Below are 57671 nucleotides of genomic sequence, written 5' to 3'. Positions count from 1 at the left end.
AGCAGCAGCTTCAAACATAGGATTCCGAGCGCTATTTATAATTCTAGAGTTGTCCATCGACTATTTCCTCCTTTACCGTTGTCTAAAGCTACGTCGACCAAAAATAGCCTACTTTGACATTCATAAAAAATATTATTACTGTGATAAATATCATAGAATTTGAATCTCCAACTTTATTAAACCACAAATCATGAAGAATTTGTTAAATAATAATGAAATTATTTTTACATTTATACTAGAATTTTCTAATTACACCTCCAATGATACATTATTAACAAAATTATCACTTATATCATAGTACCACGTTATCTCTTTTAGTAAACTACTATTATCGTATTTTTTATTATAGTTAAGTTTGAAAGTTAAAAAACAATATTAATATAGTAGTAACGGTGTTATTTGTTAAAAAATATATGTTCATACACCCATTTTTATAATCGTGTTCACATTTTTGACAAAAACAACTCCTGTTTCCATCCTGCTATGTGTGATATATTTAACGTAAAGTAGGGATGGAATAATTATTTTTTTGTAATATTTTTTATAAAGAAGGTGAAGTGGACTTGAATAGAGGTTTAAAAATTTTATCTGTTGCTTCAAGTATTGTCATGCTTTTGGTACTAATTGGCGGAGCCCTTGTTACTAAGACTGGATCAGGGATGGGCTGTGGTCGTTCGTGGCCGCTTTGTCATGGTCAATTTTTACCTAGCGAAATTAATGGTGAGTTACTTATTGAGCTTTCGCATAGGCTTGTATCGGGATTATCGGTCATTCTTGTAACATGGCTTGCAATCTGGTCCTGGAAAAAGATAGGACATGTAAGAGAAACTAAATTTCTAGCATTTCTATCTGTATTTTTCTTAATCGTTCAAGCTTTGCTTGGAGCTGGAGCTGTTATTTGGGGACAAGACCCTGTTATTATGGCCCTGCATTTTGGTGTTTCTTTAGTTTCAGTTGCATCTGTCTTTTTATTAACTTTGCTCATTTTTGAAGTGGATAAAAAATTTGACGCAGAGTCTTTGATTATCGATAAAAGTTTACGCTCGCAAATTTACGCAATCAGTATTTATTGTTATATTGTTGTATACACAGGTGCCCTTGTTCGCCATAAAAAAGCTCATTTAGCATGTTTAGATTTTCCATTCTGCGATAATAGCGCGATATTTTCTTTACCATCGAATGAGTTTGAATGGGTACAAATGGGACACCGCTTTGCAGCTTTACTTTTCTTCACATGGATTATCATACTGTCGGTTCATATTATTAAACATTATCGCTCGAAACGAGTATTGTTCTGGAGTGCGGTTTCCGCTATCGTCTTAATAATCCTGCAGCCTTTATCCGGGGCATTCATCATTTACACTAGAGTAAATCTATTTGTTACTTTAGCACATGCTACTTTCATAACAGTTTTATTCTGTGTCCTTAGCTATCTTGTCCTTCTTTCATCAAGAAGCAAGAAAAACGAAATTAATAATAACAAAAAGATTGCCTAGAGATAGGCAATCTTTTTTTCTTCATTATTCTGTTTTTCTGAACCTTTTAATCTAGAATACATCGCAATATTGTTCAAGATACCCATCGAAATCATTAATATGACAAGGGACGAACCACCGTAACTTACAAAGGGTAGCGGGACACCTGTGATCGGAAGTAACCCTGTAAGAGCACCTAAGTTAACAATGGACTGAATACCAATCATACCTGAAATTCCAATTGCTATTAAACTACCGAACGGGTCATTCGCCTTCATCGCTACGGTAAAACCCTTCCAAATCATCAACAGTAACATGAATAAAACAAAACCAACACCAAAGATGCCGAGTTCTTCCGAAATAACCGCCATAATAAAGTCAGTATGTGGCTCGGGAAGATAACCAAATTTTTGGATGCTCTTGCCTAAACCTTCCCCTGTAACACCGCCTGCTGCTATAGCGATATACGAATTAATGAGTTGATAACCGTTTGAATCAGCTATATCTTCATGAAAAGGATTATATGCGGCTTCAATTCGTCCCAACTGCTCGTCCGATAAAAATGGATATAAAAGCATTACTCCTACTACAGCTACAAGTATCAATCGACTAAGATGCTTAGGGCGAATACCCGAACAAAATATGATCATTCCTGAAGTTGCTAATATAAGCAGAGCTGTTCCAAGGTCCGGCTGCTTGTATACTAGTAAAAATATTATAATAATAAATGTTAACGGTGGACCAAAAGCCGGAACGAACCTTTCAATATACGATTGTTTATTTGAAAAAACCCCAGCTAAATAAATAATAACACCAAGTTTTATAAACTCTGCCGGTTGAATGCCCAGAAACCCTCTTGTCGCATTATTAGTTGTCGTCCCAAAAAGCAAAACACCTAAAAGTATTATTGGTGCACCGAAAAAAATTAACTTTAATAACCTTTTATACGCTTTGTATGGAAAAACCAATGCGATTATGTACACAAATATCCCAAGGAAAAGCCATTTTAATTGTTTCATAAAAAACAAATCTGGTGTTCCTTCATATTTATCGGATACAGCCACAACCATACTTGAGCTGTAAATCATTATAAGGCCGAATAAACTCAAAATAATGGGCGCCAATACAAGTGTATAGTCATAGGATCTTAACATTTTTTTTACCATACTCTTTTGTCTCTCCAACCTAAAAGAAAAGGGACTGTCTTATCCTTTTAAGACAGCCCAATTACTTATTTTTTAAAGAAGCTTCATGAAGGGCTGACAATTCCCTTTCCAGCGACTCAAGCAATGCTTTCCCATTTATATCTTCCACTAACCCAAGCCGAACAGCAAAATCTATTTCCCGTGATAAACCGAACATTTGGGTATCTAAAACTTCCTCATATAAAGGACATTGGGGCATTGTTAAATTGTCCATTTGCACTTTAATAAGCTTTAATATTTTATCAGCATCAGCCTTAAGAAGGGCATATGCCTTTTCTTTATGATCTAAGGCAACCTCTCTAGACATGTAATCCCTCCAATAAAAACAAGTCCATTCCTATTTTTCAATCTTATCGTTTTATAGGCAAAAATGCAAGGAATATCAATGGACACCGCATAATAATTATGCCGTACTATAGAGGGGTTCATACTTGTCTAGCTCCAGCGTCTAGCGACTAGCGACTAGTAAACTTCACCCACCTCTTTTGCGTAGTCAACATCGATTCGTAACCTCATCGTGTTTCCTATATCTCAGTCGATGCGCTCCATTTTATACGTCGCTGAACAGACGCTTACGCTTTTCCTATAACAAGTCTGCTGCTAATTGCGCCAACGATGATCGTTCCCCTTTCAAAAAACGAACATGTCCGCTAATCTTTTCTTGTTTAAACTTTTCGACAACATAGGTTAAGCCATTGTTGTATTCATCAAGGTATGGATGGTCAATTTGTTCAGGGTCACCCATTAAGACAATTTTACTTTTTTCCCCTACCCTTGTTAAGATTGTTTTCACTTCATGCTTAGAAAGGTTTTGCGCCTCGTCAATGATCATAAATTGTTCAGGGATACTTCTGCCCCTTATATATGTGAGCGCTTCAACCTGGATGGAACCCATTCCAGCTAAGATCGCATCTAACTCTCCAGGTTTTTTTGTATTAAATAAATACTCTAAGTTATCATAAATTGGCTGCATCCATGGCCTTAATTTTTCCTCTTTTTCACCTGGCAAGTAGCCAATATCCTTCCCCACAGGTACTATGGGTCTCGCTACTAATACTTTCTTGTAAATTCCGAGATCCTCCGTTTGGTAGAGACCTGCAGCCAGTGCTAATAAAGTTTTTCCCGTACCTGCTTTACCAATTAACGTAACAAGTGGGATATCGGGCTTTAGCAGCATTTCAAAGCCCATAATTTGTTGGACATTTCGTGCTTTAATTCCCCAGACGTGATCTTTATCGTACAAGCATTTTTTGACGTTTTTTACTTTTTCATCGATAATCCCAACAGCGGATTGAGATGTTCCGAGTATATCCTTCATAATGATGAATTGGTTTGGAAAATAACTAAAACCCGGAAGCTTTGAAATATCTAAAATTGATTTCTCATAAAACTCATTTAACAACTCCTTACTTATAAATACAATCTGAAATCCAGAATATATATTGTCATCATATTCGACAACACGGTCACTTAAAAAGTCTTCCGCAAGTAAGCCGACTGCATCAGCCTTTACCCTTACTAATACATCCTTACTTACAAGAATAACTCTCCTTCCATCTTCCTTTTTTTGCTCTTCAAGATCGAGATTAAGGGCGACAGCTAAAATGCGATTGTCATTCGTTTTTTCATCGAATATCTCTTGCAGCTTAATAAAGGAACGATGATTTAATTCTATCCTAAAAGTCCCACCATTTTCGAGCGGTATTCCCTGATGAATTCTGCCTTGCGTCCGGAGGCGGTCAATCAGTTTTGAAACTTGCCTTGCGTTTCTCCCAACTTCATCCATATTTCTTTTTTTAGAGTCAACCTCTTCTAAAACTACTGCTGGTATTACTACTTCGTTGTCATCAAATGAAAAGATTGAATACGGATCTTGAAGTAATACGTTTGTATCTAGGACATAAATTTTCTTCAACACTTCTCCCCCTGACCTCTATTTTTGACTATCTTAAAAGGAGATTTTATTTGGACGGCTTTTGTTTTAAATATATGAATGGACGAATAATCTTAGACGAATATATGAACAATAAATCAATAAACATTATTTTTTAAAATTATATGGAAAGGTTGGAGAAGTGGTGCGAAAATTATTGTTAACAACCATTTCATTTTTATTTGTTGCAGCAGGCTGCGCTGGAAACAATGATGAAAAAACAGCCCTTAACAATGGACAAAATAATTTCATAACAGTTAATCAACCAAACAATAATGTAAAAGGGCAACTTACAGGGGAACAAATTGCAGAACATCTCGTTGATTTAGCAACAAGAAATCCCGATGTTAAGGATGCTACGGCAGTTGTTGCCGGAAATTACGCTGTAGTTGGAATCGATGTCGACAAGGACTTGGAAAGATCGCGTGTTGGATCAGTTAAATATTCAGTTGCTGAAACGTTAAAGGATGACCCTTATGGAGCCAAGGCTGTTGTAGTGGCTGATGCAGACACGGTAGAACGACTTCGAGAAATGCGGAAGGATATACAAAACGGCAAACCTGTCTCAGGTGTAATGAATGAACTGGCAGCTATCGTCGGTCGTCTCATGCCCCAAATTCCTTATGATATTAATACAGATGAAGGACCTAATGAAGGAAACAACAAGCAATTGAAAAAAGGGGAAAAAAAGCAACTGGATCAGATCCAGAAAGAACAATCGAAAGCTAAATAAATGAAAAAGGCTTAGCGGGGAACGCCCCTGACTAAGCTTTTTTCATTGCATCCATTACTTGTCGATCCAACTTTTCCGCAGCATTTTGATCATAGGTTTTCTCATAGGAAATATCCGCAGAAATTTTTGAACCATAAAACATAACATCACGTACTGCTTCAACATCAATAGCAATTAGTCCAAGTTTAAGTGGAGTATCTTCAAGTTTTTCGGCTTTAATATGTGCTTTTCCACTTATTGAATATGTAGTTCCATTTGCGATCGTGGTTAACACGACGTTAGGGTTATGTTTAATATTTTGAACGATTCTTGAGCGATTATCTACAGCAAAGTATAGTGTTTTATGATCGGGAGCGTATACCCATGAAATCGCATTTACGTTTGGACCATTTGTTTCGAAATCAACAGTAGCAATGGTTGCATATCTTTCCTTCTGTAAAAAAGGCATAAGCTCCTCTGTCAACTGCTGTTCAACTTGATTAGCCATTTAAAAAACCTCCTCATAATACTTTCTTAATACTTTCTTAATTTACTATACCTTTTTTAGAACTAATTAAAACCTATACTTAAATTTATTTGCAATTTAACTTATAATGAAATTCGAGGTGAATGAAATGAGGGTTAAATGTGTCCTTTGCGATAAAATAAATGTAATAGATGATGAATCTCAAATTGCAAAAAGATTAAGAAACCGACCGATCCATACATATATGTGTGAAGAGTGCAGCTCAAGAATTGGGACAAAAACCGAAGAAAGAAAGGAAACGGGGAAATTTAGACTATACAAACACAGTGACTACGGAGAAAAGTTTTGAAATAAAAAAGCTAGCTGACACAATTAAGTGCGCTAGCTTTTTTTTATTCTTCAATAATTGGATACTTATCTGGTTCCCTTTCGATTGCATTTAACATGAAATCGATTAAATCCTTTGGAAACCGCATTGACTTTTCTTCACCATTTAATAGGTAATAAACAAAATATAGATCTTCATTATACTCAAGGCGTACTACTTCTTCGATTTTGTGGTCCTCTTTTAATACTAATTCAAAATGTTCAAGAGTCTCTTTGGCTGCTTTATCATTTGGTCTAGCATCACTCACTACTTTAATGCTCAACCAATTGTAAAAAGCATCTTGTAAACTTTTCACAGCGAATACCCCTTATTCTGTTTTTTCATTTTGTCGTTCTTTCCGTTGCTGATACATTCGGAATCTATAGATGCCAAGTACTACAGCAGTGATAACTAAACCTTCCGCAACGGGCAAGCGTACACCTAATAAAGTGAGAGGTGAACAGCCGATAAATAATAAAATATAGACAATGATTGTTTTAACGATTGAAAGCTTTCGGGCAAAACCAAGATTAAATACAATAATCGTTAATATTACAATGATGATATAAAGAAGAAGCATTCCTCTCTCGATATTATTGTGTACTCCTACAAGTTCGGCAAAGGCTGATAGCATCGAAGGGTCAATCTTCGTTACTTCCTCCATTTTAGCCACTCCTCTCACCTGGTAATACTGATTTTTCTATTTATTCAACTACAGCATATTTATTTTTCTTAGCTGCTTTTTCACGTTCGTTTGTATTTAAAAGTTTCTTACGAAGCCTGATCGATTGTGGTGTTACCTCACAATATTCATCATCATTTAAATACTCCAAGGATTGTTCCAATGACATTGTTCTAGCTTTTTTAATAGTTACAGTTGTATCTTTAGTTGCTGAACGAACATTGGTAGCATGCTTGACCTTAACAATATTTACTGACAAATCATTTTCGCGGGTATGTTCCCCTACAATCATGCCTTCGTATACTTCTGTTCCCGGCTCTATGAAAATAACGCCGCGATCTTCTAATGCCTGAATACTGTACGCAGTTGCTTTTCCTGCTTCAATGGAAACGAGTACACCTTGGCGACGGCCACCAACTTGTCCGTGAATAACAGGTTTATAGCTATCAAACGAATGGTTGATAATTCCAAAACCACGGGTTAATGTCATAAAATCAGTTGTATAACCGATTAAACCGCGTGATGGAATTAAAAATTCCATTCGCACTTGACCATTCCCATTATTAACCATGTCTAACATTTCGCCTTTTCTAGAACCTAATGACTCAATTATAGCACCGGTGTGCTCTTCTGGAACATCAATTTGGACACGTTCTACCGGTTCACATTTAACACCATCGATTTCACGAATAATAACCTCAGGTTTTGACACTTGCAATTCGTAGCCCTCACGGCGCATATTTTCAATTAATATCGATAAATGGAGTTCACCACGTCCTGAGACTATCCAAGCATCAGGTGACTCTGTGTTGTCAACACGTAAGCTTACATCAGTCTGCAATTGCTGACGAAGGCGTTCCTCAAGCTTTCTGCTTGTAATCCATTTCCCTTCCCGTCCGGCGAATGGACTGTTGTTTACTAAGAATGTCATTTGCAAAGTCGGTTCATCAATTCTTAACACAGGTAAAGCCTCTTGGTGTTCTACTGGGCACACTGTCTCGCCAACATTGATTTCTTCCATTCCAGAAACCGCCACAAGATCCCCAGGATAGGCTTCTTGAATTTCAACACGCTTCAAACCAATAAAACCAAATATCTTCGTAACGCGGAACTGCTTCACCGAACCGTCAAGTTTCATTAGTGCTACTTGTTGGCCAACCTTCATCGTTCCTCGGAAAACACGTCCAATTCCGATACGTCCGACATAATCATTGTAATCTAACAGTGCTACCTGGAATTGAAGCGGTTCTTCACGGTTATCAATCGGAGCCGGGATATGCTCTATTACAGCTTCAAATAGGACTGTCATATCCTCGTCCTGTGTATGATGATTCAAACTTGCTGTACCATTGATTCCTGAAGCATAAATGACGGGGAATTCTAATTGCTCCTCATCTGCACCCAACTCAATAAATAAGTCCAAAACTTCATCTACAACCTCTTCAGGCCTTGCAAAGTCACGGTCAATTTTATTAACAACGACAATTGGAGTTAATTTTTGTTCTAGCGCTTTTTTCAAAACAAATCGTGTTTGTGGCATGCATCCCTCATAAGCATCAACTACAAGTAATACGCCATCCACCATTTTCATGATCCGTTCAACTTCACCGCCAAAGTCGGCGTGTCCCGGAGTATCCATAATATTAATACGGGTGCCTTTGTAATTAATGGCAGTATTTTTCGCTAAAATGGTAATCCCACGTTCTCTTTCAATATCACCAGAATCCATCGCTCTTTCGTCAACATGTTCATTTGAACGAAATGTTCCAGATTGCTGTAATAGCTTGTCTACTAGTGTTGTTTTTCCGTGGTCTACGTGTGCAATGATCGCAATGTTTCTTATATCCTGTCTTAAATTCAAACTTGTCATCTCCTATATATTCTTCACTATTTGTGTTATAGTTTAGGTTGTATTCGTTATTTTTATCACAACTTAAAGATTATAACACCAATTATCATAAAATGTAAAAAAGTTTCTTTTAGGAGTTGACAAAAAATGAAAAATATTAACTTTTTATTTTTAGGACTAGCCATCGCTACCGTTATTGCCCTAATGCTCATAGGTGTTGCTATTGCTGAGCGCAGTTTACTTGGCATCATCCTTTCGATTACAGCCACAGTATTAATAACGGGGTTAGGTTTTTCGCTAAAGAAAAAAATGAGAAAAGCGCTCTAACAGCCCTTTTCTCATTTTTTAAAATAATTTTCCAAAATGTATTCATGTAAACCAGGTTTCGCTGCAAACACCGGTGTTTGTTTCGTTAACAGCTGTAATGGCTCTCCACTTACCGAAGAAATTTTTCCGCCAAGTTCTTCAATTAATATCTTTCCTGCTGCATAGTCCCAAGGTGCGAGCCGCATGGAGAGGTATCCATCTATTTTTCCTGAAGCAATATAAGCCATCTCAAGCGTGGCTGAACCAAATGATCTTGTCCCTCTTACATCCCTAATAAGCGCAGAGGTAATAGAAGAATCTATCCGTTTATTCTCAATTCCCCATGCCGCATTAATACCAATAACTGCTTTTCCAATTTCAGTCGACTTTAGCGGTGGCAGTGCTTCTCCGTTTACAAATGCACCACCACCTTTTACAGCATAATAAAGATCATCAGCAACAACATCGTAAATAAAGCCAATAACCCCTTCTCCATTATGATATATTCCCACTGAAATTGCGAAATGTCGCTGCATATGTACAAAGTTCATGGTCCCATCAATCGGATCAATGATCCATACGATCCCATCAAGAGAAGTCAATTCTTCCCCATATCCTTCCTCACCAAGGATGTGATGTGATGGATATTTTTCATTAATTTTTTGGATAAAAAATTTTTCAATCTGTTTATCCATATTCGTTACTAGATCGGAAGCATTTTCTTTAAAGTCTATTATTAATTTTTGCTTAAAGGACAAACGAATTTGATCTCCAGCATCTAAAACTAATACTTTTGCAAAATTGAAGACATTGTCCCAGTCATGTTTTTCCAAATCAATAGCCCCCCTTATAAAAACCTTTTTTCTATAATTATAATGCAAAGTTTTCCATAAGTATAATCTATCACAAATCCGCACATAAAGAGACGAACCACTTTTAGGTTCGCCCTAGTTCTATTATGCCTTTAAGCGAAGTATTTCTTGTCTGAATTGCTCTAAGATTAATTTTGATTTTTTGATTTGTGCTTCATCATTTGCGACCATAGCATCATAAAGTGTTGCTAGTTCATAATCAATCTCGAGTCTTAGCACAGGTAATCTTTTTTCCGCTTCATTTCTTTTTATTACTCTTACAACTTGTTTCACCGTGCAAACACCCCTTTACATTTTAATGATCTCAATTTATAATAGCCTGAATTTTCTGAGTCCCTTATTCTTTGTATATACTATGAACTACGATATTGATTTGCAACAAAATTGATTGAAAACAGGCAAATTTGGAAATAGTTTTAGTATCATTCAATATAAAGGAGCAAACTAATGAAGTTGATTTTTCCGCTTAGAAACGCAACTAGAACCACAATATATGTGACTGACACAACTCCCATTGTTGGTATTGAATATGGCTCAAAGCTTCCTAACGGTACTGTTCTTCAAAACCGTAATGAAAAATTAGCGTATGATATAAGTGGTCTTTATTTAGTTGATTACACATTAGGGGACAGATGGTGTGAAGGAAGCGTAATTGTAGCTAGATAAAGAAAGGATGAAGAGCCGATGCAACGGTCTTCACCCAACTAAAGTTACCTTATAGATAGGAATTAATGTTTCAAAGGTATCCTTAACAATCTGTGTAAATTGTTCACCATTTTTCAAAACAGGGTCATTCATGTCAAAATGCTTCCCGATTAGAAACTCACCTTTTTTGGTATCGCGGAAACGAGCTAACCCTTTTTCCAATTCATCAGTTTCCGTAACGGAAAACGAGCCTTTTTGCATATGGTCTAAAGATATAACATAGTCATTTGGAACAGTCTTAATTAAGCTAATATTGTTCATTAAAGCTTGGCCAATTTCTTTTTTGTTGGGTAATTCATAAATCAACGCAAGCCAAATAAAGGCATGATCATCAAACAGTCCTACTTGAAAATGCGGGTGTTTTTTATAGCCGCGTTTATTATTAGCAATCGCCAACCAAGTATCCTTTGGTGGATTTACAGTACGTCTTGCATGCTTTGCAATATGCAGGTACATTTCATTGCTTAGTTTCATTGAAAGATCGTCTGCAAGGACTTGACCAATTTTCTGAAATTTCGGTTGTATATTCCCACGAATTAATTCCATTCGTTCTTCTAATCCTTCAACAGAAAAGATCTCAAAGTCTTTTTGTGAAAATCCTGTAAAATTCAATTTGTTCACTCCATCATCTGTTTCTACATTTTTATTTTTTGACCTTGGTCAGTATCTTTTGCTTGTTTTATTGTACGGTAGCAGGAAAAACCCGATGCTTTCTCAAATTGTCCGCATAGTTGTTTTTCTTCCCCAATACTCGGGACTATTTCCTTAAAACGGCGATAGGAAGCTAACAGCTTTTCACGGCTAACTCCTTTGTCATAGGCTTCTTCTACACATTGAAAAAAATAAATCACGTCAATGATTTCCTGCTTATTCCAATCAAGCGATAATGGATAACTGTAATTTTCCAATTTATACACCCACTTTACTTGTCTAGCTGTCTAGCTCCAATTATACCCAGTTTCTTCTAATTGATTCAGCTTCACCTATCATTCTTTCAAATAGTTCAGCTACTGTCGGAACATCCTTTATTAAGCCCATAACTTGGCCGGCCCAACCAAAGCCTTCTTGATCATTTCCATCATAAATATAACGTTTATTCGCTTCACCACTAATAAATTCTCTTAAATGTTCATAATCACCAAACTCTTTTTCAAGTTCAAGAATTTTATTTGTAAAATCATTGGCGATTGCTCTAGCAGGAGCACCGATAGAACGTTTAATTACAACTGTATCATTCTCCGTTCCTTCTACAAGGCGATTTTTATAATGTTCATGGGCATGGACACATTCCTTAGTTGCAATAAATCTAGTGCCCATTTCAATTCCTTCAGCACCTAAAGCAAGTGCTGCCAGCATCCCACGACCATCACCAATCCCACCTGAGGCAATAACTGGAATTGACACAGCATCAACTACTTGCGGAATTAAAACAAATGTACCGGTATCACTTCTACCAAGATGGCCTCCGCCTTCCTGACCAACTACCATCACTGCATCCGCCCCTAGTTCTTCAGCCTTTTCAGCCTGGCGTCTTGCCGCGACTAACACCAATTTTTTTATATCCACCCCTTTTAGCATGTCAAAAATAGGAGCTGGGTTCCCACCTGTCATCGTAATAGCGGGAACTTTCTCATCTATGGCTACTTGAAGCATATGCTCGTATTTTCTGCCGTGCTGGCCGATCGCATAATTCACTCCAAAGGGTTTATCTGTTTTCTGCCTTACTTTATGTATTTCTTCCCTGAGTTCCTCCGGAGTTTGTAAAGACATAGCTGTAATTTGTCCAAGACCCCCGGCATTTGAAACAGCTGCGGCTAAATCAGAATAAGCTAAGTACGCTAACCCTCCTTGAATGATTGGGTATTGAATACCTAACAAGTTTGTAATTCTTGTTTCCCATTCCATCAAAAACCCTCCCCATTTGTTCGTTAAAATTCTTTGTTATCTATTCATTTTAAACGTTTTTGGGGAAAAGATAAAAGAAAGAAGCGAAATTTTCTTGAAAATTTTTATGCTTCTGTTAAAATTTAAATGTTTGTTTAAAGTTAATCGTATTGAGGTGTCTAAATTGAATCAAAATGAAACTCCCCTTTTTACAGGGCTATTAGAACATGCAAAGAAAAATCCGATTCAATTTCACATCCCTGGACATAAAAAGGGAGTAGGAATTGATCCTGAGTTTAGAGATTTCATTGGTAAAAATGCTTTATCCATTGATTTGATTAATATTGGTCCTTTGGATGACTTACATCATCCTCACGGGATTATCATGCAAGCACAAGAATTAGCGGCAGAAGCATTTGGGGCTGATTATACATTTTTCTCTGTACAAGGAACAAGCGGCGCCATTATGACGATGGTTATGTCCGTATGCAAACCCGGAGATAAAATAATCGTGCCCAGAAATGTCCATAAATCTATTATGTCTGCGATTATTTTCTCTGGTGCAACACCGATTTTTATCCATCCAGCGATCGATAAAAATCTCGGCATATCCCACGGAATAACAACAGATGCGGTCCGTAAAGCGTTAGAGGCACATCCCGATGCAAAAGGCTTACTTGTAATAAATCCAACATACTTTGGTATCGCAGCTAATTTAAAAGAAATAGTTGATATCGCCCATTCCTACGACATTCCGGTATTAGTGGATGAGGCACATGGTGTCCACATCCATTTCCATGATGACCTTCCAATGTCTGCCATGCAGGCTGGTGCAGATATGGCTGCCACAAGTGTTCATAAGTTAGGCGGATCGATGACACAAAGTTCAATCTTAAATATAAAAGAAGGATTAGTATCAAGAAAGCATGTACAAGCCATTATTAGTATGCTGACAACCACATCTACTTCTTATTTATTATTAGCATCTTTAGACTGTGCCCGCCGCCAATTGGCTACTAAAGGAAAAGAACTGGCTGAGAAAGTAATAGGTCTTGCTGGATTGGCCCGGAAAAGAATTAACGAAATCCCGAACTTGTATTGTGTTGGTGAAGAAATACTTGGTACAAAAGCAACCTATGATTATGACCCTACGAAGTTAATTATATCGGTGAAGGATCTTGGTCTGACAGGATATGAGGTAGAAGTTTGGCTCCGTGAACATTACACGATCGAGGTTGAGTTATCTGACCTATATAACATCTTATGTATTGTTACACCAGGAGATACAGAAGAAGAGATCAATATTTTAGTCGAAGCACTTCGTGAACTTTCATACAGCCGGACTGAAATAACATCATCCACAAAAGCATTGGAAGTTCATGTTCCAAATATCCCATTATTGGCATTATCGCCTCGTGATGCCTTTTATTCCGAGGTTGAAGTTGTTTCGATTGAAGAATCAGTCGGAAGAATTATCGCTGAGTTTGTTATGGTTTATCCACCGGGAATTCCGATTTTAATACCAGGGGAGATTATTTCGCAGGAAAACGTTGATTATATTAAGGAGAACCTTGAGGTTGGTTTACCTGTTCAGGGACCTGAAGACCCTGAATTAAAAACAATTCGTGTAATTAAAGAATACCGAGCAATCAAATAAAATATAAATAAAAATAGAGTGTAGCTAAATGTGCCACACTCTTTATTATTTCAATTCATAACAATTTAATAATGTGAAAATTATTTTTCTACTTCTTCATGCTCACAAGAATCACAGCATTTAGCGTAAAGAGTTGTCACTTTTTCATCTTCGAAGTGGTCAATTGTGTTTTCACATTGCTGACAGACGATCGTACCCATGATTGATTTCATCCCCTTCGAAACGGTTTAATAAGTTATCATATTTCCATGATAATATGTCATACTATTAGTGTCAAGACCATTTTAGGTATAACACATTTAAAAATAACTCCGACATAATTTTACATAATTCAACAAATCTCATTTTCGGAATCCTTTTCCTAGTTGTAAATGGACTTTAAAAAATGCTATGATATTAGACGGGTTATAGTATACGGTTTAGAGGGGGATTTTATATGTCGAGAACAGCATACATAAAACTTGTACCTGCATCAAATAAGCAAGAAGTAACTATAGATGATCTTAGAGATTATTTAAATTATTATCAGGAAATTACAAGTAAAACTGGTGAGCAACTTGGTTGGAATTATGAAAATTCCGCTTTCCCATATGAAATAAAAGAGCGTGAATATTCTAATCATGAATGGTTTTATTTGAAAGGAACTTCTGATCGATATAATTTTATCCTTTTAGGGGTAGGTTCCGAAGAAATTAAAGAAGAAGACGGTTCAGCAAGAAAGCAAAATTTCATTCAAGTGGCCCTTCCTGAATCCGCTAATTTCGGCGATAAAAATAAAGCAGTTGAATTCATTAAATTTTTAGGCCGCAAATTAAATGGAGAGGTTCATCTATTCAACGGCAGAATTATGTACTTTTACGATAAAAAATAAAGTGAGAAAGAGGCTGTCTTTTCGACAGCCTCTTTGATTATGAAAACACTGTTTTTAGTACTTTTTCAATTTCTTTTTCCGTTAATCCTTTCCAAAACAATTCTCCCCTATACAATAGATCTAAATGGAGATGTAATTCCGTTCGGTCTCCTTTCACATCACCGCTTGTCCCAGTATTGCCAACATAACCGATTAGGGTATCAGCACTTACCCCATCACCAACCTGCAAATCCTCAGGAATCCGATCTAAATGAGCAAATCGCGCTTGAAGACCATTTTCATATTGAATCCAAACCTGTCGTCCTCTTAATCGATCTAAAATATAGGCTGGCGTAAACCCAACTTCCGCCGCAATTCCCAGTTCTTGATTTCGCTCTTCCTTCGAACTGTATCTCTTATACTCGTGATCAGCCCGTACAACGATTCCATCCGCCATCGCAAATACCTTTGTTTGTTCGTTCATCGGCACACCTGTGGAAAACCCATACCAGTCCATTCCTTCATGGACTCCGTTGCGATATGCCCGCTTAGCGCCAGGTAAGTGGGATCGTATTGTATCTACCTGCGCGCCTTTGATTGGACTTTCAAGAATATCCATGATCTCAATTACATTTTCAACGCTGCCAAGGTACGAGAGCTCGGTAACTTCATTATTTATTTTCGGTTCAATTATTTTTGATGTATTAATAAATGTTTTGTCATTTTGAGTTTTAACCATCAGCCCTAATTTTTCTTGTAAAAAGGCCACTGATAGCCATGCCTCGTCACCTATGATTTTAAAATCCTCAGTTGCAATAGGTAATAGTAATCCATTTTTCTGAACTACAGGTATAGTATCAATTAAATAAAACTGGTATTCACCTGAATGCAACATAAGTGTTTTATTAATTTCATCAAAATTTGCTTTTGCCTTTGTCGTTTTAATCAATGACTCTACTGGTATTAAAACTACCTCACCATCATTTTTAAATGGTATTTCTGTCCACGTCTCGTTTCCCGTCTTTTCCTTTTCTTCTGGTGTTTCCTGCTTTAATTCATTTGAATGATTCCGAAAATAACTTGATTCACAACCAAAAAAAAACATCATACAAGCTAGACAGAGGAGCAGTTTTTTCAAATATGACCACCCTCCTTTTTATGCATTCCATCATTATTCCCAATTTTTATTTATTTAAACAAAAAACTGCCTCCCGAAGGAAACAGTTATTCTATAGTTTCTATTAAGTTGGGATCGGCGGCTTGATACCCTTTATTCTCTAAACCTATCACAATGTCTTGTAGGGCCTCATTCGTCCATTCACGATCATGCATTAATAAATTGGCTCCTTTATGAAGCAGCTCTGTGTTAACCATGATAGTAGTTAACGCTTCTTTACTCATGTAATTTTTCATAAAATCATAACCATAGGACCAATTCATTAGGACCATTTTTTCATCAGCCACTACTTGTCTGCTATAATCCGTATTAACACCATGTGGTGCCCGAAAAAATTTCGGTCTTTCACCAATTATTTTTTCAACTAAATCATTTAATTCAACAATTTCTTTGTATTGTTCTTCATTGGATAATGTTTTTAAGTTTTGATGAGTCATAGTGTGATTTCCGATCAGAAAGCCCATTTCATGAATTGCCTTCAATACAGCCTCTTGTTCAGGCGTTTGCAAAAAGTGACCATTGACAAAAAAGATTGCATTCACATTTAAATTCTTCAATGTTTTTGCCATTTCAAGGGCATGCTTATCAGGTGCATCATCTATAGTTAACAAAATGACATGATCCGGTGCATCACCAATTGGTTCAATGTTAAAATTTTTTGGATTGATTTTATACTGCGGCAAAACTTTCGGGGCATTCGTTATTTCGGTTTGTTCGACAGTTTGTTCAACCTCTGTTACCACTGGGGTTGATTCCTTCGCAACAGTGGCCACAGCTTCCTTGATTTTTTCCTGCTCCTTCCCCTGTCTCTCTTCTGTTTCTGAACAAGCCGATAATACAATTATTAAAAATAGAAAAAGTAGTAATCGAAGTTTCATTTTGTTGTCCCCCCATATTATGAAAATACGTTATTACCATTATAGTATATCATCACATGGGTATGAGGAAATATTTCAGCACTATATCTAGTATTTTGAATTTTTCATTTGTGTAACAAATAGATGACAATACTTCCACTTTTTAAAATGAATGATAAAATATGACATAGGCATAGATACATAATTTCTCTTTCAGAAAGAAGTGAGCAACAAATGAAATTAAAACTTGGATCGATCTTTTTTTCCATGTTTTTATTAGCGGCCTGTAGTACGGTCGATAGTGATGCACTAGCTAATATTAATTTGGATGGCGAGGGTTATCATCTACTGTTTTTTTCTGATGAAGAAAAAATAAAGCTGGAAAACAACTATTATGATGTCTTACTCGACCTTCGCAAGAAATTTCCAAATGAAATGGCCGATGTAATTCTTGTTCAATCAACGAACAAGAATGAGAAGATTAAAAAGTTCGATGTAAGTGTCTATCCTACCTTAATCGTAATAAAAGACGGAGAAGAAAAGACACGTATTGAAGGCAAGAAAAGTAAGAGAGAAATTATGAATCATCTTATGGATGCCATGGAGAAACAAAAAACTAAATAGAAAATTACTTTTCTGCGTGCCAAAAAAGGGCTGTTTCAAAAGTATCACTCACCACATAATACCTAGTGGTATTTCGTGCATGATACTTCTGAGACAGCTCCTTCTTTTTATTTATTCTATTGTCCAGCTCCAGCATCCAGCGACTCGTAAACTTCGCTTAACGGATGCTTCCGCTTTTCTATTTTACAATATGAATCGGGCTTCCAATGGCGACTTCAGCGGCCTCCATTGTAATTTCCCCCAATGTTGGATGAGCATGAATCGTTAACGCAATATCTTCTGCGGTCATTCCAGACTCTATCGCCAGTCCTAACTCAGCAATCATATCTGATGCATTAGGTCCAACAATTTGTGCTCCAATCACTAAACCATCCTCTTTACGGGTAACAAGTTTCATAAACCCATCAGATTCATTTAATGCCAACGCACGCCCATTTGCAGCAAACGGGAATTTAGCTGCGGTCACATCAATGCCTTCATCCTTTGCTTGTTTTTCAAAATACCCTACTGTCGCACACTCTGGATCTGAGAATACAACGGCAGGAATAGCCTGATAATCAATTTCTGATGGATGCCCTGCAATTGCTTCAGCTGCAATTTTCCCTTCATAAGATGCCTTATGCGCCAGTTGAGGGCCTTCGACGATATCGCCAATTGCGTAAATATTGTTGACAGATGTTCGACATTGCTTATCGATTTTTATTAGTCCGCGGTCTGTCATCTCAATTCCTACGCCTTCTAAACCAATCTCCACAGTGTTTGGCTTACGTCCGACTGTTACAAGCAGATAATCTCCCTCAACCGTTTTTGCTTCACCATTCACTTCGAAAGTAACCTTCACACTAGTCTCTGATTCTTCCACACCTTTTGCTAAGGCCTTCGTATAGATTTCTACAGTACCTTTATTTTTAAGCCGTTTTTTCACAACGGATATCATTTGTTTTTCGAAACCATTTAGAATATCTTCCATACCTTCGATAATGGTAATCTCACTGCCGAAATTTGCGTAGGCTGTACCAAGTTCAATTCCAATCACGCCGCCACCGATGATGATCAATTTCTTTGGTATTTCCGGTAATGATAATGCACCAGTGGAGTCGAGCACACGTTTCGTAAATTTAAAAGCAGGAAGCTCGATCGGTCTTGAACCAGTTGCAATAATTGCATTTTTAAATTTATAGGTTTGTGCGGATTTTTCGCTCATCACACGTACGGTGTTGCTATCAACGAAATAAGCCTCACCACTAGCTATTTCGACTTTATTTCCTTTTAATAATGCCCCGACACCACCGGTAAGCTTATTCACAACACTTGCTTTCCATTCCTGAACCTTTGTAAAATCAACCGTAACATTTTCTGCATGAATACCAATGTCTCCAGAATGTTTTGCGGTTTCATAACGATGTCCTGCTGAGATAAGAGCTTTTGAAGGTATACAACCTACATTTAAACAAACTCCACCTAGATTTCCTTTTTCAACAATCGTTACCTTTTGTCCGAGTTGTGCTGCTCTTATGGCAGCTACATATCCACCGGGGCCTGCTCCAACGACAATAGTATCAGTTTCAATCGGAAAATCTCCTACAACCATTTTTTAAGCCTCCATTATTAATAATTGTGGATCATGTAATAATCGTTTAATATGGTTTAACGCATTTTGTGCTGTTGCTCCATCAATCATTCGGTGGTCAAAGCTTAAGGAAAGGGCAAGTACCGGTGCAACAACTATTTCACCATTACGAACGACCGGTTTCTCGGCAATCCGGCCAATTCCTAAAATCGCCACTTCCGGATAATTGATTACAGGAGTAAACCACTGACCACCGGCAGATCCAATGTTTGAAATTGTGCATGATCCACCCTTCATTTCATCCGGTGCCAGTTTTCCATCACGTGCTTTTGTTGCAAGTTCGTTAATTTCATTTGAAATCGTAAAAATTGATTTTCTATCTGCATCCTTTACAACAGGTACTAATAAACCTTTGTCTGTATCAGCTGCAATGCCGATATTATAGTAATGTTTGCGAACAATTTCCTGTGCCTCGTCATCAATTGATGAATTTAAGTCAGGATACTCTCTTAATGCAGATACTAGCGCTTTTACAACATAAGGCAAATAGGTCAGTTTGATGCCTTTTTCCCCGGCCACTGCTTTAAATTTCTTTCTGTGCGCAACTAGATCTGTAACATCGACTTCGTCCATTAATGTAACATGTGGTGCAGTATGTTTTGAATTAACCATTGCCTTAGCAATTGCTTTCCTAATTCCACTCATTTTTTCGCGTGTTTCAGGGTAGTAACCACTTGGAGCAGCCAAAGTTGTAACGGTTTCCTGTCCAACCTTTTCGTCCTTCACACTAGTTTCAGCAGCACCTACAGGTGCACCACCGGACATGAAGCGTTCAATATCCTCTTTTAATACCCGACCATTTTCACCAGATCCCGTTACTTCCGAAATATTTACGCCTTTTTCACGTGCATATTTCCTCACTGATGGCATCGCAATCACTCGTTTATTTGAAGCGGTGGCCTCTGGAGCTTGCGGTGCAGTTTGCGGACTTTCTTTGTTCTCTTCAGCTGTCACTGCTTTTTCTTCAACAGCAGCAGGTGCTTCAGTTTCAGCTCCCGCTTCTCCGCCTTCATGTCCTTCGGCATCAATAGTTACAATCGTGTCCCCTACAACAGCTACCGTTCCTTCCGACACCTTAACTTCCAACACGGTGCCATCTACTGGAGACGGGATTTCAACAACAGCCTTGTCATTTTGGACTTCACATAGAATATCATCTTCTTTTACCTTATCTCCAGGCTTTACAAACCATTTGACGATTTCTCCTTCATGGATCCCTTCACCAATATCTGGTAGTTTGAATGAAAACGCCACAAATTTTCCCTCCTTAGAAATTGAGAACGACTTTTACTTTTTCAATAATATCTGTGTAATTTGGCAGCCAGACATCCTCTGCCATTGAAAATGGAAATACAGTATCAGGAGCCGTTACACGTAATACTGGTGCCTCTAAATCTAAAATTGCACGTTCAGTGATCTCCGCAACCACATTTGCGGCTACACCTGCCTGTTTTTGTGCTTCTTGAACAACAATGGCCCGATTCGTTTTCTTTACGGATTCAATGATAGTATCGATATCAATTGGACTAATCGTTCTTAAATCTATAACTTCAATACTAATGCCCTCTTTGGCCAACTCATCAGCAGCCTTTAAGGAAGAATGTACCATAGCGCCGTACGTAACAATTGTAAGATCTTTTCCTTCCCTTTTAACAGCAGCTTTTCCAAGTGGAATCGTGTATTCCTCTTCAGGTACCTCCTCACGAAATGAGCGATAAAGCTTCATATGCTCCAAGAAAATAACAGGATCATTATCACGAATTGCCGATATTAATAATCCTTTTGCATCGTAAGGGGTGGACGGGATCACCACTTTTAAACCAGGCTGTTGCGCTAATAAGCCTTCCAGACTATCAGCATGGAGTTCCGGTGTTTTAACCCCCCCACCGAACGGGGAGCGAACTGTAATTGGTGCTTTAAATGTTCCACCAGAACGATAACGCATCCTTGCCATCTGTCCACTTAAAGAATCCATCACCTCATATACAAAGCCAAAAAATTGAATTTCCGGCACAGGTCGAAAGCCCTCAAGCGCAAGACCAATGGCAAGGCCTCCAATCGCGGATTCAGCGAGTGGGGTATCAAAGACACGATCCTCCCCAAATTCTTGCTGCAAGCCCTCTGTCGCCCGGAAGACTCCACCATTTACGCCAACATCTTCACCGAAGATAAGAACGTTAGGATCGTTTTTCAATTCAGTTCTCATCGCATTAGTGATTGCTTGAATCATTGTCATTTGAGCCATTGATTATTTCGACTCCTTTCGTACATATTCTTCCCTTTGCTCCTTTAAATTGTAAGGAAGGTTTTCATACATAATATCTATTAAATCCGTAACTTTTTGTTTAGGTGTTTCATCTGTTTTCTTAATTGCGGCTTTAATATCCTCTTTGGCCTGTTCGATCACCTTTTCTTCCTCTTCTTTGGACCAAAGCCCTTTTCCTTCTAAAAACTTTCGGAATCTAACAATTGGATCTTTTTTCTCCCACTCATTTGTCAATTCCTCTGTCCGATAACGAGTTGGGTCATCTCCAGCCATCGTATGAGGACCGTAACGGTAGGTAATCGTCTCTATTAGTGTTGGACCCTCACCATTAATAGCACGGTCACGAGCCTCTTTAACAGCAGCATAAACAGCAAGAATATCCATACCATCAACCTGAATACCAGGAAAGCCCACAGCAATCGCTTTTTGGGCAATTGTCTTCGCAGCCGTTTGCTTTTCAACCGGTGTTGAAATTGCAAATTGGTTGTTTTGAACAACGAAAATCGCAGGCGCATTATAAGCACCGGCAAAATTTAAGCCTTCATAAAAATCACCTTGAGAGGAACCGCCATCTCCTGTATAAGTGATGGCCACCGCTTTTTTCCCACGTTTCTTTAAACCTAACGCCACACCAGTAGCTTGAATAATTTGGGCGGCAATAATGATTTGCGGCGGCAAGGCATTTACACCCTCTGGCATTTGGTTACCTACATAATGGCCTCTTGAAAATAAAAATGCTTTATGAAGCGGAAGCCCATGCCAAATGAGCTGTGGTACATCACGATAACCCGGTAAAATCCAGTCTTCTTTTTCCAATGCAAATTGGCTGCCTAATTGTGAAGCTTCTTGTCCAGCAGTCGGTGCATAAAAACCAAGTCTACCTTGACGGTTTAAAGAAATTGATCGTTGATCCAATACCCGCGTATAAACCATCCGTCTCATTAATTCCTTCAACTGGTCATCAGATAATGCGGGCATGGCCTCTTGATTCACAATTTGACCTTCTTCATTCAGAACTTGAAAGGTTTTAAACATTTCCTCAATTTTGGTTACAATCGTTTTATCTATCATGACTTTCACCTCTTCATATCAATCGTTTTCAAAAGAAACGGTAACTATTACTATTCATACAGAATTATATTACCCACAATTCCTATTCAACTATTCCATTTGCATTCCACAAAAGCCTATATATTCGTTATGTCTCCCTCCCACAAAATTATGTATTACTAAATCCAAAAGCAATAATACTACAGCAAATAATTAAACAATTCTAATTTCACTGTTGGAAGCATTGTCTTAACACCCTTATATTTCAACTTTACATCATAAGTATAGTGGTAATATGTGATATTCGTCAATTTTTCTGTATTAATATATTCAACAACCCTGTTCCACATTACATCGATTTGTTTACATAAAAAAAGCCTACTCGAAAGTGAACGGCACTTTCCAAGTAGACTTTATCAATGAGTTATTTTGCTGTATCATCAAATACAACATTCAAATCTGCAGCAAGATAAAACTCCTTTTTCTTTTTATTGTATGTATCTGTCAATTCGTTAAACCTTTCATTTTCCTTCACAACGTTATCATACATCTCATTAATTTTTTTGACCTGCATTTCGAGCTGTTCTAATGTCAGTTCTTCTTTTTGGAACATTTCATATAATTCACGGTCCAACGCAATTGCGTTTTTATAATTTTTATAAAGCTTGTCATAAGATTCATAACGTTGATTCATAACCTTTAATAAATCTTCAGCAATGGTCTTCATTTTTTCATCTTTAAGTTTACCAACTTTTGATTCAGTTAATAAAAACTCTTTTTTAGATGATTCGATACTTTCTTTTTCTTTTTCAATCCTTGATTCACGCTCATTAACAACTTCTATAGCCTCTTGGGATAACCCTTTGATTTGTTCGAATTCAGACATCCCCAGCTTAATGATTTTTTCATATATTGTTTGTTCCTTCTTTTCAAGTTCAACGAGTGGCTGTTGTTGCTTTTCAAAATTGGCTTCCAATCCTACCGCATTTTCTAAATGGGTAAATATTTCTTCCTCAGCTGACATGCCGCAACCGGATAATAACGCAATACATGCGATTACAAATAAAAAGTTCTTCATTAAGTACAATGGCTTGCTCCTCCTTGTCTCAAAGTATTATTATAAGTTCTTGTGTTTCGAATGACAACCTGAATACTGTAATTTCCCATCATTATTTATTTAATTCTATAGTATGCGCTTGTCCAATTAAATAGTCTTTTTTCTAAAAGGAAAAAATGTGCTAAACTAAATTTACTTATCAAAAGGGAAACATAGGAGGAGACCATAATTGATTACTATGGATGATATTGTCCGCGAAGGACATCCGACATTGCGAGAAAAAGCAGCAGATGTTGTTTTGCCAGCATCAACGGAAGATAAAGAAACCCTAACAAAAATGATAGAATTTGTTATTAATAGCCAAGATCCCGAAATTTCCGCAAAATATGGACTGCGTCCAGGAATCGGGCTTGCGGCACCGCAACTTGGAATTCCTAAAAGAATGATAGCTATTCACGTTACTGATGATAATGATGAGTTATATAGCTATGCTTTATTTAATCCCAAAATTGTCAGTCACTCAACTCAAAAAAGTTATTTAGCCGGCGGTGAAGGATGTTTATCTGTTGACCGCGAAGTGCCTGGGTTTGTCCCAAGATATGCAAAAATTACAGTGAAAGCTGTTGATTTAGAAGGCAAAGAAGTCAAAATCCGTTTAAAAGGATTGCCAGCCATCGTTTTTCAACATGAGATTGATCATTTAAACGGAATTATGTTTTATGACCACATTAATCAAGATGATCCATTCCAAAAACTAGAAGATGCGATTGTTATCGAATAAGTAAGTAAATAATACATGAAATTGCAAAAAAGGCTGGCGTTTTTTATGTCGGCCTTTTTGCTATGTCGTTTCCATTAACCCCCATGAAACAAAAAAAGGATAATACACATAATAAGATCAAATAAAAAACAGTATAAAAATCATGAGAACGGAGATGAATGTATATGTTCAAGCGATTAAAAGAAAGAATTAGAGCACATATGAAGGATTTATTTGGTCGAAAAACGATAGCATAACCTTATTTCAAAGAAATGTTTTGGATCGAAAACCTATACCAAAGATAAGCTTTTGTAGAAAAAAAATGAAAAAGATTTAAATTTCCGCTATAATGAACAAAGATAATTATTTGGAAAAGGCAAGGAGAGATTGTTAGGATGATTTATAAAGTATTTTTTCAAGAGATAAAAACTGAAGTACCCGTTCGAGAACGTACAAAAACTATTTATGTAGAAGCAGAATCTGAAAGAGATGTACGGACTAAATTAGCGGAAAAAAAATATAATATTGAATTTATTCAAAAGCTTGATGAAGCTCATCTTGAGTATGAAAAGCGATCCGAAAACTTTGTATTGGAGAATGTATAGGTTATGAAATTTTTAAAAGAAGATCAAGTTGCAGTATTTGCTTTAGGTGGGATGGGTGAAATTGGAAAAAATACGTATGCCATTCAATATAAGGATGAAATCATCGTTATTGACGCCGGTATTAAATTCCCTGAGGACGAGCTGTTAGGGATTGACTATGTAATCCCGGACTATACGTATTTAGTCAAAAATGAAGACAAGATTAAAGGTGTTTTTATAACACACGGACATGAAGACCACATCGGGGGAATACCTTATTTACTCCGTCAATTAAATGTACCTATTTATGGCGGCAAGCTCGCTTTAGGTTTAATTAAAAACAAATTGGAAGAGCATGGGTTGTTACGTCAGGCAAAATTAATCGATATTAAAGAGGATGATGTGATAAAATTCCAACATTTATCTGTTGGATTTTATCGAACTACCCATAGTATCCCTGATGCCTATGGAATTGTTGTAAATACTCCACAAGGCAATATTGTTCATACCGGTGATTTTAAATTTGATTTCACCCCTGTTGGTGAACCGGCAAATTTAACAAAAATGGCTGAAATCGGAAAAGAGGGTGTTCTCTGCCTTCTTTCAGATAGTACAAACAGTGAAATCCCTGATTTTACAATGTCTGAAAGACGTGTTGGCGAGAGCATTCATGAAATCTTCCGTAAAGTAGATGGGCGAATTATTTTTGCGACATTTGCATCCAATATTCATCGCCTCCAACAAGTAGTCGAAGCTGCTGTAAAAAACAATCGAAAAGTCGTTGTTTTTGGACGGAGTATGGAAGCAGCAATCCAAATTGGACTTGATTTAGGCTATATTAAGGCTCCCAAAGATACTTTCATCGAGGCTTCGCAAATTAATCGATTGCCTAGTAATCAGGTCACAATCCTTTGTACAGGCAGTCAGGGGGAACCAATGGCGGCACTTTCACGTATCGCCAATGGAACCCATCGTCAAATACAAATCAATCCAGGGGATACAGTAGTCTTTTCATCATCACCAATACCTGGTAATACTATCAGTGTCAGCCGGGTCATTAATAGTCTATATCGTGCCGGTGCAGAAGTCATTTATGGTCCATTAAGCGATATCCATACGTCAGGACATGGCGGACAGCAGGAACAGAAACTAATGCTTCGCTTAATGAAACCGAAGTTTTTCATGCCTATTCACGGTGAATACCGGATGCTTAAAATGCATACGAAGCTTGCGATTGATTGCGGTGTGCTTCCTGAGAACAATTTTATTATGGATAACGGTGATGTTCTTGCATTAACAAGTAAAGAAGCCTCTGTTGCTGGAAAAATTACGTCTGGATCGGTTTATGTAGATGGCAACGGTGTCGGTGATATCGGAAATATCGTATTACGTGACCGCCGCATTTTATCCGAAGAAGGTTTAGTCATCGTAGTCGTAAGTATTGATATGAAGGAATTTAAAATTATGGCTGGGCCGGATTTAATTTCAAGAGGTTTTGTTTATATGAGAGAGTCCAGCGATCTTATAAATGATGCGCAAGGCTTAATTGCTAAACATCTTGAAAAAATTATGGAACGTAAAACAACACAATGGTCGGAAATTAAAAATGAAATCACAGACGTTTTAGGACCATTTTTATATGAAAAAACAAAACGCAAACCAATGATACTACCAATTATCATGGAAATTTAAATAGAAAAGCGGAAGCATCCGTTAAGCGACGAATAAGACTTGCGCACATCGACTGAGATAAAGGATATCCGGCGATGTGCAGCGTGAAACCTCTCTTATTGACTTAGTCGCTGGATGCTGGAGCTAGACAAAAACCGCCTTTAGGCGGTTTTTTTATGCATGATCCAATATACTTTTTCCAAATCTATCAATATCTCTATCAGCACCGATCACAATTAAAATATCGCCCTCTTGGATGATTTCTTTTGCCATAGGCGATACAATAATTTGATTTTGTCTTTTTATGGCAACGACGTTACAGCCAAACTTCGCACGAACATCCATTTCAATTAAGGTTTTACCGTCCATTTTTTTGCTTGCCATTAATTCAACAATACTATGTTCATCCGACAATTCAAGATAATCCAAAACATTGGTAGAGATCATATTGTTCGCAATTCTTCTACCCATATCGCGTTCCGGATGGACAATTTCATCGGCACCGATTTTGGCAAGCACTTTTTCATGGTAATCATTCAAAGCTTTCACCGTTATTTTTTTGACTCCCAATTCCTTTAAGATCAAGGTCGTTAAAATACTTGCTTGGATATTATCACCAATCGCTACGATTACATGGTCAAAATTACGAATTCCCAAGTCTTTTAGTGTAGTTTCATCCGTAGTATCAGCCACAACAGCCTGTGAAACAATATTCGAAAATTCATGGACTCTATCTTCATCAATATCAATCGCTAACACTTCCATTCCCTCTTGGGCAAGTGTCCGGCAAATGCTCCCGCCGAAACGGCCGAGTCCAATTACGACGAATTCTTTTTTCATTTCTATTCCTCCATATTATCGTTCGTTCCTGTACACATCATTGTAGCATAATACAGAGGAAAAAATAAAAGGAACCTCTCTGGTTCCTTTCTAAAAGTTATTTTATGTTATTGATTAATCCGATTGTCAAGCTCTTGACAAATTTGCTCCGCTGTTAGTCCACTTGCTTCAATAACCGGGCCCTTAATAACTGTGTTTGCAATTCCCATTACATTATTGTCAAGTCCTGTTACAACGCAGGCATCACAGTCTTTAGCGTCACTTTCTTGCTTTAATTGTACCACTTGGTATCCTTTTTCTTGTAAAGCTTGTTGAACATCTGTTAAGGATTGTTCCACACCAATCTTTGCCATAACATCATCCACCTCCTTACCTCTACATTTTTTCCTAAAATAGAAAAGTTATACTAACTTATCTTCTCTTCGGTTTCAGGCATAAAAAATACGAGAGCTAACGTTAGGATTGCGATAATCAATACACCCCAATAAACGGTGTGCAAGGACATTGTTAGACCCTCCTGTAGAATGCTTTTTGTAGATTGTACCAATTGGTCCCGCTGCCCTTCATTGAGAAGTGAATTAGCAGTTTCCAACGTGATGGTATCCTCTAATCCTTGTTTCATGATAAACGATTGTAGTCTGCTATTTAATAGCCCGCCTAAGAAGGCTGCCCCAACAGCACTTCCTAATGTGCGCATAAACATATTCGCCGCCGTGGCAATCCCCCTTACATTCCATCCAACCGTGCTTTGAATTGATACAATAAAGGAGGTCGTTGTTAATCCCATACCAAATCCAATAAAGAAGGAACCTAAAGCCGCCCAAATCGGTCCTTTTTCCGGCGACAACGTAACGAAAATTAAGGAACCAATTATTAACGCAAATCCACCTGTGACCGTCAATTTACGATAACCAATGTTTATAACCATTTTTCCTGCAATTGCAGACGCAATTGGCCAGCCGATCGACATCGTTGTTAAAGTAAAACCGGCAATCATAGGGGACTCTTCCATTACACCTTGGACAAACGCTGGAAGAAAGCTTGACACTCCCATCATAATGATTCCGGTTGTAAAGGAGGCAAGGTTTGAAATACTGATCGCCCTATACTTCCATATATGAAAAGGCATCATCGGTTCTACAGCTTTTTTCTCTTGCAATATAAATAGGATAATGCCCACACTGAACAAAAGGAGCAAGCTAATGATCTGCCATGAATTCCATGCCCAATGAACTCCTCCTTCAACAAGCACAAGCATTAACGCACTAATAAATATAACTAGCAAAATAGAACCGGGATAATCAATCGTATGCTTCTTCTTTTCAACATCTTCATGGAGAAACAGGATAACACCAATAATAGCCAATATACCAAGAGGAATGTTCATCCAAAAAACATAGACCCAGCTAACATATTTAACAAAAACACCGCCCAGCACAGGTCCCAATACAGCTGATATTCCCCAAACACTCGATAAATAGCCTTGAATAGAAGCCCGTTCTTCCTTCGTATAAATATCACCAACAATCGTTGTGGCGATCGGCATAACAGCACCCGCACCAAACCCTTGTATAAATCTAAATAATATAAGCATTTCCATTGATGTAGCAAAACCGCATAATAAAGAGCCAAGTAGGAAAATGCTGACGCCGACAACGAATACTGGCTTTCTGCCAACTAGATCCGCTATTTTACCGTAAATGAGGATAGTCGCAACTTGCATTAATAAATACGAGGAGAATACCCAGCTATATAATGAAAAGCCGCCTAAATCAGAAACAATGCTAGGCATAGCTGTAGATACAATCGTGGCCTCTACTGCAGACATAAACATGGACAGCATTACCGCTGCTAATACGAAAGTTTTCTTAGTTTTCCCTTGACTCAAAGATCAGTACCTCCTTAAAGCTAAGACTCGTTCTTTTATGATTGCATTGATTTATTAAGGTTTTTCGCAAACAATTTGATAATCGTCCTTCTTGTCAGAATTCCTCTAAAAAAACCTTGATCATCCTCAATGCATACAAATGGATGATTAATGGTTAATCCTAATGCCCTCATAAAATCATGATTCACTTTTAAAGTCGGTATACTGGAATTCATCACATCCTCTACTTTCAACTGCGACAACTTTTCCATCTCAAAAGATTGGATTCCAAGCACCGTATCCATAATCATGGTAGTGCTGATTAAACCCTTTAATCTATACGCATGATCCAAAACCGGCACCGCCGAATAGCCAGATTTCGTTAATACCAACAAGGCATGCTCAAGCGGATTATCAAATTGAACATGTGCGACCTTATCTGAACTCACCATTAATTCTTCAATTTTTGTATTTAAGATAATTTCTTTATCAAAACTGTACATCTGTTGCCCCACCCCTTCTAGAAGTATTATTTCACAGACCTCTATTATCATTTTTCTGTAAACGCTTTCTCTAATTTTCCCAATTATAATTGTAACATTAGAAAATAAAACATTTCACTAAAATTGCTCTTTCTTACCAAAATAAAAAGACCATCTCTAAAAAAGAGATAGTCTACTTATAAAAGTACAAACTAAATGGACTATTCGTCTGCACTCATGATTTCAAATACATCAATCGCGACCATATCAATATTGTCAAATTGATACGTCTTTGGCTTTTCACCAGGAGAATAAACCTCTAACTCAAACATCTTTGTGTGATCAAAATACTTTACACTACATTTCTTCTCACCGTTTTTCTCAAAATATCTTTGCTTTGGTTCGACATTATTTTCATCGTCTTGTAATGTCATTAAACGTTTTAAAATCCCATGAAGTAGTGACATTCAACTTCCCCTTTCAACACCATTTAGTTTTAGGATTCACATCCCAGTGTTTGTCCATTCTTTACTTTTCTATTTTGACAAAAAACAACCGGCTTTACAATCTAAACTATTATCACTTACAATATTTTTTAAAAGGGGGATGTAAATTTGAACAAAAAACCAGTAAATTTAGGCAATAATATTTCATTTTTTGATGTTTTTGATCTAGGTATGGAGAATCGCACAGGTACATACGTCATCCATGATGAAAAATTGACAATCGTTGAAACAAGTGCCAGCCCTTCTATTCCATATCTTTTAGAAGGACTAAAAAATTTAGAAATTGATCCTTCAGAAATTCATTATATTATTGTAACACATATTCATTTAGATCATGCGGGCGGAGCCGGTTTATTATTAAAACAGTGTCCAAACGCAAAAGTCATTGTACATCCTCGCGGGTTTCGTCATCTAATTGATCCATCCCGTTTAATTGCCGGAGCAAGGCTCGTATACGGAGATGACTTTGATCGGCTATATGATCCAATTTATCCTATCCCGGAAGATCGTCTTATCGTGAAACAGGATGGGGAAACACTTGAAATAGGAAAAAGAACGTTGACCTTCTATGACACCCCAGGCCATGCTAAACATCATTTCAGCATTCACGACAGCCTTTCAAATGGGATCTTTACGGGTGACACAATCGGAATTTATTATCAAGATGTAGAGGAATTCGATTTCTTCCTTCCATCTACATCACCTAATCAATTTGATCCGGATGATATGCTTCATTCACTGAAGAAAATTGAAGAATTAAATGTTTCTCTTATATATTTTGGCCATTTTGGCAAAAGTAATAATCCTAGTCTTGTATATTCCGAAATAAAAAAATGGTTACCGGTGTTTGTGGAAACCGGCAAGGAAATATATCTAGAACATAAGGAAATGACTTTAGAGGAGCTTACACCGTTAATCTCAGAAAACCTTTTTGGAAAAATTAAAGCCTATTTATCCGAAAAGAATATTCCGAGTAATCATAAGGTTTATACGATTTTAAAACTTGATATCGATGTTTGCTCGATGGGGCTTGCCGATTATTTTATAAGAATAGAAAATAAAAAATAGAAAAAAATCGGAGCTACAGTAGTGGCTCCGATTTTATTTGATGGATGGTTTATCTTCACTTACGAGATAATCGCTAATCTTCCATCCGGCTTTCGTTTTAATGATCGTGATGCTTTCATAATGCGGTTTTTCCCAAACAACTGGCCCTTCGAGTTGTGGTAAAAAATACTCGGTCACGATTATTTTATTTTTATCGGTCATAATCTTCGTGTTAACGTCATATGAATACATTGGAATAAAGTAGTCGAATACGTCCGTACCATACATAATAAATCCTTCAGGTTCAGAGAAAATATGTTCAGCGACAAATAGTTTTTGGTAATCATCTGTGAAGTATGGTGAAAGAACATCACTTATTTCTTGTTCTGAACGAAACTTATCGCCTAACGAAAGCTGGGCTGATAATGCCTCCTGCAGAAAAAGAAATGTTTCTTCCCTTGTCATCGAAACATTTTCTGCAGAAATAAAATGAACTTGTCCGATTAATAGCAATAATAAAAGTGCCCAAATTTTTACCCGCATGAAATCACCCTTTCACAAAAAGTGCCCCCAAAAAAGGGGTGTGAATTTATTCCTCACGTAAGCTATCTAAAATACTAGTTCCTTTTTGAATATTAATTTCAATTGGAACAACATGAACTTCCTCATTACAAATTGGACAAATCGAAAAGCTATGCATTATATTACAACATTTCTTACATGTATATTTCATCATTAATTGACCTTCCTCTCCTGGATGCAAGTTAAATACTGGATTACGTTCATCCCACAACTTATGGTAGTAGGACTTCTTTTGAATATAGTTAAATTTTATCAAGGTATTATACGCGATACGACTATTTTCGTTCGTAAAATAACCTCACCATTAGACAGTTAATTTTGGAGTAAAATGTTAGAATGACACGACTTTCCGCCAACTATGGCGGAAGTCGATGTCATTCTTATACTATCGACAAGAGAGGTCATAATTTCTGATAGTATAAAAAAAAGACAAGGCTGTCTAAGGTTGAGACAGCCTTGTCTTTTTAAAGTAGATTTTCATGTTCAAAAAGAAAACTATAGGAAAGGTCAATAAAGATATACAATTGTTCAGATATCGGAAACGAAAATGTCCGGGTAACTTCACCCGTTTCAACGTCGCTGTATAAATCAGATAAAATCCCGCGTTTATCATAATTCATCCTAACAATATTCTCTAAAAAATACGGCCGCCAGCTCCAATTTTTATTTTTGTATTCCGCTTGTAAAACCCACTCTCCAGCCTGTGACTTATAAAGATTGGCTGATTGTTGAAATCCCTCACCATCACATATATAAATTCGAAAGCTTTCCTTAGAAAATACCTGCGACACATTAAATAAAAGCTGGTCATAATCCCTCGTTTTTAACTTAGTATTCAGTTGGTACATTCGATTTGTAAATTCATTGCAAATTTCATATTGCGCTGATAATTTCTTTTTTTCATGGGTTATAAAACTGTGAAATTCCTTCTTTAAAAATTCCTTACGGTAGTTTTTATCAATGATAGCTTGCTCCGGCTTTGCTAGGTAGAATCCTTGGTAATAACGGCCCCCATTTCGCCATGCATATTGAAGCTGAAACAACATTTCGATATCCTCATAAAGGAGGGCCGCCCCAACCCTCCTAGCTAATAAAGACAACGAATATAATATATCCAAATACGATTGAGCCGTTGTTGTCTGCCTTAATAAAGAAAGGTCCACCTTTAAAATATCCGGATTCAACATTCTTAAGCGTTCAAGATTGCTGCCTTCTTTCCCAACATTATCAATCGCTAATTTAATGCCATATGTACGTAAATAAGTTAATACATGATTAAGTTGTTCGATATCCCCGTGATAATTATGTTCTGTTATCTCAAGAACAATCCGTTTCAAATCCAACCCCTGCTCTTGAAATGACAACAATAAATGCAAAAGAGAATCACCGCGGTCAAGCATCAATAAGTTTGGATTACGATTAATAAAAATAGTGATTTCACTAAATTCAGAGAGTTCCTGTAAAGCTTTTTTTGTAATAAAATCGTCAACTTCTAATCTATACTCATCTGGAACAGATTCATCCTCAAAAAAAGAACCAATACTGTGGAAGTCTTGATCCACTTTCATTCTTCCAAGTACTTCATATCCAATGATCTCATGATCATCAGCGCTGAATATTGGCTGATAGAAGGGTAATAACGATTCTTTATTTGTTAATATTTCTAACGGATCCATTCGTCCCACCTCAAACTTCCCCATCTCTGTTTATTTTATTGCAATCTTAAGCTATTCTAACATAATTATACAAAAATATCCTTAGAAAGACATGGCTTACCGCCAATAATGGCGGAAGTCGATGTCCTTTCTTATACTATAATCCATAAAATTATATGCTCATAGTACAACAAAAAACCTATCAGAAATAAATCTGATAGGTCATTCGTTTTCACGAATATAACGGTTAGCTGCTTCTAAAGCGGCTCCAGAAATAAAATGATATCCATGTTCGCGCAGGACATCTTCGATTGCAGCTAATGCATAGGTCACATTTTCTTGGCGTGCATTATATCCCATGAGACCGATACGCCAAATTTTACCCTTCAATTCTCCTAAGCCTCCACCAATTTCAAGACCGTACTTTTGCAATAATCGCTTTCGAACTTCAACATCTTGGATATTCGTTGGAATACGAACCGCCGTTAATTGGTGCAGTCTATGCTTCTCGTTCACGAGTAGTTCTAAGCCCATTGCTTCTAGACCTGCATGTAATGCCCTACCATATAGCGCATGACGATGAAACACATTTTCCAAACCTTCATCGACAATAAGTCGTAAGGCCTTACGTAAAGAGTAGATCATTGTAATTGGAGCAGTATGATGGTAAAAACGTTCCTCACCCCAATAATTCTGAATCATCGAAAGATCTAAATACCAGCTTTGTACTTTGCTTTTTCGATTCGCTGATACTTCCAAGGCACGTGGACTTAATGTAACAGGTGCAAGTCCCGGAGGTGCACTCAAGCACTTCTGAGTCCCGCTATAGGCTGCATCAATTCCATATTCATCAATCTTTGTTGGAATTCCGCCAATTGATGTCACCATATCACAAACAAAAAGAGCATGATGACGATGTACAATCTCGCTTAATTCTTGCAAAGGCTGCCGGACGCCAGTAGAAGTTTCAGCATGCACAACCGCTACCAGTTTAATATCTTTGTGTTGTTGCAGAACCTCTTCAACCTTTTCAGGACGGATAATATCTCCCCAAGCACCCTCTACTTGGATTACTTCAGCCCCACATCTAAGAGCGACATCTACCATTCTCTGTCCAAACAAACCATTTACACCAATAATAACCTTATCACCTGGTTCAACTAGATTTACAAATAATGTTTCCATTCCAGCACTGCCTGTTCCGGACATCGCAAGTGTGACTTTGTTTTCTGTCTGATAGACTTGTCTTAATAAATCCATCGTTTCATTCATTATTTCTAAAAATGCTGGATCAAGATGTCCTAAAAGTGGTGTTGCCATTGATTGAAGAACAGCCGGATGGACATCACTAGGCCCCGGACCCATTAAAATTCTTCTTGGCGGGTTTAATTGTTTAATCAATTAGTTCGACCTCCCATACCATTATTTACACATATTATAATTTCCATAGTGGAAACAGAAAATCCTGCACAAAACATTCAAAATAAAATTGTATGGAATTTAAAAGAAGTGTTATAATGGTAATTATGCGATTTTAATTTGGGATAGGTTGAGCAACATGAAAATTGAGGATGCTAAAATGACTAGAAGGTCATTTATAAAACAAATTTATAAATTGAGCTTGGGTACAATATTTCTTTCTAGTATGGGCTTTGGGTATGCCCGCTATATCGAACCGAGGCAGCTTAAAATTACAAGACACCCTTTACAGTCAGTGAAAATACCAATGAGCTTCGATGGCACTAGGATTGTGTTATTCAGTGATACACATATTGGCTTCAACTACACTGCAGACCAATTCTCAAAACTAGTAAACCTTATCAATGAAAAAGCACCTGATATAATCTTTTTTACGGGCGACCTGTTAGATGCACCGAACAAATATAAAGAAATCGGGAAGGTCACTCAGTTATTAAAGGATTTACGGGCTCCGCTCGGTAAATTCTCGATATATGGAAACCATGATCATGGGGGCTATGGTTCTGAAATCATTAAGATGATTATGGAAGAAGCCGACTTTGAATTGCTTGTCAATGAGAATAAAAAGCTCTATAACAAAATGAATGATTACATATATATTAGCGGGCTTGATGATGGGATGCTCGGCAAACCGGACCCCGTAAAGGCGTTACAAAAGATTGAAAGTGATGTATACTCGATCTTTCTTGCACACCAGCCGGATTTGGTTAAATCCATCGAAAACCTCCCAGCTGATCTCCAACTTTCAGGGCATAGCCATGGAGGACAAGTACAATTGCCCTTTTTCGGTCCAATTTTCACACCTTATGGGGCAACAACCTATTATGAAGGTTTTTATCAAGTAGGGTCGACACAGCTTTACGTTAACCGTGGAATTGGAACAACGCGAGTCCCGTTCCGTTTTTTTTCTCCACCTGAATTAACGATTTTCACGCTTAGATCTTTGAAAGGGCGATCTGAATAGACCGTCCTTTCATTATTAATGTCTAGCACCAGTTTATACGTCGCTAAACGGGCGCTTTCGCTTTTCTATCTACTCCTCATCCTCAAGAACCCGGTAAGCCATTTCAAATAAGACTTCCTGGCTATTAATAACCGGATCATTCAGCCCTCTTTTCAAATAACTATAGGTCCCATCCTCGTTCAATTCCCTAGCCTTCACGTTATCAGCAACTAATATTGAAACAATTTTAAATATCTTTTTCTTTATCACTTCATCATATATCGGGAAAAGAATTTCCACTCGTTTTACCATATTTCTTGTCATTAAATCAGCTGAGGATAAAAACACTTTTTCTTCCCTATTATGATGAAAATAATAAATCCGACTATGTTCTAAAAAACGTCCAATGATACTGCGAACCCTAATATTTTCACTAACCCCTTTTATCCCTGGTTTTAAACAACAAATCCCTCTAACAATAAGATCAATCTTCACGCCAGCCCTTGATGCTTCATACAGCTTCATAATTAATTCTTTATCCGTAAACGAATTCATTTTAAAAATAATTTTTCCGTTATTATATTTTTTATGGTATGAAATCTCCTCGTCAATTAAAGAGATCAAGTCATTTCGAATATCGAATGGGGAGACAGATAGATGATGATAAACAGGCTTCTCAGTATAACCGCTTAGATAGTTAAAAAAATTCGTGGCGTCTATGCCAAATTCTCTGTTTGAAGTTAAGAAACCTAAATCAGTATATATTTTTGCAGTAACATCATTATAATTTCCTGTTCCTAAATGAACAAATCGTTCAATATTATTATTTCTTTTTCGAACGACTAAAGTGATTTTGCTATGTGTTTTTAAGGATGTCATTCCATAAATAACATGGCAGCCAGCTTTTTCAAGCTCCTTTGCCCAATGCACATTTTTTTCCTCATCAAAACGAGCTCTTAACTCAACTGACACGGTGACCTGCTTACCGTTACTTGCCGCTCGTTTTAATGATTTTATAATGGGTGAATCCCCACTTACTCGATAGAGGGTTTGTTTTATGGCCAACACATTCGGATCATCGGCAGCTTGTGAAATAAAGTCAACAACAGCCTCAAAGGATTCATATGGATGATGCAGAAGAACATCCTTTTTTGTCAATGCTTCAAAAATATCCTCTTCACCAATTAAATCTATAGGTGGTTGCGGGATTAATGTTTGATAAGCTAAATGTTCTTTATTACCTATTATTTCATTGTAAAAACTAAATAAAAACGACAAGTCTAATGGGCCATTAAGCAGATATATATCTTTTTCATGTATTTCCAAAGTATTGGCTAAAAACTGAAGGATGTTATTGTCGATAGAATCTTCACAAACCTCTAAACGTACCGCTGCCCCCCACTTCCGTTTTTTCAGCTCTTTTTCTATTTCTTTTAGCAAGTCACGGGCACCTTCTTCATGAATCGTCATATCCGCATTTCTTGTTATTCTAAACTTCGAAATTTGCTTAACTAAATAGCCTTTAAATAGCTTATGGATGAAATAGGTGATAACATCCTCTAACAGAATGTAGCACTCCCCCCCCTCCTCGGAAGGAAACTTAATGAATCGATCCAAAACAGCCGGCACTTGAACGATGGCGAATTTCTCCTTGGATCGTTCGCTCTTTTTTTGTGGATCAACAAGTATAATGGCGAGATTGATGCTTTTATTAGCAAGCATTGGAAAATTCCGATAGGCATCAATCGCAAGCGGTGTTAAGACAGGGAAAATTTGTTCATCAAAAACTCTTTCTACAAATTGATTTTGAAGAGAAGTTAACTCCTCCATCTTACGTATAAAAATATTTTCCTTTTCTAATAAAGGCAACAATTTATCCTGATATGTGGCATACTGCAAATCAACAATTTGATGATTATTTTTCGATATGGCAGCAAGCTGTTCCTTTGGGGTTAACCCGGCTTTATTTTCCGGTTTATTAAAGCCTGCCTTTACCTGGTCCTTCAATCCTGCAACCCGTACCATAAAAAATTCATCAAGATTGTTGCTAACAATCGCTAAAAACTTCAATCTTTCTCCAAGTGGATTGCTCTCATCCAATGCCTCTTGTAATACCCTTTCATTAAATGCGAGCCAACTAAGCTCACGATTATTGTATAGAGATGGATGCCCTAAATCAATTTCTTGATTTTCCACTGTCCTCATTTTTCGGAGCCCCCTTTTTGTAAACTCCCTTTACTTATATATACTCGAGCAAGAGTCCGATTAAGCACGCGTAAAATGCAAAATAATATTTCGTTTTAAAACTTTTTCCAATTGTTTTTTCTGTTTTTCTGCATGATATTGTTCAGCCTGCCAATTGTTCGAACACATTATAATAAACATCAGATCTTCTTGCCTGTCAGCCATTTCAAGCTGTTCCACTATATTTCGTTTTGTTTCGTTTAGAGCATATGCAAGCCTCAAAACCGCTCCCAAGATTCGAATGACAACAAAATCCTCTTTAGAAATCCAGTCCGCAAATGGCTCCAGGTAATTTTTTAAATATGTTTTTGACTTAAATGAAGCAATGGCGGCTAAGCGCAGTCTCTCCTCGTGCATGAGACCATCAATTGTTCGATTCGCAAGAAGATAAAAGGTATGTTGACTACTTGCCTCATCATCAATATACCGTCCTAATTGAAATAATAATGCTGCCCGTTTTGCTTCTGTAAGCTCGGTATCTGTGATTGACAAAAATCCGAACTTCCGCAATGAAGTTAAAATAGATATGGCGATACGTGACACTTGGACTACATTATTAATGTTAATCTCGTAATCATATTCCAATTCATATAAGCTTTCCTCTAACACATTCGGAAACATTTTAATTCCAAATGGTTTTAGTAGTTCTTCATAAACAACACCATCACGAAGCCCTTTCCTACTTAGAATAAAAGAGGAGGCATGTGTGATTTGATAAAAAACATTAAAAACCTCCAGTGCCGGTATAATAATGTCAGCACGTTCCTCTGAAAGTCCTTCCACACATTGTAGCTTCTCAAGGGGTAAACAAATCAGACTGTCTTTTACTGTAGCGAGATCATGACTGGTCATTTCGTATTGATGCAAGCCCCCCAATGGGTACATTTTACGCCTTTGATCGATTTGCACTATATTACGGGCACTGCCACCTATTCCAATGATCGGTACTCGCCGCATGTCCTTAATCCATTCAATTTTATTGATTTCCTCATGTAAAAAGGTTGTTAAATGTAATAATTCGTCTGCAGTCGGAACGGGACCCTCCATAAACTGCTTTCGCAACGATAAAGCACCAAAAGGGAAGCTATGATAAAAAATTAGTTTCCGATCACGGAAATAAGTGACCTCTGTACTGCCGCCACCAACATCAATTGTGATCCCTTCGGTAATCGATGTGGAATTAATAACAGCTAAAAAACCATAATAGGCTTCTTCAAATTCAGAAAGAATTTTCACATCCAAATTTGTGAATATTTGAATGTTCTCGAGGATTTCGTGTTGATTTTTTGCATGACGAATAGTGGCTGTTGCCACCGCATTAATATTCTGAATGGCATGATATTTCGTAATTTCCTCAAAGTTTTTCAATGTACGTATTAAAATGTCCATCCCCGTCTTATCTAAATATTGCCGATCATCTAAATGGTTGCGGAGCCGGGCCATCGTCTTAATGTTTTCAATTTCCTTTAGCCTTCCATTTCTTTCATTATGATAAATGACGAGTCTCATTGTATTAGAGCCAATATCAATTATTGCAAACTTTTCTTGCATCAAACATCATTCCCATCTGCAAGGTGAACTTCTTGTATCCATTATAATATATAAAAGCAGTGGATCACTATGATCCACTGCTTTTATTATGTTATTCAGGCATTGGTGTTGGTGTTCCTTCTACACCATTATTACCATATTTTTCGTCTACAATATTGCGAATAGTCTTCAGATCCGTACCTTTTTCAAATTCTGCTTTAGCCTCACGGGCTATATCAACACAGATCCCTCAGCCAAGGCCCATGCTGTCTAATGTAGCGATATTGCCGTCAACCGAATCAATAAAACATGCAGTATTATTCGTATGTCCATCCGTTTCAAAGCAGCCGCAATAGCATGGCATATGATCTAACACTTGCGGATGTTCCGCAGCAAACGCATAAGCCTCAAGCGATTCCTTTGAACCGTATTGAGTCATCATTGGCGAAAATTCCTTCGTATCTAAATTATATTCCGCTTTAATATCCCCTGAGCCTTGTGATGTTTGTTCACTATCGTTTTCAGAAGAATTACAAGCAGATAAGCCAAATAAAAGGATGCATGATGCAACAAAGATCATGAATTTCTTCATCTAGTTACCTCCTAGTTTGCAATTATCTAGTAGTGTTTATTACTATGTAATAGTAACATGTTTTTCATGCAGTTGCCTATTAATTTGCGACAAACAACGGAATGTTCATGAAGTTGTCATCTTATTTATATAATTTATTACTAGTTGTTTTGACACTATCTATGAGTGTATAATAATAGAAGATAACTGAAAGGAGTCAAAATAATGGAATATTCAATAGATGATCTCTCCCGTGCTCTCTTCATCGTGAATCGACACGCAAAAACTGCCCCAAATCCTAAATTTCTTTATTACTTAAAGAAACAAACACTTGAAAAACTTATTCAAGATGGAAAAGCAAAAAAACTAGGCCTTCACTTTTCTAAAAATCCAAAAAATAGTCAACAACGTTCCGATTTACTTGTTTCAGTAGGTGAGTATTATTTCCATATTCCTCCCCAAAAAGCTGATTTCGAGTCATTGCCGCATCTTGGAGAACTAAATGAAACATACCGTAACCCCAAGACAAACTTACCACTTTCAAAAGCCAAGCTAATTTTACAGAGCTACACGGGTATCCGTGAATCTGATTCAGATAATAACACCCTAGGCCCACCGTCTAAACGAAAATACACAAAACCTGTATTCAAAAAACTGGGACAATCTTACTTTTAATTAAAAAATAGGCGAGCCTATGATCAGGTCATCGCCTTCTCTATTCGATCCTCATCAATTAACGGTGTCATCCATTCGTCCAAAAACTGATTAACATCATTTGTAAATCTTTTAAATGGCAGTTCCTCTACTTTTCCATAATCCACCATTTTTCCTTCGAACATTAATATAATATCTTCGCATAAATATCTCACTTCATGATAATCATGGCTAATAAATATGGTCGTTGTTCCCGTTTCTTTTAAAATTTGCTGAAAATCCTTCAATAATTTTCTTCTGGTCGGTAAGTCCAATGCAGAAAAGGGTTCGTCCAAAAATAGGATTTCCGGATTTGTAGCCATTGCCCTAGCAATGGATAATCTTTGTGCTTCTCCGCCTGAAAGATTTTTGGCCCGATCCTCTACTAAATGGTCAATTCCAAATTGTTTTAACCAATAGAAAACCGTTTCTTTGATTACCTTTTTGGGAGTCTTTCTAAACTTAAGACCAATTGCGACATTATTATATACTGTCGTATCAAGCATTAATGGCTGTTGAAAAACTACGGAAACCTTGCGTCGTTCGGTGAGGTTTACTTTACCGGGAAAAACCTGTAGGTCATTAAAATGAATGATCCCTGTAGTTGGGTTCTCTAGTAAAGCCATTAGTTTAAGGAGTGAGCTTTTACCAGCTCCATTCGGGCCTATAAGCCCTATAACTTTACCCGGCTTCACTGTTAACTCTTGAACCGATACAATTTTCTTATTTCTTTTTATAACTGTGATATCCTGTAAATCGAGCATTATTTTCACCCTTTTGCATCCTTTTGTTGCAATAACGTCAGGCCCAATGTGATTAAATAAGCTAAGAGCATCAGGATCACCGATATTCCAATCGCAACCTCTGTGTGCCCTTTAGAAACCTCCATTACTGTTGCCGTTGTTAAAACTCTTGAATATCCTTTTATATTTCCACCGACCATCTGTGAGGCGCCAACCTCTGATACGACCGCACCGAAACCGGCAATAACAGCAGCGAGTAAGGAAAAACGAGCCTCCCGCAAAACTAGAAACAACATTTGCAGCTTTGTGGCACCCAAAGCTTTGAATTGCATTCTCATTTTTTCGTCAACCTGCATTACGGCGGCACTTGTTAACCCCATTACGACTGGCGAAGCGATAACTGCTTGAGCGATCACAATCGCTGTAGGGGTAAAGATTAAATCTAACTGGCCTAATGGACCATTTCGGGCTAAAAATAAATAAACCCATAACCCAACAACAACTGGTGGAAAACCCATCATCGTGTTAACGATACTAATAATTAATCTTCTGCCGGGGAAATGAACCCATGCAAGAAATACTCCCAGAGGAATACCTATAACAAGACTTATAAATGTAGCTGACCCTGATACCTTCAGAGTCAGCCAAGTAATTTCATATATTTCTGGATCGAATGTTATGAGCATTCTAATCGCTTCTAACAAACCGCTCACAATCATTTCCATAAATAGTCACCTTTTATTTTGTATTTGCATCTGGGAAGAATAATGGTTCACCAAATTCCTCAACGCCAAATTCCCCAATCACCTTTTGAGTTTCAGGTGCAACCATAAAATCAACAAATGCTTTTGCTGCATCACCATTAATATTTTCAAACTTCTCGGGGTTAACTTGCATTACATGATAAATATTTAATAGACTTTCTTCGCCTTCAAGTATGATATCAAGGTTTAGTTCATGCTTTAGTGCCAAGTATGTGGCCCGGTCTGTTAATGAATAACCATCTTTTTCTGATGCAACCTTTAATGTTGCGCCCATACCCTGACCTGTTTCCTGGTACCATTTACCACTTGGCTCGATTTCAGCATTTTTCCATAGACCTAATTCTTTTTTATGTGTACCGGAGTCATCTCCTCGCGAAACAAATAGCGAATTATCCTCTGCTATCTTCTTAAAGGCCTCAACAGTAGATGTAAGTCCTTTAATACCTGCCGGATCTTCTTTAGGTCCAACAACAATAAAATCATTATGCATAACTAACTGATAATTTGTTACAACGCCACTATCAACTAAAGGCTGTTCAGACTCAGGAGCGTGAACTAATAATACATCCGCTTCGCCGTTCTGACCCATTTCTAATGCCTTTCCTGTGCCAACAGCTATTGTTTTAACCATAAATCCTGTTTGTTCTTCAAACATTGGTACTAATACATCCAATAATCCACTATCTTGTGTACTTGTTGTTGTGGCTAATACGAAGTCTTTTTTAACATTAGTATTTTCCGTGGCCTGTTGTTCACCTGCTTGTTCAGTAGCTGGTTTTTCTTGATTACCAGAGCATCCTGAAAAAACTACTAAAATGGCTGCCATAACGACTAGCAGAAATAATTTGTTAATATGTATTAAACTATTTTTCATCTTAATCCTCCACTATCTTTCCAATATTTTTTGTGTCATATCCCCCAAGTTGGGTAATCTTTGAGACAATACCAGGCTCATGTAATAATTGTATAAAGGCATGGCCATGGGCACTTTCATAAAAAACGGATTTCATGACAAAGTCATATACTTCTTTTTTTAATAAGATAAAGTCTAGACCAAATGCCTTAGCCGCACTTTCAGTACCCAATGCAAAATCCGCAAGACTGCGTGCGACTCTTGAAGCGGCAGCAATATGTGTCCGTTCAATATCGTCATAACCGCTTATTACGGATTGTGGCAGGTTAAGCTTCGTTAAGTAATAATCAAGCAAAATTCGGGTACCCGCTCCTTTTTGCCGATTTATGAAAGTTAAATCATCTCGTGATAGATCCTGCCAACCTGACAATTGTTTCGGGTTCCCCTTTGGAACGATCCAGCCAATATTCCGGTTAACGAAATGAATAATATGGATCCTTTCTCCAGGGAAAATTCTTTTTACGAACGGTATGTTATATTGTCCCGTCTCCTCGTCAAATAAATGGCAGCCGGCAATATCACATTTTCCATAATAAAGATTCAGTAGTCCATCCATACTTCCGGTAAAAGCAGTAAAGAATTGAAAATTTGGAATGGCGTCTCTTATTTCGGTTGCCAATGCTTCTACAGCTAAATCATGACTACCCAAAAATAAAATAGGCTGCCCATTTATACTTCCAGTAAATTCAGATGGCAAAGCCCCAGACTGTATCTGTTTTACCTGTTCATGACCATGTTTAAACTTTTCAATCGTTGCCGGATCAAATCGCATTTTCCTCCCGATTCTAATCGCTTCTAGATCACCGCGTTTAACCATTTCATAAACCGTATATTTAGATATTTTCAGTATGCTAGCTACTTCTTCAGGCTTTAATAATTCCCGTTCCAACTATTCACCTCTTTTCAAAAAAATATATTACTATCATAAACTAACAATTGCCTATTTAAAAGTGATTTCCATCATCTTTATAAGGTTTTATTTAGTTTTATTAGTTTTCGTTAGTTATTAGTTTCAAAAAAAACGAGAGCAACCCTAAAGTTACTCTCGAATCATTATTTATAGAACATGCTTATCAATAAATTTCACTAATTCTACGATCTCCGGTTTACTTACTTGTTCGGTTGCTCCTACGACTTCACCCTTATGACGCAGATCATCGGTAATTAAGGAAGAGAAAATAATAACAGGTAGAACCTTCAAATCTTTATTGTCTTTTATACGTTTTGTAAGGTGGTGTCCGTCCATTTTAGGCATTTCAATATCGGTAATGACCAATTGAACCACATCAGTAATATTTCTTCCAGAAGAAACGATACCTTCTAAATAATCTAAGGCATCCTGGCCATTTTCAAAGAATGTTAGCATACCATAACCAGCTTCCTCCAGTGTTTCTTCAAGAAGCTTTCGTAGTAACGCAGAATCCTCGGCAATCACTAATTTTTTATTGGAACGTTCTCTTGGACCAAGATTCTTTAACCGGTCTACATTTATTCCTGAGTCAGGATTAATATCAACTACAATTTTTTCATAATCTAAGAGGAGAACCATCTCATCCTTCATCTTAATAACACCGATAATTTGGCTTTCTAAGCCCGTATACATTTCATTTGGCTTTTCAATTTGATTCCATGAAATACGGTGGATTTGCGAAACAGTATGTACATGAAAAACAATTTTCGTTTTATTGAATTCACAAACGATAAATTTATCGTGCCTCGGATCTTGTGAAGGTGGAAAATTAAGAACAGTAGACATATTGACAACCGGCAATACTTCCCCGCGAAGCGTAATAATTCCCTCCACTGACGGATGGGCATGAGGAACTGTTGTTACCGGAACAGGATTAATGATTTCCTTTACTTTTATAACATTTATACCAAATTTATTATTACCTACTCCAAACTCAACGATTTCTAATTCATTTGTACCACTTTCTAATAGTATACCTTTATTATTTTGACTCATCCTTTTCGCCCTTCCATAAAAAGATATTACCTCTATTATATTTTATATTCTACTTTTTTTAAATAGAAATTGGAAAGGTTATAATTTCTAAATATTTAAAATATTCCTTTAAACAGTTAAACTTCCATGTTATGATTACAATATGCGGGCATTAAGGGGGTATTAAAGTGGGAAAGATTATCAGTTTTCATCAAAAAAAAGAACAATTTGCTAAAAAACTTTATGTTGAAGTGACTCATTTAATAGAGGATCTCTACGACTCATGCCAACAAACAGTTGGTTGGCTTCTATATTATTCTATGAAAGAAGATTACCCCACTGATGTTGTTGGATTTGGTATTGAATTATGGTGTAATTTTTGTAATGAAATAGACCCCATTATAGATGATGAAAGAAAATATGCAGCTTCGATAGAACTATTCGTTACAAGGCTATTAGAACTTGAACATTCAAATTCCAAATTTGAAATATTGTATAAATATGGGTTACATAAAATATACGATCCACGAACAATAGAGATATAGAAATGTATCTGAATATTTGGTACAATTGAATTTAGATTGATGAATACTTTTGTTGCTTTTAGAGGAGGATTTTAAGATGAGTGGAGCTCAGACAGAACAAAAAGGATTTTATGGAAATTTTGGGGGCAGTTTTGTTCCGCCGGAATTACAAGAGGCATTAAACTATATTGAAGAGCAATTTAACAAATATAAAGATGATAAAGAATTTAATGATGAATTTAAATATTATTTAAAAGAATATGTAGGTAGAGAGAACCCACTGACATTTGCGCGTAACTTAACAGCAAAGCTTGGTGGAGCTAAGATCTATCTAAAACGCGAAGATTTAAATCACATGGGCGCACATAAGGTAAATAATGTGCTTGGTCAAATCCTGCTTGCTAAACGAATGGGTGCTAAAAGAGTTATTGCCGAAACTGGCGCCGGACAACATGGTGTTGCTACGGCTATGGGTTGTGCCATGTTTAATATGGAATGTGTTATTTATATGGGGGTAGAGGATACAAAACGCCAAGCATTAAATGTATTCCGTATGGAAATGCTTGGAGCAAAAGTAATTGCAGTTTCTAATGGTCAAGGCAGACTAAAAGAAGCTGTGGATGAAGCGTTAAACGACCTTATTGCTAATTACAAAAATACATTTTATTTATTGGGTTCTGCTGTTGGACCACACCCATATCCGGCGATGGTGAAGCATTTTCAATCCATCATTAGCGAGGAATCAAAGCGCCAAATATTAGAAAAAGAAGGTCGTCTGCCAGATGCTGTCGTTGCCTGTGTTGGCGGTGGTAGTAACGCTATTGGAGCCTTCGCCCATTACATTGATGAACCTTCTGTTCGTCTTATCGGCGTAGAACCAGATCAAGCTGCTACAATTTCAGAAGGTGTTCCAGCAGTGATCCACGGTTTTAAAACATTAACGTTGTTGGATGAAGAAGGGAATCCAAGACCAACCTTCTCGATTGCGGCCGGATTAGATTATCCTGGTGTTGGACCAGAGCATAGCTATTTACATGAAATAGGTCGTGCTGAGTATTATAAAGTTTCAAACGACGAGGTACTTGATGCCTTTCAATTGCTTTGCAAAACGGAAGGAATTATACCAGCACTTGAAAGTACACATGCCGTCGCCTATGCAATCAAGCTAGCACCACAAATGAAGCCGGATGATATTATTATTGTTAATTTATCCGGACGTGGTGATAAAGATGTTCAGCATGTCTATAATCTGCTTGAAGAAAGAAGCAAATAAACACAAGAATAAGAATATAAATAAGGCCACCATTTTAGTCTAAAAAGGTGGCCTTATTTGTATTTTAATAGTGGAATCGTTTCACAATTATGCTAAGGTTTTTAGCTTCCTTTGTAAGAAGGGAAGCATCTTCTGCTAATTGATGGATACCCTCAATTTCTTTATCAACCGTTGCTGTTGTTTCCTGAACTATTTTCGTAAAATCATTAGCAATAATATTGATTTCATCTATTATTTGCTGAAGGCTTTTTCCATTGTCAGTAACAGAAATGGCGTATTGACGATTATTAGAGACAAGCTCCATTGTTTTAATCGATGCTGTTTTTAATTTATCAATAGCCTTACCCGCTTCTGCAACAAGTTCAACACCGTCACCAATTGATTTTACATTAATCTCTACTTGATCAACAGCATCCTGTAATTCATCTCTTGTTTGCTGTAATGAAGCTAGAATATCATGAGCAAATAGATTCGTCCCTTCCGCTAGCTTTCTTACTTCAGTAGCTACGACTGCAAATCCCTTACCGCTTTCTCCTGCGCGTGCAGCCTCTATCGATGCATTTAGTGCAAGTAGATTTGTTTGTTTTGCAATATCCGTGATCGAGGAAACCTTTTTCATAACAAGATCCGCATCATTCGATATCGCCCTTATCCTTTTCGCGGTTTCAACGACATTTGCTTGAATATCTCTCATCTGTTTTTGGGTAGATAGAACAGCCTTTTCACCTTCCTCGGAAGTGTGCAAAGCTTCATCTGCTCCATGAACAGCTTTTTCTACTTCATTTTGCATCGTCTCAACTAGCCCCATCATTTTATCAACCATTTCTTGCGCTAAAATGACAGAGTTACTTTGTTGTTCTGCGCCACCACGAAAGGATTGCATTGTTGCTGATACTTGATCAAACGTAGAAGATAGCATTTTAGCCGATTGTGCCTGGTGCTCACTAATTGTCCCAACGGAATCCGTCGCTTCTTCAAAATTTTTAATGATTGAGCGGAATCCTAATATCACTTTATTAATCTCGTATCCTATTTGATGAAACTCATTTCTGGCACCTTTCGTTTTCACTTCAGCGCTTAAGTCTCCGGAAGAAATCGTTTTTGTAACCCCATACCAATTTTTCAACCGATTCCTTATCGTAAAGTAGAAATAAAAGCTTACTAGAAAGGTTAATCCTGATGTCATTAAAAATACACCTAAAGACTGTGCCAACTTTAGCCCGAACATCATTGCTGTAAGCGTTGCCACAAGCCCTGGAACTAAACTTAAAATTGTAAACATCAAACCAATAAAGGGCCTGTGGATTAGTCTCCCCATTCTTAAAACATAGTGATTACCATTTTGGTCTTGTAAAATTGGGCAACAAGCATCTACTAATACTTCTCCCGTGTTTCTCGGATATAATTGTAATAAAGGTATATTAGATTTTGCCGCCCTTAAACCCACTTCATCCCCAAAATGCCCACCCTCACGCAAACGGTTTGTATGAATATAGCTTTTTCCAGTTTGGTCAACAATAACAAAGAATTCGTCACTCTTTAGCTCTCTATCTAGTACGGAACGTAGGTGTTCAATCTGTTCATGAATAGGAATCTCTGTTTTCCAGTTTTTCTTAATCATAGCCGCAACATTTTCTACCTTTTGTAATGCTTGTTTCGCAGATTTTGTTTTTAATAATCTACTCATTTTAGCCCCCCTATCTAACCCCTGTTCTGAAAATTAAAAATATTATATACATCTATATATTACGCCAATTTTTGCGACTTTTCACCTATTATATTATTTTTTTAATAAAGGCAGGTCATTCCTGCCTTTTCTATCATAGTAAGCCCCATTGCTTTGCTGTAAAGCGTAATTCATCACGAAAATCTGGATGGGCTATATTGATTAACTCCTTGGCCCTCTCGGAAATGCTTTTTCCTCTTAATTTTGCGACACCAAATTCTGTAACAATATGATCTACATCATTCTTAGATGTTGTAACGACAGACCTTGGTGTTAACTGTGGCTGAATACGTGAAACTGTGCCATTCTTAGCAGTTGAATGTAAACAAATAAATCCTTTGCCATTTTTCGCAAACATAGCACCTCTTGCAAAATCGGCTTGACCACCAGATGAACTATAGTAACGGCCTTGTATGGTTTCAGATGCACATTGTCCTAAAAAGTCAACCTCAGTAGTGGCATTAATAGATACGATATTATCCTCTTGGGCTATTATTCTGGGATCGTTAACATAGTTTACAGGCATCATCTGGGTCCCGAGATTATTATGAAGAAAGTTATATAGATTCTTGGTACCTAAAGCGAATGTTGCCAGAGTTTTACCAGGTAATAGTTTTTTTTCAGTATTCGTTACAACCCCTTTTTCTATCAACTCCATTACCCCATCAGCTAACAATTCCGTATGAATTCCAAGATTTTTATGGTTAGTCAACATCGATACGGTCGCATTTGGAATGGCACCTATTCCAGATTGGATGGTTGAGCCATTTTCGATTCGCTCCGCTATAAATGCCGCAATTTTCTGATCGGCTTCAGTAATTTTTGCCGGCTGGACTTCAAACAGGGGATAATCTACATTTATGTATCCAGAAATTTGGCTAATATGGATCTGATTGCTTCCAAATGTTCTTGGCATTTGTTGATTCACTTCCAAGAAAAACGGAACCTTACCGATAAATGGAGCTACATAATCGGCTGAAACCCCTAACGAAAAGTAACCATGCTCATCCATAGGTGACGCGGTGGCTAATATTATTGACATTTTCGTTGTTTTTTCAAGCAATCTAGGCACTTCATGAAAATTATTAGGAACTAGAGAACATTTTCCTTCTAAAAAAGCCTTTCGCGTCGCATGACTTAAAAAATAAGAGACATGATCAAGATGACCTGAATATTTCCCCCAAATATAATCCCTTTCTTTTATTGTATGCATTTGATGAATTCGAACGTTTTTTAACATTGTTGCATTTGCTTCAAGAACATCTAACAGTACTTGTGGCTCCCCATTCGCAATCGGTAAAATTATATCATCACCATCATGAATATAGGATAAAATTTCTTCAGGTTTTTTTTCCTTGTTCTTAATCAAAAAATCACGACTCCTTTATTTTTGCTCAGACTAACCATATATTAACATTTCTACAAATGCACATAAATAGAAAAAAAGTAAGAATTTATGAACAAAAACTCTTACTTTAGTACTTTTATATTTTCCGGTTCTAATGTTACTAAAAACCAGCCTCTTGTTATTGAATGTTCTGTTTGATTGACTTGCTTAATGACATCATAGACATGAATAACGTATCCATTTTCCGCTTTATGGTCAAACTCAACTGCGGTATTAGGGCTGTCTCCTAATTCAAGATACTGCCTCACCAAATTTTCAGCTCTGTTAATTTCCGGGCTTTTTTGAAATTCAGCATTCTTTTGTTTGGTGTTATTTGATATTTGTTTGAGCGCTTGTTTTTCTTCTTTAGTTGTTGATGGAGCTTCAACATTATTTTCTTTGCATCCAGCGATAAAAATAAACGCAAGGACGATCCACAACATCTTTTTCATTTTATTCCTCCATTGAACGTTATAACTCCCAAATAGTATTAACATTTTTTAACTGATTTAAAAGGATTAAAAATTTCAGATAACTTTCAGAATTTGGGATTATATTCTAATTAGCAAAAGAACTTGGAGGAAAGATATTATGAAAAAGATATTTATACTCTTTATTTCAATTACTCTGATTTTGTCTATACAGGATTATGCAGAAGGCAAGACATTAGGAGTTTCCTTGGTTGATGAAAATCTCAAAATTGAAACCAATGATAAGTATGTTGGGATGCTATTGGGAGAATTAATTCTTCTTCCTGATGATAATAATTATGATAAAACAAATGCATTAGAAATGATTAACACGCTTTCGCAAATTAACCCAACAATCTTAAACTTCTTAACTGAAAACAATCTAAAGGTAAAACTATTTAATGGAAAATTAACGGATGAGCCAAGCTTTCAAAATTTAAAAGGTACGGTTCCGAGAGGTTGGAATAATGGATTAACATGGGATGATGTCCCCGGGGGTTGTGGTCCTACGCTTGCTCTCGCAAAAATAGGGGCAAGTCAAACAGGGATGGGACATAGTTCAGTCAATTTGGAGCTGCATGAAGTCGGTCATTTATTCGAACGAAATTATCAGAAACTTAGAGATAATATGGAATATATTCAGATTTGGAAAGAGGAAGCTCCAAAGTTGATGCCAGGACGAGATTATTTCTCAGACTATCAAGATGAATTTTTCGCCGAAGCCTTTGCAATGTATTATTACGGCTCCAATACAAGAGAAGTGGTAAAGCAAGTCGCCCCAAACACATATTCATTAATAAGTAACATAGAAAATAGCCCAGTATTAATTTAAAAAGGCTTTTCAAACACGAAATTGTTTGAGAAAGCCTTTTTCCTATGGTTTTTGCTATCCCAGGGCAACATCCAATATCATCATGATTGTAAAGCCGATCATTACAGCCATTGAAGCTAAGTCATGATTTCCGTTTTCATGGGAACTTGGAATAACTTCTTCTGCCACTACGAAAATCATCGCACCTGCTGCAAAACTTAATGCATATGGAAGTAATGGCTGCACAAAAACGACAGCTAATGCACCGATCACCGCTGCAAAAGGTTCCACCATTCCTGAAAGCTGTCCGTACCAAAAGCTTTTCAAGCGGGACATCCCTTCTCTTCGAAGCGGAACAGATACCGCAACACCTTCAGGAAGGTTTTGGATTCCAATTCCAATGGCTAATGCCAAAGCACCCGCTAAAGACGCTGATGAATAGCCTGCAGCAACCGAACCAAAGGCAACACCAATGGCGAGACCTTCAGGAATATTATGCATTGTTATCGCAAGAACCAATAATGTACTTCTTCTTTTTCTTTCCGGGTGAATTCCCTCAGCCTGTTCCATTGGCGACATTGGGTGCAAATGTGGCAATATTTTGTCAAACAACATAATGAAAAGGCCACCACATAAAAATCCAATTGCTGCCGGAATCCAAGCAATCTTTCCGCTTGCTTCCGCCATTTCAATAGCCGGAGACAGAAGTGACCAGAAGCTGGCAGCAATCATAACTCCCCCAGCCAACCCGAGCATTCCATCAAGCACCTTTTGGTTAAAATTTTTTGCTGTAAAAACTGACGCTGCCCCAACCGCAGTCATCAGCCATGTAAACAAGGTGGCAATAAGTGCCTGCATGGCAGGACTAAATTGGGATATAAATTCGAGCATTTCCTTCTATCCTCCCACTGGGATCATATTCAATTAAACCTATTCTGCAGAGCAGATAATAATCAAACATATGCTAATTTGATAGGAAATGTGCCCATTTTTATTATTAAAGATAATTTCAACCTTAATGTAATGAAGTCTTCTTATAATCTGCTACTTTTATAAGCATCGCCGTCTCATCACAATTTAAGAATTTTGGACAACTCATACAGTCTTTCCAAATTTTTTGCGGCAATTCCTGCTTATCAACAATTGTAAAACCGCATTTATGGAAAAAGTCCACCTGATAGGTCATTGCAAATACATTTTCAACCCCAAGCTGCTCTGCATCTTCTATTAGATTATACACGAGTTTTCTGCCGGTACCTAAACCTTTACACTCAGGGGAGATTACCAAGGAGCGAATTTCCGCTAAATCTCTTCCTAAAACATGTAAACTACCTGCACCGATAATTTTTCCATCTTGTTCAGCAACCCGCATACATTGAATATTTTCATATAAAGATAGATGTGTTCTTGGTAATAGGAGATCTTCCTTCGCATACGAATCAATAAGATCAAATATGGCGTCTACATCTTGAATGCTTGCTTTGCGAATTATCATATTTTTGTCTCCTAACCTCTAATTTGACCTGTTCCAGTGACAATATATTTTGTAGATGTGAGAGTTGGCAATCCCATTGGACCTCTTGCATGAAGCTTTTGCGTACTAATTCCAATTTCTGCACCAAAACCAAATTCGAAGCCATCGGTAAACCTAGTAGAAGCATTATGGTATAGAGCTGCTGCATCAACGTAATTGAAAAATCTTTCTACATTTTCAGCAGTTTCAGAAATAATAGCCTCTGAGTGCAACGAACCATATTTATTAATATGGGCAATGGCCTCATTAACATTTGCAACAATCTTAATTGCCACGATTAAATCTAAAAATTCTGTTCCCCAATCCGCTTCGTTTGCTTCCTTTATCACAGGATGGATAGTTCTAACTTTTTCATCGCCGCGGATTTCAACATTTTTATCTAGTAATGCCTTAACTAAATCTTCTAAATTCTCTTTTGCCCATCCTTCATGGAGGAGAATAGTTTCAGCCGCATTGCATACAGATGGACGCTGTGTTTTCGCATTAATAGCTATATTAATAGCCATATCTTTCGAAGCTGAACCATCAATGTAAATATGACAATTGCCAACACCTGTTTCTAATACAGGGATTGTCGAATTCTCAACAACGGTTTTAATGAGCCCTGCTCCGCCGCGTGGAATTAAGACATCGAAATACTCATTTAGCTTAAACATTTCTGCCGCTGTTTCCCTGCTTGTATCTTCAAGCAATTGGACAGCATCAACCGGAATCTCAGATTGTTCTAATGCATGGTGAATGACGTTTACAATTGCTATGTTGGAATGAATCGCACTTGAGCTTCCACGTAGGATGACGGCATTTCCAGTTTTTAAACATAAGCTTGAAGCATCCACGGTAACATTTGGTCTAGCCTCATAGACCATGCCAACCACACCCAATGGAACGCGGATCTGCTTCATTTTTAATCCATTTGGTCTAGCCCATGAAGCTAATACTTCACCAACCGGGTCATTTAACTCTACCAGCAGGATCAGAGCCTCCGCCATATCTTTAATTCGATCTTCCGTTAGCCTTAACCGATCTATTAAAGATTCGTTAAATCCGTTCTTTTTACCAACTTCAATATCCTTTTCATTCTCTGAAATAATATAATCTTTTTCCAATAGAAGCTGCATGCTGATTCTACGTAATGCATCATTCTTCTGTTCGGACGTTTTAACTGCTAATTCACTAGTGATCGCTTTTGCTTTTTTGGCTTTTTCTAATAATTCACTCATTTCATCACCTTCTCTTTTTTTAATGGCACCCAGCGATCCCGATGAATAACTTCCGTCTGATCACTTTGTAATATTTCCTTCGCTTCCTTGCTTGATAAACCCTTTATTTTAATTAATTCATTCGAAGGGAAATTCACTTCACCCCTGCCGATGACTTCAGCTTTATGGTTCGTAACCTCAACAACGTCACCTACACGAAAATCACCTTTTACATTAATAATGCCTGCAGCTAAAAGACTTTTCCCTTTATGAAGAAGTGCATCAATGGCTCCATTATCTATTTCAATTTCACCAGCTACATTTGAATGCAGTGCAATCCATTGCTTTGAATTTTTCACACCAGGTTGATTGGAATTTCCTATATACGTTCCATCACCTTTACCCGCTAAAATATCGGTAAGTTTGTCCTGGCCAGAACCCGTTCCAATGAAGACATTAACCCCCAGTGGAAGGGCGGTTTTTGCCGCTTCGATTTTAGACCTCATGCCGCCTGTTCCCATTTTGGAACCGGAAGAAGATGCCATTTGCAGAAGCTCATCCGTAATTTCAGGTAGGAAATTATATTTTTTAGCATTTGAATTTTCATTCGGATTTTGGTCATAAAGACCATTCACATCCGTTAAAATAATGAGAAAATCAGCATGTACAAGTCCACTGACAAGAGCTGAAAGCATATCGTTATCCCCGAATGTTAACTCATCAATTGAAACTGAATCATTTTCATTAATAATTGGTAAAACATCACGCTTTAATAACTCCGATAACGTTGCATAGGAGTTACTATATTGCTCTTTATTCATAAAACTGGACCTTGTCAACAACAGCTGAGCAGTGACAATATTATGATTTCTAAAATGCTCTGTATAACCCTGCATTAATAACCCTTGACCGACAGCTGCGGCTGCTTGCTTTCCCGCTATCGTAACAGGTCTCGTTGGATAGCCTAAACCTTTAAAACCAGCTGCCACAGCTCCGGATGAAATTAAAATAACCTCATGTCCCTGCTTTTTGAGCATAGCCAAAGCCTCAACGTGTTCGGCCAGCTTTTCGATCGATAAGCCACCATTGGTATTTGTTAAAGAGCTACTTCCAATTTTTACAACAATTCGTTGCCTAGCCACACTAAATACTCCCTTCATCCTAAGAAAAGTAATAAAATAAAAACACTCATGAGCGATTGCTCCTAACCCAGTATAAGAATAGTCGTTTGGCATACCAACCGACAACTTTTTTCTAACAGAAAAAGACCCTTCCTCATCCTGTGAAAAGGACGGAAGAGTCTTATCTTTCGCGGTACCACCTTTTTTGGCAAATAGATGCAAGTGCATCATAGCCCTCTTAAATCCGTAACGTGGATAGGTCGGTTAGGTTTTAACCTAACAGCTCTGGGGTAGGTTCGTTTGTCTCGGTCCCGTTGAAATCTTTCAGCCTACGGATTTCAATCTCTTCTCGGGTGAATATCAAGCTACTGGTCCCCTTCAATGCTCTATTTCAAATGATTTTCTATTATTATGCGATATGATTTTGTTTGTGTCAATGCCATGTATTTGAAAAATTTGAATTCCATAATATTAGAAATATAAACAGTGTCAACTCATAATATTTTCCATTTCTTCTGATTAAATAGATCCCCAAAAAATGTATGATAGTATAGGTCAACCACTGGCTCAAAATGTCTGGAAAAATGCTTGTTCAAAATACGGCTCGGGCAATAACTTCCTTCCACTTAGACTAGTACTTCATCCATTTCTTTTATTTCATCAGTCTTAGCGTCAAAATCATAAATTTTTTCTATAAAAACTTGGTGCCAAATCATAAAAATTAACACTGTCCATATTTTTCTGCTGTAATCAGCCTTTCCTCGACAATGATCTTCCAGTAAATTCAAAATATATTGTTTGTCAATCCACTCATCTGTTTGGCTAGTTTGAATAATATTAACAGCCCAATCGTAAAGTTCATTTTTCAGCCATACGCGAATAGGTACCGGAAATCCTAATTTACGCCTATGTAGTACATGTTCAGGGACAATGTCCTTCAACGCTTCTCTTAAAATATATTTTGTTGTTTGATTAGCAATTTTCATAGATGGGACAATTTCAGAGGCTACTTGAAAGACCTCTTTATCTAAAAAAGGAACGCGCAATTCTATAGAATGTGCCATAGTCATACGATCCGCTTTTAGTAAAATATCTCCCCTTAACCAAGTATGAATATCGATGTATTGCATTTTACTCACTAAATCATAATTTAATACGTGGTCATAAAGTGGACTTGTAATTTGATGATATTTAATCGAACTATTATACGTTTTCAAAAAATGCTGTTTTTCCAGCTCATCAAACATTTTTGCGTTCCCAATATACCGTTCTTCAAGCGGGGTACAACCACGAATAACAAAGTTTTTTCCTTTTGTTCCATCAGCCAGCACACTTATTGACTTCTTCATCAACTTCTTCATAAAAGGTGGAATGTAACTAAAATACCTTAAGGAATTTGGTTCACGATAAATATTATACCCACCGAATAACTCATCGGCCCCTTCTCCTGAAAGAACTACTTTTACATACTTTCTGGCCTCACGGGCAACGAAATATAACGGAATAGCCGCTGGATCTGCTAATGGGTCATCCATATGCCAGACAATTTTCGGAAGCTCCCTTACATATTCTTCTGGTGAAATATAAAAATGAATATTTGTTACATTTAAACTTGCTGCGGTCTCCTTGGCAACATCTATTTCACTATACCCTTGTTGTTCAAATCCTACAGAAAAGGTTAAAAGAGACGGGTTTAACTCTTTAGCAATCGAAACAATGGACGATGAATCTATTCCACCCGATAAAAAGGAACCGACGGGGACATCACTTCTCATATGCATTTCTACCGAATCAAATAATACATCTCTAACTTTTTTAATTAATTGTTCTTTTGTATAGTGCTTTGGTTCAAAAGTAGCATTCCAATATTTTTTTATAATAATCGGTGCACCTATTCGTTTAATAAAACAATGGCCAGGCTCTAGCTTTTTGATATTACCTGAAAGGGTTAAAGGTTCTGGAACAAATTGAAAGGTAAAATAATGTTGCAATGCATCAACGTTTACATCCTTTATTGTTTTTAAAATACTTTTCTTTTCCGAAGCAAAATAAAATCCGTGCTCTTCTTCCAAATAGAAGAAAGGCTTAATTCCAAAATGATCTCTAGCACCAAAAATTAATTGGTTTACTTTATCATAAATAACAAATGCAAACATTCCTCT

The 57671-nt window shown here is 37.2% G+C and carries 62 protein-coding genes, 1 pseudogene and 1 other annotated feature (2 of these 64 running past the window's edge); of the genes and pseudogenes, 17 read left to right on the top strand and 46 right to left on the bottom strand.

From position 1 onward, the window contains the following. Nucleotides 1-57 carry the beginning of a heme o synthase gene (gene cyoE, locus P9E47_RS12030; protein WP_003329992.1) on the bottom strand. It extends 885 nt beyond the left edge of the window, so only the first 57 of its 942 coding nucleotides appear in the window; its start codon is at nucleotides 55-57; its stop codon lies beyond the left edge, outside the window. A gap of 506 nt (nucleotides 58-563) precedes the next feature. On the opposite strand from cyoE, the gene P9E47_RS12025 reads away from it, so the two are divergent. Continuing rightward, complete coding sequence (locus P9E47_RS12025) at nucleotides 564-1496, top strand: COX15/CtaA family protein (protein ID WP_003329993.1); 933 nt, start codon at nucleotides 564-566, stop codon at nucleotides 1494-1496. Here the strand turns inward: P9E47_RS12025 and P9E47_RS12020 are convergent. From P9E47_RS12020 to P9E47_RS12010, 3 genes are all read right to left on the bottom strand, one after another. Further along, the gene (locus P9E47_RS12020; RefSeq protein ID WP_326163548.1) at nucleotides 1493-2641 is read right to left on the bottom strand and encodes an FtsW/RodA/SpoVE family cell cycle protein; all 1149 of its coding nucleotides are present in this window, start codon (nucleotides 2639-2641) and stop codon (nucleotides 1493-1495) included. The genes P9E47_RS12025 and P9E47_RS12020 overlap by 4 nt on opposite strands. Before the next feature lie 61 nt (nucleotides 2642-2702). Further along, nucleotides 2703-2987 (bottom strand): YlaN family protein, encoded by a 285-nt coding sequence (locus P9E47_RS12015; protein ID WP_003329995.1) that lies wholly within the window; start codon nucleotides 2985-2987, stop codon nucleotides 2703-2705. Between the two features lie 276 nt (nucleotides 2988-3263). Continuing rightward, a complete protein-coding gene (locus P9E47_RS12010; protein WP_003329996.1) occupies nucleotides 3264-4595 on the bottom strand; it encodes a PhoH family protein in 1332 nt (443 codons plus the stop codon). Nucleotides 4596-4758: 163 nt separating this feature from the next. On the opposite strand from P9E47_RS12010, the gene P9E47_RS12005 reads away from it, so the two are divergent. Then, on the top strand, nucleotides 4759-5346 hold the full coding sequence (locus P9E47_RS12005; RefSeq protein ID WP_039956991.1) for a YhcN/YlaJ family sporulation lipoprotein: 588 nt from the start codon (nucleotides 4759-4761) through the stop codon (nucleotides 5344-5346). A gap of 31 nt (nucleotides 5347-5377) precedes the next feature. On the opposite strand, the gene P9E47_RS12000 is transcribed toward P9E47_RS12005, so the two are convergent. Beyond that, nucleotides 5378-5833 carry a pyridoxamine 5'-phosphate oxidase family protein gene (locus P9E47_RS12000; RefSeq protein WP_326163546.1) on the bottom strand — a complete coding sequence of 152 codons (456 nt, stop codon included), beginning with the start codon at nucleotides 5831-5833 and terminating at the stop codon, nucleotides 5378-5380. A 127-nt stretch (nucleotides 5834-5960) separates the two neighbouring features. Between P9E47_RS12000 and P9E47_RS11995 the strand changes: the two genes are divergently transcribed. Then, the gene (locus P9E47_RS11995) at nucleotides 5961-6161 is read left to right on the top strand and encodes a YlaI family protein (RefSeq protein WP_003330000.1); all 201 of its coding nucleotides are present in this window, start codon (nucleotides 5961-5963) and stop codon (nucleotides 6159-6161) included. Nucleotides 6162-6204: 43 nt separating this feature from the next. On the opposite strand, the gene P9E47_RS11990 is transcribed toward P9E47_RS11995, so the two are convergent. Genes P9E47_RS11990 through typA form a run of 3 tightly spaced genes read right to left on the bottom strand, consistent with a single transcriptional unit; the run spans nucleotide 6205 to nucleotide 8722 of the window. Continuing rightward, on the bottom strand, nucleotides 6205-6495 hold the full coding sequence (locus P9E47_RS11990; RefSeq protein ID WP_003330001.1) for a hypothetical protein: 291 nt from the start codon (nucleotides 6493-6495) through the stop codon (nucleotides 6205-6207). A 12-nt stretch (nucleotides 6496-6507) separates the two neighbouring features. Further along, nucleotides 6508-6843 carry a YlaH-like family protein gene (locus P9E47_RS11985; RefSeq protein WP_003330002.1) on the bottom strand — a complete coding sequence of 112 codons (336 nt, stop codon included), beginning with the start codon at nucleotides 6841-6843 and terminating at the stop codon, nucleotides 6508-6510. Between the two features lie 40 nt (nucleotides 6844-6883). Then, on the bottom strand, nucleotides 6884-8722 hold the full coding sequence (gene typA / locus P9E47_RS11980) for a translational GTPase TypA (RefSeq protein ID WP_003330003.1): 1839 nt from the start codon (nucleotides 8720-8722) through the stop codon (nucleotides 6884-6886). A gap of 135 nt (nucleotides 8723-8857) precedes the next feature. On the opposite strand from typA, the gene P9E47_RS11975 reads away from it, so the two are divergent. After that, nucleotides 8858-9037 (top strand): DUF5325 family protein, encoded by a 180-nt coding sequence (locus tag P9E47_RS11975; protein WP_326163544.1) that lies wholly within the window; start codon nucleotides 8858-8860, stop codon nucleotides 9035-9037. 11 nt (nucleotides 9038-9048) lie between these two features. On the opposite strand, the gene P9E47_RS11970 is transcribed toward P9E47_RS11975, so the two are convergent. After that, the gene (locus P9E47_RS11970) at nucleotides 9049-9849 is read right to left on the bottom strand and encodes an inositol monophosphatase family protein (protein ID WP_003330005.1); all 801 of its coding nucleotides are present in this window, start codon (nucleotides 9847-9849) and stop codon (nucleotides 9049-9051) included. Nucleotides 9850-9972: 123 nt separating this feature from the next. Next, nucleotides 9973-10161, bottom strand: a complete 189-nt coding sequence (locus tag P9E47_RS11965) for a hypothetical protein (RefSeq protein WP_003330006.1) — start codon at nucleotides 10159-10161, stop codon at nucleotides 9973-9975. Between the two features lie 174 nt (nucleotides 10162-10335). Between P9E47_RS11965 and P9E47_RS11960 the strand changes: the two genes are divergently transcribed. Next, nucleotides 10336-10554: a hypothetical protein gene (locus P9E47_RS11960; RefSeq protein WP_003330007.1), complete on the top strand. Its 219-nt coding sequence runs from the start codon at nucleotides 10336-10338 to the stop codon at nucleotides 10552-10554. A gap of 30 nt (nucleotides 10555-10584) precedes the next feature. On the opposite strand, the gene P9E47_RS11955 is transcribed toward P9E47_RS11960, so the two are convergent. The 3 genes from P9E47_RS11955 to P9E47_RS11945 are packed head-to-tail and all read right to left on the bottom strand — an operon-like array spanning nucleotide 10585 to nucleotide 12498. Beyond that, nucleotides 10585-11205 (bottom strand): YktB family protein, encoded by a 621-nt coding sequence (locus P9E47_RS11955; protein WP_003330008.1) that lies wholly within the window; start codon nucleotides 11203-11205, stop codon nucleotides 10585-10587. Nucleotides 11206-11228: 23 nt separating this feature from the next. Next, the gene (locus P9E47_RS11950; RefSeq protein WP_003330010.1) at nucleotides 11229-11501 is read right to left on the bottom strand and encodes a UPF0223 family protein; all 273 of its coding nucleotides are present in this window, start codon (nucleotides 11499-11501) and stop codon (nucleotides 11229-11231) included. A gap of 40 nt (nucleotides 11502-11541) precedes the next feature. Further along, nucleotides 11542-12498, bottom strand: coding sequence for an NAD(P)H-dependent flavin oxidoreductase (locus P9E47_RS11945; protein WP_003330011.1), 957 nt, complete (start codon nucleotides 12496-12498; stop codon nucleotides 11542-11544). A gap of 163 nt (nucleotides 12499-12661) precedes the next feature. Between P9E47_RS11945 and P9E47_RS11940 the strand changes: the two genes are divergently transcribed. Beyond that, complete coding sequence (locus tag P9E47_RS11940; RefSeq protein WP_003330012.1) at nucleotides 12662-14134, top strand: aminotransferase class I/II-fold pyridoxal phosphate-dependent enzyme; 1473 nt, start codon at nucleotides 12662-12664, stop codon at nucleotides 14132-14134. Nucleotides 14135-14214: 80 nt separating this feature from the next. Here the strand turns inward: P9E47_RS11940 and P9E47_RS11935 are convergent, their stop codons facing one another. Beyond that, nucleotides 14215-14334 carry a GapA-binding peptide SR1P gene (locus P9E47_RS11935; RefSeq protein WP_003330013.1) on the bottom strand — a complete coding sequence of 40 codons (120 nt, stop codon included), beginning with the start codon at nucleotides 14332-14334 and terminating at the stop codon, nucleotides 14215-14217. A gap of 236 nt (nucleotides 14335-14570) precedes the next feature. On the opposite strand from P9E47_RS11935, the gene P9E47_RS11930 reads away from it, so the two are divergent. Continuing rightward, nucleotides 14571-15005 carry a DUF1885 family protein gene (locus tag P9E47_RS11930; protein ID WP_326163542.1) on the top strand — a complete coding sequence of 145 codons (435 nt, stop codon included), beginning with the start codon at nucleotides 14571-14573 and terminating at the stop codon, nucleotides 15003-15005. 37 nt (nucleotides 15006-15042) lie between these two features. Here P9E47_RS11930 and P9E47_RS11925 read toward each other — a convergent pair whose 3' ends face one another. Further along, nucleotides 15043-16122 carry a M23 family metallopeptidase gene (locus P9E47_RS11925; protein ID WP_003330015.1) on the bottom strand — a complete coding sequence of 360 codons (1080 nt, stop codon included), beginning with the start codon at nucleotides 16120-16122 and terminating at the stop codon, nucleotides 15043-15045. Between the two features lie 86 nt (nucleotides 16123-16208). Further along, nucleotides 16209-17039 (bottom strand): polysaccharide deacetylase family protein, encoded by an 831-nt coding sequence (locus P9E47_RS11920; protein ID WP_003330016.1) that lies wholly within the window; start codon nucleotides 17037-17039, stop codon nucleotides 16209-16211. A gap of 213 nt (nucleotides 17040-17252) precedes the next feature. Here P9E47_RS11920 and P9E47_RS11915 point away from each other — a divergent pair, with 213 nt between their 5' ends. Beyond that, complete coding sequence (locus tag P9E47_RS11915) at nucleotides 17253-17642, top strand: thioredoxin domain-containing protein (RefSeq protein ID WP_003330017.1); 390 nt, start codon at nucleotides 17253-17255, stop codon at nucleotides 17640-17642. Nucleotides 17643-17820: 178 nt separating this feature from the next. Here the strand turns inward: P9E47_RS11915 and lpdA are convergent, their stop codons facing one another. The 5 genes from lpdA to P9E47_RS11890 all read right to left on the bottom strand — a co-directional run bounded on the left by lpdA (nucleotide 17821) and on the right by P9E47_RS11890 (nucleotide 23666). After that, complete coding sequence (lpdA, locus tag P9E47_RS11910; protein WP_326163540.1) at nucleotides 17821-19233, bottom strand: dihydrolipoyl dehydrogenase; 1413 nt, start codon at nucleotides 19231-19233, stop codon at nucleotides 17821-17823. A 3-nt stretch (nucleotides 19234-19236) separates the two neighbouring features. Next, nucleotides 19237-20526 carry a dihydrolipoamide acetyltransferase family protein gene (locus tag P9E47_RS11905; protein WP_326163538.1) on the bottom strand — a complete coding sequence of 430 codons (1290 nt, stop codon included), beginning with the start codon at nucleotides 20524-20526 and terminating at the stop codon, nucleotides 19237-19239. A gap of 13 nt (nucleotides 20527-20539) precedes the next feature. After that, nucleotides 20540-21517, bottom strand: coding sequence for an alpha-ketoacid dehydrogenase subunit beta (locus tag P9E47_RS11900; protein WP_003330021.1), 978 nt, complete (start codon nucleotides 21515-21517; stop codon nucleotides 20540-20542). Nucleotides 21518-21520: 3 nt separating this feature from the next. Further along, on the bottom strand, nucleotides 21521-22609 hold the full coding sequence (pdhA, locus tag P9E47_RS11895) for a pyruvate dehydrogenase (acetyl-transferring) E1 component subunit alpha (RefSeq protein WP_003330022.1): 1089 nt from the start codon (nucleotides 22607-22609) through the stop codon (nucleotides 21521-21523). Between the two features lie 403 nt (nucleotides 22610-23012). Continuing rightward, nucleotides 23013-23666, bottom strand: a complete 654-nt coding sequence (locus tag P9E47_RS11890) for a YkyA family protein (protein ID WP_039956996.1) — start codon at nucleotides 23664-23666, stop codon at nucleotides 23013-23015. Between the two features lie 208 nt (nucleotides 23667-23874). On the opposite strand from P9E47_RS11890, the gene def reads away from it, so the two are divergent. The 3 genes from def to rnjA all read left to right on the top strand — a co-directional run bounded on the left by def (nucleotide 23875) and on the right by rnjA (nucleotide 26681). Beyond that, the gene (def, locus tag P9E47_RS11885; RefSeq protein ID WP_326151679.1) at nucleotides 23875-24426 is read left to right on the top strand and encodes a peptide deformylase; all 552 of its coding nucleotides are present in this window, start codon (nucleotides 23875-23877) and stop codon (nucleotides 24424-24426) included. Between the two features lie 374 nt (nucleotides 24427-24800). Further along, a complete protein-coding gene (locus tag P9E47_RS11880; protein ID WP_003330025.1) occupies nucleotides 24801-25010 on the top strand; it encodes a DNA-dependent RNA polymerase subunit epsilon in 210 nt (69 codons plus the stop codon). A gap of 3 nt (nucleotides 25011-25013) precedes the next feature. Continuing rightward, nucleotides 25014-26681 carry a ribonuclease J1 gene (gene rnjA, locus P9E47_RS11875; protein WP_003330026.1) on the top strand — a complete coding sequence of 556 codons (1668 nt, stop codon included), beginning with the start codon at nucleotides 25014-25016 and terminating at the stop codon, nucleotides 26679-26681. A gap of 153 nt (nucleotides 26682-26834) precedes the next feature. Here the strand turns inward: rnjA and P9E47_RS11870 are convergent, their stop codons facing one another. The 5 genes from P9E47_RS11870 to P9E47_RS11850 all read right to left on the bottom strand — a co-directional run bounded on the left by P9E47_RS11870 (nucleotide 26835) and on the right by P9E47_RS11850 (nucleotide 30316). After that, nucleotides 26835-27500, bottom strand: coding sequence for a potassium channel family protein (locus tag P9E47_RS11870; protein ID WP_003330027.1), 666 nt, complete (start codon nucleotides 27498-27500; stop codon nucleotides 26835-26837). A gap of 107 nt (nucleotides 27501-27607) precedes the next feature. Continuing rightward, nucleotides 27608-27853, bottom strand: a complete 246-nt coding sequence (locus P9E47_RS11865; RefSeq protein WP_003330028.1) for a YkuS family protein — start codon at nucleotides 27851-27853, stop codon at nucleotides 27608-27610. Between the two features lie 53 nt (nucleotides 27854-27906). Next, nucleotides 27907-29343, bottom strand: coding sequence for an MDR family MFS transporter (locus tag P9E47_RS11860; RefSeq protein WP_157382063.1), 1437 nt, complete (start codon nucleotides 29341-29343; stop codon nucleotides 27907-27909). Nucleotides 29344-29423: 80 nt separating this feature from the next. After that, nucleotides 29424-29870 (bottom strand): cyclic-di-AMP-binding protein CbpB, encoded by a 447-nt coding sequence (gene cbpB / locus P9E47_RS11855; protein WP_003330030.1) that lies wholly within the window; start codon nucleotides 29868-29870, stop codon nucleotides 29424-29426. 200 nt (nucleotides 29871-30070) lie between these two features. Next, entirely contained in the window at nucleotides 30071-30316 is a 246-nt protein-coding gene (locus P9E47_RS11850) for a YkuJ family protein (protein ID WP_003330032.1), read from the bottom strand. Between the two features lie 147 nt (nucleotides 30317-30463). On the opposite strand from P9E47_RS11850, the gene P9E47_RS11845 reads away from it, so the two are divergent. After that, entirely contained in the window at nucleotides 30464-31423 is a 960-nt protein-coding gene (locus P9E47_RS11845) for an MBL fold metallo-hydrolase (protein WP_003330033.1), read from the top strand. Between the two features lie 33 nt (nucleotides 31424-31456). Here P9E47_RS11845 and P9E47_RS11840 read toward each other — a convergent pair whose 3' ends face one another. The 4 genes from P9E47_RS11840 to P9E47_RS11825 all read right to left on the bottom strand — a co-directional run bounded on the left by P9E47_RS11840 (nucleotide 31457) and on the right by P9E47_RS11825 (nucleotide 35040). Continuing rightward, a complete protein-coding gene (locus tag P9E47_RS11840; RefSeq protein ID WP_003330034.1) occupies nucleotides 31457-31945 on the bottom strand; it encodes a DUF3993 domain-containing protein in 489 nt (162 codons plus the stop codon). 46 nt (nucleotides 31946-31991) lie between these two features. After that, a complete protein-coding gene (locus P9E47_RS11835; RefSeq protein ID WP_157382062.1) occupies nucleotides 31992-32138 on the bottom strand; it encodes a hypothetical protein in 147 nt (48 codons plus the stop codon). Nucleotides 32139-32448: 310 nt separating this feature from the next. Then, nucleotides 32449-33660: an EAL domain-containing protein gene (locus P9E47_RS11830; RefSeq protein ID WP_003330036.1), complete on the bottom strand. Its 1212-nt coding sequence runs from the start codon at nucleotides 33658-33660 to the stop codon at nucleotides 32449-32451. Between the two features lie 201 nt (nucleotides 33661-33861). Beyond that, on the bottom strand, nucleotides 33862-35040 hold the full coding sequence (locus P9E47_RS11825) for a pyridoxal-phosphate-dependent aminotransferase family protein (RefSeq protein WP_003330037.1): 1179 nt from the start codon (nucleotides 35038-35040) through the stop codon (nucleotides 33862-33864). 157 nt (nucleotides 35041-35197) lie between these two features. Between P9E47_RS11825 and P9E47_RS11820 the strand changes: the two genes are divergently transcribed. Continuing rightward, nucleotides 35198-36082 (top strand): metallophosphoesterase, encoded by an 885-nt coding sequence (locus P9E47_RS11820; RefSeq protein WP_003330038.1) that lies wholly within the window; start codon nucleotides 35198-35200, stop codon nucleotides 36080-36082. Nucleotides 36083-36151: 69 nt separating this feature from the next. On the opposite strand, the gene P9E47_RS11815 is transcribed toward P9E47_RS11820, so the two are convergent. The 3 genes from P9E47_RS11815 to P9E47_RS11805 all read right to left on the bottom strand — a co-directional run bounded on the left by P9E47_RS11815 (nucleotide 36152) and on the right by P9E47_RS11805 (nucleotide 40427). Next, entirely contained in the window at nucleotides 36152-38266 is a 2115-nt protein-coding gene (locus P9E47_RS11815; protein ID WP_003330039.1) for an RNA degradosome polyphosphate kinase, read from the bottom strand. A 60-nt stretch (nucleotides 38267-38326) separates the two neighbouring features. Then, the gene (locus tag P9E47_RS11810) at nucleotides 38327-39856 is read right to left on the bottom strand and encodes a Ppx/GppA family phosphatase (protein WP_003330040.1); all 1530 of its coding nucleotides are present in this window, start codon (nucleotides 39854-39856) and stop codon (nucleotides 38327-38329) included. Between the two features lie 91 nt (nucleotides 39857-39947). Further along, a complete protein-coding gene (locus tag P9E47_RS11805) occupies nucleotides 39948-40427 on the bottom strand; it encodes a PCYCGC motif-containing (lipo)protein (protein ID WP_326161990.1) in 480 nt (159 codons plus the stop codon). 204 nt (nucleotides 40428-40631) lie between these two features. Here P9E47_RS11805 and P9E47_RS11800 point away from each other — a divergent pair, with 204 nt between their 5' ends. Continuing rightward, nucleotides 40632-41081, top strand: coding sequence for a YkyB family protein (locus P9E47_RS11800; RefSeq protein WP_003330043.1), 450 nt, complete (start codon nucleotides 40632-40634; stop codon nucleotides 41079-41081). A gap of 23 nt (nucleotides 41082-41104) precedes the next feature. Here the strand turns inward: P9E47_RS11800 and P9E47_RS11795 are convergent, their stop codons facing one another. The 5 genes from P9E47_RS11795 to P9E47_RS11775 form a co-directional block, all read right to left on the bottom strand. Continuing rightward, nucleotides 41105-41863, bottom strand: coding sequence for an energy-coupling factor ABC transporter ATP-binding protein (locus P9E47_RS11795; RefSeq protein ID WP_035198166.1), 759 nt, complete (start codon nucleotides 41861-41863; stop codon nucleotides 41105-41107). A 5-nt stretch (nucleotides 41864-41868) separates the two neighbouring features. Then, nucleotides 41869-42567, bottom strand: a complete 699-nt coding sequence (locus tag P9E47_RS11790) for an ABC transporter permease (protein ID WP_003330045.1) — start codon at nucleotides 42565-42567, stop codon at nucleotides 41869-41871. 13 nt (nucleotides 42568-42580) lie between these two features. Next, on the bottom strand, nucleotides 42581-43480 hold the full coding sequence (locus P9E47_RS11785) for a substrate-binding domain-containing protein (protein WP_003330046.1): 900 nt from the start codon (nucleotides 43478-43480) through the stop codon (nucleotides 42581-42583). Nucleotide 43481: 1 nt separating this feature from the next. Continuing rightward, complete coding sequence (locus P9E47_RS11780) at nucleotides 43482-44408, bottom strand: helix-turn-helix transcriptional regulator (RefSeq protein ID WP_003330047.1); 927 nt, start codon at nucleotides 44406-44408, stop codon at nucleotides 43482-43484. A gap of 168 nt (nucleotides 44409-44576) precedes the next feature. After that, complete coding sequence (locus P9E47_RS11775) at nucleotides 44577-45485, bottom strand: chemotaxis protein (RefSeq protein ID WP_003330048.1); 909 nt, start codon at nucleotides 45483-45485, stop codon at nucleotides 44577-44579. Nucleotides 45486-45652: 167 nt separating this feature from the next. Between P9E47_RS11775 and P9E47_RS11770 the strand changes: the two genes are divergently transcribed. Further along, nucleotides 45653-46009: a hypothetical protein gene (locus P9E47_RS11770; protein ID WP_326163537.1), complete on the top strand. Its 357-nt coding sequence runs from the start codon at nucleotides 45653-45655 to the stop codon at nucleotides 46007-46009. A 76-nt stretch (nucleotides 46010-46085) separates the two neighbouring features. Further along, on the top strand, nucleotides 46086-47261 hold the full coding sequence (gene trpB / locus P9E47_RS11765) for a tryptophan synthase subunit beta (protein WP_003330050.1): 1176 nt from the start codon (nucleotides 46086-46088) through the stop codon (nucleotides 47259-47261). A gap of 64 nt (nucleotides 47262-47325) precedes the next feature. On the opposite strand, the gene P9E47_RS11760 is transcribed toward trpB, so the two are convergent. The 3 genes from P9E47_RS11760 to P9E47_RS11750 form a co-directional block, all read right to left on the bottom strand. Next, entirely contained in the window at nucleotides 47326-48948 is a 1623-nt protein-coding gene (locus tag P9E47_RS11760) for a methyl-accepting chemotaxis protein (RefSeq protein WP_003330051.1), read from the bottom strand. Nucleotides 48949-49081: 133 nt separating this feature from the next. Next, on the bottom strand, nucleotides 49082-50356 hold the full coding sequence (locus P9E47_RS11755) for an acetyl-CoA hydrolase/transferase family protein (protein ID WP_003330052.1): 1275 nt from the start codon (nucleotides 50354-50356) through the stop codon (nucleotides 49082-49084). A 101-nt stretch (nucleotides 50357-50457) separates the two neighbouring features. Then, nucleotides 50458-50826 (bottom strand): hypothetical protein, encoded by a 369-nt coding sequence (locus tag P9E47_RS11750; RefSeq protein WP_326163535.1) that lies wholly within the window; start codon nucleotides 50824-50826, stop codon nucleotides 50458-50460. A 139-nt stretch (nucleotides 50827-50965) separates the two neighbouring features. Here P9E47_RS11750 and P9E47_RS11745 point away from each other — a divergent pair, with 139 nt between their 5' ends. After that, nucleotides 50966-51676 carry an anthrax toxin lethal factor-related metalloendopeptidase gene (locus P9E47_RS11745; RefSeq protein ID WP_326163533.1) on the top strand — a complete coding sequence of 237 codons (711 nt, stop codon included), beginning with the start codon at nucleotides 50966-50968 and terminating at the stop codon, nucleotides 51674-51676. A gap of 54 nt (nucleotides 51677-51730) precedes the next feature. Here the strand turns inward: P9E47_RS11745 and P9E47_RS11740 are convergent, their stop codons facing one another. The 5 genes and pseudogenes from P9E47_RS11740 to asnB all read right to left on the bottom strand — a co-directional run. Continuing rightward, entirely contained in the window at nucleotides 51731-52546 is an 816-nt protein-coding gene (locus tag P9E47_RS11740; protein WP_003330056.1) for a ZIP family metal transporter, read from the bottom strand. 124 nt (nucleotides 52547-52670) lie between these two features. After that, on the bottom strand, nucleotides 52671-53150 hold the full coding sequence (locus tag P9E47_RS11735) for an N-acetyltransferase (protein WP_003330057.1): 480 nt from the start codon (nucleotides 53148-53150) through the stop codon (nucleotides 52671-52673). Between the two features lie 11 nt (nucleotides 53151-53161). After that, on the bottom strand, nucleotides 53162-54409 hold the full coding sequence (locus P9E47_RS11730; protein ID WP_326163531.1) for a glutamate-5-semialdehyde dehydrogenase: 1248 nt from the start codon (nucleotides 54407-54409) through the stop codon (nucleotides 53162-53164). Further along, on the bottom strand, nucleotides 54406-55530 hold the full coding sequence (proB, locus tag P9E47_RS11725; protein ID WP_326163593.1) for a glutamate 5-kinase: 1125 nt from the start codon (nucleotides 55528-55530) through the stop codon (nucleotides 54406-54408). The genes P9E47_RS11730 and proB overlap by 4 nt, the downstream gene beginning before the upstream one ends. A gap of 142 nt (nucleotides 55531-55672) precedes the next feature. Beyond that, nucleotides 55673-55900 (bottom strand) — a binding site (T-box leader). A gap of 235 nt (nucleotides 55901-56135) precedes the next feature. Beyond that, a pseudogene (gene asnB / locus P9E47_RS11720) lies at nucleotides 56136-57671 on the bottom strand (asparagine synthase (glutamine-hydrolyzing)); its annotated part runs 126 nt beyond the window's last position; the annotation flags it as partial.

Origin of the sequence: Schinkia azotoformans (assembly GCF_035811335.1) — a bacterium.
Taxonomy (GTDB): domain Bacteria; phylum Bacillota; class Bacilli; order Bacillales; family Bacillaceae_J; genus Schinkia; species Schinkia azotoformans.
This window is presented reverse-complemented; position numbering and strand designations above follow the sequence as displayed.

What these genes read in the sequence shown, in the direction of transcription:
- P9E47_RS12020 (WP_326163548.1), bottom strand. Translation starts at nt 2,641, where the DNA reads ATGGTAAAAAAAATGTTAAGATCCTATGACTATACACTTGTATTGGCG.
- P9E47_RS12015 (WP_003329995.1), bottom strand. Translation starts at nt 2,987, where the DNA reads ATGTCTAGAGAGGTTGCCTTAGATCATAAAGAAAAGGCATATGCCCTT.
- P9E47_RS12000 (WP_326163546.1), bottom strand. Translation starts at nt 5,833, where the DNA reads ATGGCTAATCAAGTTGAACAGCAGTTGACAGAGGAGCTTATGCCTTTT.
- P9E47_RS11995 (WP_003330000.1), top strand. Translation starts at nt 5,961, where the DNA reads ATGAGGGTTAAATGTGTCCTTTGCGATAAAATAAATGTAATAGATGAT.
- P9E47_RS11985 (WP_003330002.1), bottom strand. Translation starts at nt 6,843, where the DNA reads ATGGAGGAAGTAACGAAGATTGACCCTTCGATGCTATCAGCCTTTGCC.
- P9E47_RS11975 (WP_326163544.1), top strand. Translation starts at nt 8,858, where the DNA reads ATGAAAAATATTAACTTTTTATTTTTAGGACTAGCCATCGCTACCGTT.
- P9E47_RS11960 (WP_003330007.1), top strand. Translation starts at nt 10,336, where the DNA reads ATGAAGTTGATTTTTCCGCTTAGAAACGCAACTAGAACCACAATATAT.
- P9E47_RS11945 (WP_003330011.1), bottom strand. Translation starts at nt 12,498, where the DNA reads ATGGAATGGGAAACAAGAATTACAAACTTGTTAGGTATTCAATACCCA.
- P9E47_RS11935 (WP_003330013.1), bottom strand. Translation starts at nt 14,334, where the DNA reads ATGGGTACGATCGTCTGTCAGCAATGTGAAAACACAATTGACCACTTC.
- P9E47_RS11930 (WP_326163542.1), top strand. Translation starts at nt 14,571, where the DNA reads ATGTCGAGAACAGCATACATAAAACTTGTACCTGCATCAAATAAGCAA.
- P9E47_RS11920 (WP_003330016.1), bottom strand. Translation starts at nt 17,039, where the DNA reads ATGAAACTTCGATTACTACTTTTTCTATTTTTAATAATTGTATTATCG.
- P9E47_RS11915 (WP_003330017.1), top strand. Translation starts at nt 17,253, where the DNA reads ATGAAATTAAAACTTGGATCGATCTTTTTTTCCATGTTTTTATTAGCG.
- lpdA (WP_326163540.1), bottom strand. Translation starts at nt 19,233, where the DNA reads ATGGTTGTAGGAGATTTTCCGATTGAAACTGATACTATTGTCGTTGGA.
- P9E47_RS11900 (WP_003330021.1), bottom strand. Translation starts at nt 21,517, where the DNA reads ATGGCTCAAATGACAATGATTCAAGCAATCACTAATGCGATGAGAACT.
- pdhA (WP_003330022.1), bottom strand. Translation starts at nt 22,609, where the DNA reads ATGATAGATAAAACGATTGTAACCAAAATTGAGGAAATGTTTAAAACC.
- P9E47_RS11890 (WP_039956996.1), bottom strand. Translation starts at nt 23,666, where the DNA reads ATGAAGAACTTTTTATTTGTAATCGCATGTATTGCGTTATTATCCGGT.
- P9E47_RS11880 (WP_003330025.1), top strand. Translation starts at nt 24,801, where the DNA reads ATGATTTATAAAGTATTTTTTCAAGAGATAAAAACTGAAGTACCCGTT.
- rnjA (WP_003330026.1), top strand. Translation starts at nt 25,014, where the DNA reads ATGAAATTTTTAAAAGAAGATCAAGTTGCAGTATTTGCTTTAGGTGGG.
- P9E47_RS11870 (WP_003330027.1), bottom strand. Translation starts at nt 27,500, where the DNA reads ATGAAAAAAGAATTCGTCGTAATTGGACTCGGCCGTTTCGGCGGGAGC.
- P9E47_RS11865 (WP_003330028.1), bottom strand. Translation starts at nt 27,853, where the DNA reads ATGGCAAAGATTGGTGTGGAACAATCCTTAACAGATGTTCAACAAGCT.
- P9E47_RS11860 (WP_157382063.1), bottom strand. Translation starts at nt 29,343, where the DNA reads ATGCTGTCCATGTTTATGTCTGCAGTAGAGGCCACGATTGTATCTACA.
- cbpB (WP_003330030.1), bottom strand. Translation starts at nt 29,870, where the DNA reads ATGTACAGTTTTGATAAAGAAATTATCTTAAATACAAAAATTGAAGAA.
- P9E47_RS11850 (WP_003330032.1), bottom strand. Translation starts at nt 30,316, where the DNA reads ATGTCACTACTTCATGGGATTTTAAAACGTTTAATGACATTACAAGAC.
- P9E47_RS11840 (WP_003330034.1), bottom strand. Translation starts at nt 31,945, where the DNA reads ATGCGGGTAAAAATTTGGGCACTTTTATTATTGCTATTAATCGGACAA.
- P9E47_RS11835 (WP_157382062.1), bottom strand. Translation starts at nt 32,138, where the DNA reads ATGATGAAATATACATGTAAGAAATGTTGTAATATAATGCATAGCTTT.
- P9E47_RS11830 (WP_003330036.1), bottom strand. Translation starts at nt 33,660, where the DNA reads ATGGATCCGTTAGAAATATTAACAAATAAAGAATCGTTATTACCCTTC.
- P9E47_RS11820 (WP_003330038.1), top strand. Translation starts at nt 35,198, where the DNA reads ATGAAAATTGAGGATGCTAAAATGACTAGAAGGTCATTTATAAAACAA.
- P9E47_RS11815 (WP_003330039.1), bottom strand. Translation starts at nt 38,266, where the DNA reads ATGAGGACAGTGGAAAATCAAGAAATTGATTTAGGGCATCCATCTCTA.
- P9E47_RS11810 (WP_003330040.1), bottom strand. Translation starts at nt 39,856, where the DNA reads ATGCAAGAAAAGTTTGCAATAATTGATATTGGCTCTAATACAATGAGA.
- P9E47_RS11800 (WP_003330043.1), top strand. Translation starts at nt 40,632, where the DNA reads ATGGAATATTCAATAGATGATCTCTCCCGTGCTCTCTTCATCGTGAAT.
- P9E47_RS11795 (WP_035198166.1), bottom strand. Translation starts at nt 41,863, where the DNA reads ATGCTCGATTTACAGGATATCACAGTTATAAAAAGAAATAAGAAAATT.
- P9E47_RS11790 (WP_003330045.1), bottom strand. Translation starts at nt 42,567, where the DNA reads ATGGAAATGATTGTGAGCGGTTTGTTAGAAGCGATTAGAATGCTCATA.
- P9E47_RS11785 (WP_003330046.1), bottom strand. Translation starts at nt 43,480, where the DNA reads ATGAAAAATAGTTTAATACATATTAACAAATTATTTCTGCTAGTCGTT.
- P9E47_RS11775 (WP_003330048.1), bottom strand. Translation starts at nt 45,485, where the DNA reads ATGAGTCAAAATAATAAAGGTATACTATTAGAAAGTGGTACAAATGAA.
- trpB (WP_003330050.1), top strand. Translation starts at nt 46,086, where the DNA reads ATGAGTGGAGCTCAGACAGAACAAAAAGGATTTTATGGAAATTTTGGG.
- P9E47_RS11760 (WP_003330051.1), bottom strand. Translation starts at nt 48,948, where the DNA reads ATGAGTAGATTATTAAAAACAAAATCTGCGAAACAAGCATTACAAAAG.
- P9E47_RS11750 (WP_326163535.1), bottom strand. Translation starts at nt 50,826, where the DNA reads ATGAAAAAGATGTTGTGGATCGTCCTTGCGTTTATTTTTATCGCTGGA.
- P9E47_RS11745 (WP_326163533.1), top strand. Translation starts at nt 50,966, where the DNA reads ATGAAAAAGATATTTATACTCTTTATTTCAATTACTCTGATTTTGTCT.
- P9E47_RS11740 (WP_003330056.1), bottom strand. Translation starts at nt 52,546, where the DNA reads ATGCTCGAATTTATATCCCAATTTAGTCCTGCCATGCAGGCACTTATT.
- P9E47_RS11735 (WP_003330057.1), bottom strand. Translation starts at nt 53,150, where the DNA reads ATGATAATTCGCAAAGCAAGCATTCAAGATGTAGACGCCATATTTGAT.
- P9E47_RS11730 (WP_326163531.1), bottom strand. Translation starts at nt 54,409, where the DNA reads ATGAGTGAATTATTAGAAAAAGCCAAAAAAGCAAAAGCGATCACTAGT.